Raw genomic sequence first — 45,714 nt, 5'->3', positions numbered from 1 at the left:
GAAACGCAACGGACGGGTCTATACCGTTGTGGTGGATAATGCCAAGTCTGAAACGTTACTCCCTGTCATCAAAAAGAAAATCATGCCGGACTGCATTGTTTACACGGATAGCCTGAGCAGCTACGACAAGTTGGATGTGAGCGGTTTCATCCATTACCGCATCAACCATTCCAAGGAATTTGCCGACCGTCAGAACCACATTAACGGCATTGAGAATTTTTGGAATCAGGCAAAACGTGTCTTGCGAAAATACAACGGAATCGATCGCAAATCTTTCCCGCTATTCTTGAAAGAATGCGAATTTCGATTTAACTTCGGCACACCGTCGCGGCAGCTTAAAATCCTGCGGGATTGGTGTGGAATTTAGGGCTAATCTACGTCAGCCCCAAAATAAAAGGGAAAATATGAGTATCAAAGAATGGCCCGAGGGGGAGCGGCCGCGCGAGAAGCTCTTGGCGCATGGTGCGGCGGCGTTGAGTGATGCGGAGTTGCTGGCAATTTTATTGCGTGTTGGAACGCGCGGTATGAGCGCGGTTGATTTGGCGCGTTATTTGTTGAGTGAGTTTGGCAGTTTGGGGAAGCTGATGAGTGCGGATGCCAAAACACTCGCTGCTTATAAGGGCATGGGTTTGGCAAGCTATACTCAATTTGCCGTGGTCAAAGAAATCGGGCGGCGGATTTTAGGTGAGGATTTGCAGGAGCAGATTATTTTGTCAAACCCGAAATCGGTTGCGGATTATCTGCGCCTGCATCTTGGGCATGAAAAAATCGAGGTCAGCGTTGCTTTGCTGCTCAATCGTCAAAATCAATTGATTGCGGTACGGGAATTGTCGCGCGGTACGGTGGCGGAAAATACGGTTTATATCCGTGAAATTGTCAAATTGGCATTGGATGAATATGCCGACAGTTTGATTTTGGCACACAATCATCCGGGCAGTTCGGCAAGGCCGTCTGAATCTGATGTGCAGTTTACAGAGCGTTTGAAACAGGCTTTAAGTTTGGTCGATATTACGCTGTTGGACCATTTTATCGTGACGGCAAAAGAAACCTGCTCTTTGCGCGAACAGGGCTATATGTAAGGATGAATGTTCAGACGGCCTCAGTAGGATTGGTTACCTTGCTGAGGCCGTCTGAAGGATTATTGCGTTACTTCGTCGGAGGATTCTTCTTTATAGACGATTTCTTCCGATTTTAGCTTTTCTTTGCTCTTTTCCTTCTCTTTTTCTTTATCCTTGTCTTTTTTACCGTCAGGAATGGCGGCGTCAATCACTGCCCCGGTTCCTTTAACAACCAATTTTCCGGCAGTCAGGACGGTTGTGGCGGCCAAATCGACAGCCGCGCCTACAACGCAGCCGTTAAGCGTCAGGCAAAGGGCAAGTACCGGAATCAGGCGATTGGTGCATCTCAATGACTGCATCCGCAGTGTCCTTCGTGATGATGGCCGCATCCGAGTGCTTCTTGCCAAGCATCATCATCGCCGTCAAATTCTTCAACTTCGTCAAATTCGCCGTTTTCTACCATGCTTACCAGCTCTTCCAAGCTTTCTGCGCCTTCTACCCAAAAGCAGGGAATATCGGGCGGTGTGTCGGGGGCAAGTAGGGCGGCTTGTTGGTTGTGCCAAGCAATCCAGTAGCCGTTTTGCGTTTGTACAAATACGGCATCGGGATGGATGGTTTCGTTTTCGGTATTGACCAGCATTCTGGCGGCGATATCGGTTTGAAAAGGTAAGGTTTGCATGATGGTTTGAGAATGTGGGAAAAGAAAGTATTGTAACATGGCAAAAACAAACGCACCGTCTGAGTCAGGCAGTGCGTTTGTATCTCGGCAACTTGGGTGCGGTCAGTTTAGAGTGTCAGCCGCACCGGGAATGTCATTCCGTCAAGATTATTTGTCGTCGTTAGCCAAAACGAAGCGGTAAATAGTCGCGCCAACTGCTGCACCTGCAATAGGAGCCAACCAGAACAACCACAGTTGTTCAACAGCCCAGCCACCTTGGAACAAGGCAACACCGGTAGAACGTGCAGGGTTAACGGAAGTATTGGTTACAGGAATGCTGATTAAGTGAATCAGGGTCAGACCTAGGCCGATGGCGATAGGAGCAAAGCCGGCCGGAGCCAATTTGTCGGTAGAACCCATGATGATGATCAGGAAGAATGCGGTCAGGACGAATTCGATCAGCAAAGCGGCCATCATGTCGTAACCGTTAGGAGAGTGCTCGCCGAAACCGTTGCTGGCAAAGCCGGAAGCAACAGCATCAAAACCGGTTTTACCGGAAGCAATCAGATACAGAACGCCCGCAGCGGCAATCGCACCGATCACTTGGGATACGATGTAAGGCAACAGGTCTTTACCGTTGAAACGGCCGCCGATGAAAAGGCCGACGGAAACGGCAGGGTTGAAGTGGCCGCCGGAAATGTGGCCGTCAGCGTAAGCCATGGTCAGTACGGTCAAACCGAATGCTAAAGCGACACCGGTAAAGCCAATGCCAAGTTCTGGGTAAGCTGCTGCCAAAACCGCGCTGCCGCAGCCGCCGAATACCAGCCAGAAAGTGCCGAAAAATTCTGCAAAATATTTTTCATTTGTTTTTCCTTGTAAAGGGTGGGGTGTTGCCGAAGGCATGAATCATAATAAGATTGTTTCTAAGCGAAAAACGGATTTACCTGTTTTTTTCCGGTCTTGACAAAAGGCCGTCTGAAAAGGGCGACAAATGGATAGGGAGATATATCTTGCAGGTTGAGTTTTGTTTATTGAGGCTGGGTTTATTTGATAGCGAAGCAAATACCGTTAATGTAAAAGCATTTGGTTTTGTAGGTAATATTATTTACAGATTATTAATTTGATCAAAATCTCTGAACCCATTATCTGATTTAAAAAGGCCGTCTGAAAAGTTTTCAGACGGCCTTAATTTTAAACAAGGATAAATTAATCCAGATGGTCGCTGCTTTGCGCCAAGATGGTGCGGTTGCCGTTGTTTTCCGCCGGTGAAACAATGCCGTCGGCTTCCATTTGGTCAATCAAGCGGGCGGCGCGGTTGTAGCCGATGCGCAGTTGGCGTTGGATATTGGAAATGCTGGCCTTACGCGATTTTAAGACAACGGAAACGGCTTCGTCATACATGGGGTCAAGGTCGCTGTCGTTGCTACGGCTGGTGCCGGTAAAGTCCTCGGTCGAACCGCTGCTTAAAATATCGTCGATATAGTCAGGCGCACCGAATTGTTTCAGATATTCCACTACGCGGTGTACTTCATTGTCGGATGCGAATGCGCCGTGTACGCGTTGCGGATAACCGGTGCCGGGCGGCAGGAACAGCATATCGCCTTGGCCGAGCAGGTTTTCCGCACCCATTTGGTCGAGAATCGTGCGACTGTCGATTTTGCTGGACACTTGGAAGGCAATGCGTGTCGGAATATTGGCTTTAATCAGGCCGGTAATGACATCCACGCTTGGGCGTTGGGTGGCAAGAATTAAATGGATGCCGGCTGCACGCGCTTTTTGGGCAAGACGGGCAATCAGTTCTTCAATTTTCTTGCCGGCAGTCATCATCAGGTCGGCAAACTCATCTACCACGACCACGATAAACGGCAGTTTTTCCAATGGCTCAGGGTTTTCAGGCGTGAGGCTGAACGGGCTGCCGATTTTTTCGCCACGTGCGGCGGCTTCGGCAATTTTTTGGTTGAAACCGGCAAGGTTGCGCACGCCCATAAAGCTCATCAGGCGGTAGCGTTTTTCCATTTCGTTGACGCACCAGTTCAGGGCATTTGCGGCCAGCTTCATATCAGTCACGACGGGGGCGAGCAGGTGCGGAATGCCTTCGTAAATGCTCAGCTCCAGCATTTTCGGGTCAATCATAATCATGCGCACGTCTTCAGGCGTTGCTTTGAAGAGCATGGACAGAATCATGGCGTTCACGCCTACGGATTTACCCGAACCGGTCGTACCGGCAACCAGCAGATGCGGCGCTTTGGCCAAGTCTGTCACAACAGGCTGGCCGGTAATGTCTTGGCCGAGAGCGAGGGTCAGTTTGGATTTGGATTCGGTAAACGCAGGAGAATTGAAGATTTCGCTTAAGCGGATCATTTGGCGTTTCGGATTAGGCAATTCCAAACCCATGCAGGTTTTGCCGGGGATGGTTTCCACCACGCGGATAGAAGCCACACCAAGCGAGCGCGCCAAGTCTTTTTCGAGGTTCAAAACGGCACTGCCGCGCACGCCGACATCAGGCTCGATTTCGTAGCGCGTAATGACCGGGCCGGAATAGGAGTCCATCACTTTGACTTTAACTTTGAACTCGGCCAGTTTTTCTTCGATGGTAATGCTGTTTTCTAGCAACTGTTCTTCAGTTTGGGAGGCGCTCGGGTCAAACTGCGGCGGCAGAAGCAGGGCGGTAGTCGGCAGGTATGCTTCGGTAAGTGTTGCCGAAGTCGGAAGAACTACGCTTGGCGTACTCTCTTGAACGCTTGGTTCTACGGTTTGAACAGGCGTTTCAACGGCTGTCTGTGTATATTCAGACGGCCTTGAGATTGTTTCAACAGATTCAACGGGTTCAATAGCTTCAACCGCTTGAATAGCTTCTGCTTCCGGTTGTACAGTTGCTTCCGGCTCACTATCGAATTCCGTTTCTTCGACGGCAGATTCGCTGATTAAATAATCGTGGATACTGCGTTCAGGCTGATTGCTGACATGCGCATTGACTTGTGCATCAAAAATCGGCACTTGGATTTTATGTTCAAAAGCAGGCGGCTCGGGGATATCAATTGGCGCGATTGAGGTTTGGAAAACAGGCGGTTCAGGAATATCGGTTTTAGCCATAGGGACAACCGGTACGGCAGGCGGCTCGACTACGGTTGCGTTTGGCGTGGCAGGTCGGGAGATATAAGGGGATTTTTTAACAGGCGCAGCCGGTTTCGGACGGGACGGCGTTGCCGGTGCGGCAGGTCGTGGTGCAACAGCTTCCGTGGCAGCTTGTTTACGCGCCCATCTTTCGGCGGCCGCTTCGGTATAGCGAACTTGACGGCGCAAGCTGGCAGGACGGCTGATTTGTCCCAAGTTGGCCAAAATTTCGTCATTTTCGATGGTGCGCGGAGAGTAGCCGCGCAATGGGGCGACGGCCTCGGCCAGTTTGTGGCGGGCGGCGGTGCGGCGGGCAAGGTTGTTGTGAATATCTTCCGCTTGGATTTCAGAAGGGAATGCCTGCATGGAAGTATAGGGGAGGATGGCTTCTTTTTCGGCAGTTCTTAAGGCCGTCTGAACGGTTTCGATATGCGGCGCATTGGCTTCTGCCACGCGGACATTATTGGCACGCGCCAAGGCACGTTCGCGTGTGCGGCGCAAGATAGGGTCGTTATAGTCGATGATTTCCATGCCGGTCATCGGCAGGGATGAAGCGCGCAATAATGGGGTTTCGACTTCGTCTTTGTAAATTGGCGCATTTTTTTCGGCCAAATGCTCGTTCCATTCTTCAACCGCTGCTTCGTGCAGGGAACGGGTGGCTTCTTCTAATGTGATTTCTTCAAAATTGCTGTTTTGCACCAAAGACGGGCTGTATTCGGGCGTTTCCATCTGTGCAAACGGCGTTATTTTAGGAATACGTTCCGGTTTGGCAGATTTGCGGGTTTTAGGTGCAACTTTGATTTCTTCTTCGGTAGCTGTGATGTGTTCCAGCTCTTCGGTAAACGGTTCTGCTGCGTGCTCTTCGTTTGTTTCGGCGCGTTTCATTTTATTGTGTTCGAGCACGGAAAGCAGGCGGATGCGGGCAATTTTATGGTTGTCGGCAGTGCGCTTGTTCATGCTGAACAAACGTTTCAGGCTGTCCAGTTGGTCGAAAAAACCGACCGGGCTGTCTTCTTCGTTTATTTCTTGTTCGTCGCCACTGAGTCGGGCCAATTCATGGCGCCACTTTTGCTCTTGTTTCTGGCGCCACCAGAACAAGCCGGCTATGACAGCCAGCAGAATTAAAGCCAATATTGTCCAAAGCATGCGTCCATCCCCTTAATTAAACGGCAAAGTCCGTTATTCTAACGCTTTTTTCGGGTAAACAAAACCAGCCGAAACAAGCTTTAACGGCAAAGGCAAACAGGATTGTCAAAGCTGTGGCTTGAGACGCGTATAATAGGCCGTCTGAACATTTTGCGGATGAGATGATGATTTTTCAAAACGGATGGTTTCCCGTTGGTGTCGTGATGGCGGCATGGCCTGTGTTGCTGGTGATTTTTGCTTTGTGTGCAAAGCAGGCATGGGTGTCGGTATCGCAGCATCGTTCCGCATTCTTGGTGGCTGCCGTGATGTTGCCGCTGGCTTGGAGTTTGAATGCCTCCCCGGAAAGCGGACAACTGGCCGGCATGAGCTATCATCTGCTCGCCTTGAACCTGACAGCTTTAATGCTGGGCACCTCTGCCGCATTCTGCCTTGGCGTTTTGCTGTTTTTTCCGTATTTGTGGCTTTGGGGCGATTGGCATATGTTCTCCATCAACGTCTTGTCCGTATTGCTTCCGCCTTTGTTGGTGAACTTGGGTTTCCGCCATTGGGTATCGCGTTTGCCTGCCAATATCTTTATCTTTATTTTTCTGAATGGTTTTTGGGCTGCGGCGGTCGGAATGGTGTTTACCGGTGTGGTTTTGGTCGGTTTGTTGGACTGGGCGGATGTGTTTGATACGGCTGTATTGTGGAAAACCGCTTTTCCTGTTTTCTTCTTAATCGCTTGGGCAGAGGCATTTTTGAGCGGTATTTCAACAGCCATTTTTATCGCGCTCAAGCCGCAATGGATTTGTACTTTCGATGACGACAGGTATTTGAAATCCGCGCCTAAGATTTGGCAGTAAGACATGAAGGCATCCTTGCTTGGTTTTCAGACGGCCTAATGACCGGATTGTCTGTTTTTTGAATTGAATGTTTAACTTATTATGTTTGCTTATATTTTTCCCATTGTTTGCGGTGCCGCTATCGGGGCTGTATTGCGTTGGCTGTTTGGCTTGGTGCTGGTGTCTTCTGCGCCTTTTCCTATCGGTACTTTGGCGGCAAACTGGCTGGGCGCGCTGCTGATCGGTGTATTGGCGGAACTCTTAACCGATCCGCAATGGCGTTTGCTTTGGATTACCGGCTTTCTCGGCAGCTTAACCACATTTTCAGGTTTTTCATTGGAGATGGTGGGTTTGATGCAGGCGCAACGTTGGGGTATGGCTTTGATGGCAACCTGTCTGCATGTTTTCGGTTCGTTTGGTTTGACGGCGCTGGGGATTAAATTGGCGCAGATTTGGAAGTAAGCAAAAACAACAGGGTGCAAAATTGCACCCTGTTGTTTTTTATAGGCATTTAATCAATGCCAATAGGCAAACAGACGGTTTCTTGACAATAGGTTTTGCCGGACTCGCTTAAGTGTGCCGGTTTGTAGGCGGCAAAGGTGTAGGTCAGGTCTGCGCGGAATGTGTCGGGATCGGCTTCGGCGGTGTCGCAGTTGAGGCCGGTGGGAATATCGAGGGCGACTTTCAGGCCGTCTGAATGATTGAGTTGGCGGCAGAGGGCGGCGATTTCGGTTGGAAGCGCGCCGCTGAAGCCTGTGCCGAATATGCCTTCGATAATGATGTCGTAACCTTTTTTCAGACGGCCTGCCAGTTCTTGTACGGATATCAATTCAATATGGGGCAAACCGTTGAGGCGTTCCCGATTGGTTTGAGCCAAGGGGGAGAGGTTTTCTCCGAGTGAAAACAGAATATCGATGTGCCAACCTTGCGCCTGCATATATCTTGCCATGACTAAGCCGTCGCCACCGTTGTTGCCTTTGCCGCAAACGATCAGGGCGCGTCCGGCTTGAGGGTGACGCTGCATGAGGTCTCGGGCGGCAGAGCTGCCGGCGTTTTCCATTAGTTGGTCGAAGCTCGTGCCTTTATCGACGGCTGCTTGTTCGCGTTCACGCATTTGGGCGGCGGTATAGACTTTCATGATCGGCTCTCTTTGTAGTAAGTTATTTTTCGGCGGTATTCATCAGACGCAAGGCTTTCAGACGGCCTATTTCTTTTTGATATTCCACCAGCCCGATAAATGTGCCGTCTCGGCTGTATACGCGGATGGGCTGCTCGGCGGAAATGTCTTCGGTAAACTGGGGGCGTTGACCGTGTTTGAGCATGGTAACGGCGTAGTCGTTTAACTCAAGTTTGGGGAAATGTTGCACCAAGACATCGCAAGGCAGCAGCAGGGCATCGCGTTCGGCTTCGTCCAATTCTGCCAAGGCTTCGAGCGTGTGGCTTTGGGTAATGGTAAATCCGGCGGTTTCAGTACGGCGCAGGGCGGTCAGGTGGGCGAATGTGCCGATGTGTTTGGCGATGTCTTCGCTGAGGGTGCGGATGTAAGTACCCTTGCTGCAACGTACGTCTATCACGGCTTTGGGTGCATCAAACTCAGTAATATCAATGGAATAAATCGTAATATCACGCGCTTTGCGTTCGATAACAATGCCTTTGCGCGCGTATTCGTACAGCGGTTTGCCTTCGTGCTTGAGGGCGGAAAACATAGGCGGCACTTGGCGGATATCGCCCGTTAAGGCTTGGCAGGCCGTCTGAAATTCGGACAATGAAATATCGGCGCGTGCGGTGGCAACGATTTCGCCTTCTGCATCGCCCGTACTGCTGGCTTCTCCCAGTTTCAGCGTGGCGGTGTAGGCTTTGTCGGCATCAATCAGATATTGGGCGAACTTGGTCGCTTCGCCAAAACAAACAGGCAAAAGCCCTGTGGCCAAAGGATCGAGTACGCCGGTATGCCCGGCTTTTTCGGCACGGAACAAGCGCCGCGCTTTTTGCAGGGCGGTGTTACTGGAAAGGCCTTCGGGTTTGTCGAGGAGAAGAACGCCGTTGACCGGGCGTTTGGTGGGTTTGGCTGTCATAGCGTTTTTTTTAAGGAACATGCCGTCTGAAAAAAGAGTTTTATATTTTCAGACGGCATTTTATTATCAGTTGAACCATTTAAAGCGATAAGTTGTCCGCTTGATTTTTATAAATGGAAATGAAGAAACTTCAGAAACCTCTACAGATTTTGGTTGCATGGTTTGCTTTGCCAATGTTGCGGTTACCGTTACACTTTTGAAAAGTTGGTCTGCATCTATCAGTTCTTTCGTAGTTACCTTATCTGCTTTCAAGAAGCTTTCGTTGCTGATATCGGCAGTCTGATCCATATTAACTTGAGATTGGTATCGTAATGTTATCTCTTGATCAGTCTGATTTATCAATTCATAAGAACTTGTTTGAATATACGGTATGCCTAAGATAGAAAAATTTTTCTGAGATGGGGCAGGTAGCTTGTCAGGGTTAATATCCGCCCAAAGCCATATCCAGTAACCCCATGGATTGTCCATCTTTTTTTGTTTTATGGCATTTTGTATTTCTAGATTGTTTAATTCCTCCAAGTCATCTTTACTAATACTTTTCTTCTCAAGGCTTATTTTCTTTGATTGAGTGTAAAAATCTTTCCAGTTGATAATATCAACAGCTTGTCCTGATTGATTAATTAGTAAAACAAGGGGTGGCAGAGTTTGCAAAGAGAGTACATCTTCTTCGCTAGGTTTGTAATCATTGATAGAAATAATATTACGGTTGCCGTAAGACAGTACAAAGTTGCTTATTCCCCGTTTGGTTAATTGAATGAAATACCTATACTCTATCACGTTGGATGAAACATCATTTGTTTCTGTCACGCCATATGGAATATCAGTTATCTCTGTTACTTCGGCTTTATTTTGCTTCCAATTAAAAGATAAAGGCGTGGAAAAGGCATAGGACGCTGTTGCAAATAAAATAGATACAAGCCATTTTTTCATCATAGATTTCTTAATCTTCAACCGGTTTTTCCGCCGCCACTTGGTCGATCAGGCTGGAAATGCTCATGCCGCGTTCGAGTGATTCGTCGTATTTGAAATGCAGCTCGGGCGTTTTGAAGAGTTTGATGCGTTTGGCCAATTCGCTGCGTAAATGGCCTTTGGCGTGTTCCAAAGCTTCTTCAGTAATATCGCGTGTGCTGTCGTCGAGGACGGTGTAGAACACGGTTGCGTGGCTGTAATCGCGGGTGACTTCGACTTCGTTGATGGTGATGAAACCGGCGCGCGGGTCTTTCAGGCCGGTGCGGACGAGTTCGGCAAGTTCGCGCATGATTTGTTCTTTGACACGGTCTTGGCGGGCGTAGCCGCGTTGGGGTTTTCTCATGGTTTTCCTTGATGTATGGCAGGCTGTCGTTTTCAGACGGCCTGCGGTTTGGATTTTGAAAAGCTGCCTATTATAACGGAGCGCGGTTTATTGTGCTTGAACCGAGAAAGGCATATCGATTTTTTGCCATTGCGCGCTTTCGTAGTCCAGCGCATCGGCGATGAGGGGATGTTGTTCCAGCCATTGGGCGTTGATGCGCAAGATAAAGCTGTGGTTGTTTTCATCGACGCGAAGCTGGGTTTGCGGCGGCAAATCAAGCGGCAGGCGCGAGCGGCAGAAGAGGGCTGCCAGGCGCAGGGACAATACGGCACACCACATGATTTCGTTGTTGCCGATAATGTCCGCCATTTTCTTAAGATCGCCGCGATGGCCGATAACCAGTTGCGCCAAAATGGTTTGCTCTTTGCGTGAGAAGCCCGGCATATCGGCGTTTTCGAGAATGTAAGCGGAGTGTTTGTGATAACCGGTATGGGCAATATCCAAGCCGATTTCATGCAGACGGCCTGCGCGGCTGAGGTATTGGTTCCATAAGGCAAGCTCTTGAACAGTTACGTTTTTGGCGTGGCACAGGCTGTTCATGAAGGCTTGCGCGGTATCGGCAACGCGTTTGGCTTGGTTGAGGCTGACGTGGTAGCGTTTTTGGAACTCCGCCGTTGTCTGCTCGCGCATATCGACATTGAGGCTGCGGCCGATTAAGTCGTAGAACACGCCGTCGCGGAGGGCAGCTTCGGTAACGGTCATTTTGGTCAGCGAGAGTTCTTCAAAAGCGGCCATCATCACGGCCAATCCGCCTGCAAAAACTTCGATGCGTTCAGGTTTGAGGTTTTCAAATTTGGCTTTTTTAACCGAACCGGCTTCGATAATCCTATCGGCAAGATAACGCATGCCTTGGGCGGTAATGTCGGCTTCTTGCGGCAATTCGGCTGCCAAAACGTCGCGTATGGATTTTGCCGAACCGGACGTGCCGATGGCGAAATCCCAACCGGTACGCTTCATCAGTTTGCTGATGCGCTGGATTTCGATACGCGCGGCGGAAACGGCGGCTTGGAAATCTTTGGCGGTCACTTTGTTTTGGAAGAAGCGCATGCTGTACGTTACGCAGCCCAAAGGCAGGCTTTCTGTGGTCAGCGGTTGCAAATCCGAGCCGATGACAAATTCGGTCGAACCACCGCCAATGTCGATAACCAGCATTTTGTCGCCTTTGGGCGGCAGGGTATGCACTACGCCGGTGTAAATCAGACGCGCTTCTTCACGGCCGGCAATGACTTCGATGGGGAAACCCAACGCCGCTTCGGCACGGGGTAGGAATTGGGCAATGTTTTTGGCGACGCGGAAAGTATTGGTGGCCACCACTCGCACGTTTTCAGGTTGGAATCCGCGCAGGCGTTCGCCAAATTTTGCCAAACATTCCAATGCTTGTTCTTGAGAGGCTTCGCTCAGGTTTTTTTGTTCGTCCAAGCCGGCGGCAAAGCGAACCATTTGTTTGAACGAGTCGATGACTTTCAGCTGGCCGTTGTTGTTTTCACAAATTTGCAGGCGGAAACTGTTGGAACCCAAGTCGACGGAGGCTAAAACGTTGGCGGGAGTGGTGGTCATAAAAAATACCGGTTGATTAGAAAAACCTAAATGTTACTTGAGGCGGTATCACTTGACAATAAAAGGTATACAGCTCTTTGATTCTGCTCATAGATGTATTTTATAATGCTGATTTTAAGCAAGTATATCAAAGGCTGTCTGAACTTTTCAGACGGCCTAAAAAGAGAAAACACATGAAATCGGAAAACCAAGATTCCTTATTTTTATCGCGCCGCCGCCTGTTGCAAGTCGGCGGAGCCATGCTTTTGACGCCTGCGACCGCATGGGCGGGGGCTCAACGTGAAGAAACGCTGGCCGATGATGTGGCTTCCGTGATGCGCAGTTCGATTAATAGCGCCAGCCCAGCGCGGCTGGTGTTTGCCGATTCGAGGGAAGGGGAACGTTGGTTGGCGGCGATGTCTTCCCGATTGGCACGCTTTATTCCCGATGAGGGCGAGCGCCGCCGTTTGTTGATTAATATTCAATACGAAAGCAGTCGTGCCGGACTCAACACTCAAGTGATTCTGGGTTTGATTGAAGTGGAAAGCGCGTTTCGCCAATATGCCATCAGCGGCGTGGGCGCACGCGGTTTGATGCAGGTGATGCCGTTTTGGAAAAACTATATTGGCAATCCGTCGCACAACCTTTTCGATATCCGCACCAATCTGCGCTATGGTTGCACCATTCTTCGCCATTACAACAATATCGAAAAAGGCAATATTGTCCGCGCTTTGGCAAGGTTTAACGGCAGTTTGGGCAGTAACAAATATTCAAATGCCGTGTTAGGCGCGTGGCGAAATAGATGGCAGTGGGGTTGATTCGGGATAAATGGGATAGGGCAGATCTTGCGTGATGTTGTTTTTTGTTAAAACCGTTTTATACCGATGAAGCAGGTTTGCGATAAACGGCTTGCGATTTGACTCCATGCAATTCCTTTGAATCCTGTATAATCAGAAAATCTGTTAATTCACACTTTCAGACGGCCTTTCGCAAACTTAAGGCCGTCTGAAACATTATTTATGGCAAGAGATAACCGCATTCAAATGTTTCCGCACGAATGGCGTGCCAGTACCACACTTTCCGGCGTTTACGCACTGCGTATGTTGGGGATGTTTTTGGTGTTGCCTGTTTTGGCGATGTATGCCGCTTCGTTGCCCGGCGCAGAAAACAATAAAGCGCTGGTCGGTATGGCGATGGGTATTTACGGGCTGACACAGGCTTTGCTGCAGCTGCCTTTGGGTATGGCTTCCGACAAGTTCGGTCGTAAAAAAGTGATTTATGCCGGCTTGATTGTGTTTGCGGCAGGTAGTTTTTTGGCCGCAGTTGCCGATAGCCTGCAGATGTTGGTTGCCGCGCGTGCCATTCAAGGTGCGGGTGCCGTCAGTGCGGCGGTAACGGCTTTGCTGGCGGATTTGACCCGTAACGAAGTGCGGACGCGTGCGATGGCGATGATCGGCCTGAGTATCGGCTTGACCTTCTCCGTCAGCCTAGTGCTGGCCCCGATGATTGCCAGCTTTATCGGCGTATCCGGCCTGTTTGCGCTGACCGGTATTCTGACTGTAATCAGTATTGGCGTGGTTGCCTGGATGACGCCTGATCCGGAAGTGTCAAAAATGCATGAAGACACGCAGGCGCAGCCTTCTCGTATGGGCGAGGTATTGAAAAATCGCCAACTGCTCAATCTCGACTTCGGTATTTTTGCCTTGCATGCGGCGCAAATGGCTTTATTTACCGCATTGCCGTTTGCCATGACGCAGTTGGGTTTGGAAAAAATCCATCACTGGCGAGTCTATCTGCCTTCAACCATTACCGGCCTGATTATTATGGTGCCGCTGATTATCGTCGGCGAAACGCGCAACAAACTCAAACAAGTGTTTATTCTTGGTATCGTCTGCATTGCCGCGGCGCAAATCGGTTTGCTGTTCGGAATGCACTCGGTATGGTTGATTACCGCTTATCTGATTGTTTACTTTATTGGTTTCAATGTGTTGGAAGCCAGCCTGCCGTCTATGGTGTCAAAAATCGCTCCGTCCGATTTGAAAGGCACCGCTATGGGCGTGTATAACACCATGCAGTCGGTCGGCTTGTTTGTCGGCGGCGCAACCGGTGGTTTATTGTTCCAAAAATACGGTTTTGCAGGCGTATTTGCCTTTTGTAGCGTATTAATGCTGCTGTGGCTGGTATTGGCAGTCATTTCGCCTGCACCGAAACCCGTCAAAAACCTCAGCTATCAGCTTAACGCCGAATGGCAACAAAATCCGGATTTGCTCTACCAAAAATTGACCGAAATTGAAGGCGTTGAAAGCATCAGCTTTAGCGCAGACAAACAAACCATTTATATCAAGGCCTTGCAAAAAGGATTTGACCAAGAAGCCGCCGAAAAAATTATCACAGGAGTGTAAAATGTCATTGAATAAAGTTATCCTCATCGGCCGTCTCGGCCGCGACCCGGAAGTCCGCTATATGCCCAACGGCGAGGCCGTCTGTAACTTCAGCATTGCCACCAGCGAAACGTGGAACGACCGCAACGGCCAACGCGTAGAACGTACCGAATGGCACAACATCACCATGTACCGCAAACTCGCCGAAATCGCCGGTCAATACCTGCGTAAAGGCAGCCAAGTGTATTTGGAAGGCCGTATCCAAAGCCGTAAATACCAAGGCAAAGACGGCATCGAGCGCACCGCTTACGACATTATCGCCAACGAAATGAAAATGCTCGGCGGCCGCAACGACAACAGCGGCGGCGCACCATACGATGACGGCTATAATCAAGGCGGTCATTCAAGCCAAAGCAGCTACCAACAAGCGCCACAGCAGCAATACCAATCTGCCCCGGCTCAAGAACACCCAGCCGCCCCAGCCCGTCGTCCTGCTCCGGCACAACCGACCGCTCCGGTTGATGATATCGACGACGATATTCCGTTTTAATTGTTGAGCAACACAAAGGCCGTCTGAAAAATATACTTTCAGACGGCCTTTAAAATGATTTAAAAGAAAATCCTACATTTGCACTGAGCCGCTGACGGTCAGGCTGATTTCTTCTGAACCCGGAGAGGTTGGTACGCCATCTTCTATTCCTGCAGCCACTTCTGCAGCAGGGATTGCACGAAGCATTTTGGCGCGTGCGAAATCGCCGCCGACTTGGCGGTTGCCGATGTGGCCCAGGTTGAGTTTAACGATTTTGTAGCTGGAGAAGCCGAGCGTTTGGGCGAGGTTTTGGGCACGGTCTTTGAAGCGCAGGATGACGGCCTTGCTCAGTTGGTCGACGGTTTCTTCGCGTTTTTCTTTGGATACGGAAAATGAGGAGCTTTCCAAAACGGCGATATTGATGCTGTCGGCAATTAGGCGGTTGAGTGCTTCAAAGTCTTTGCTTTCTACTTTGAAGTAGGCGTGTTCTTCCCAGCCGGTTTGGGTGCGTTTGCCGTTGGTGTATTGATAGCGTGGGGACGAGTTGCGCTCCATCAGCTCGGCTTTAAATTTGTTGTTTTGGGAGATTTTGTTGAACTGGTTGAATTTCTTCATGAAGGCTTGGTTGACGGCTTGACGGTCTTTACCTTCTACGTTGATGCTGAAATGCGCGGTCATGGTATCCCGTGGCACTTCCATATTCGCGGATTCGGAAAATTCAACGATATTGTAATTGAGGCTTTCTGCTGCAACGGGCAGGGAGACGGCTAGCAGTAGGGCGGTAAGGGCTGGGCGGAGCATTTTGTTTTTCCTTGTAATGCGGGTTTCAAAAAAGTGATTTAGCATGAAAGATGGAAACATTGGCTTTGGCAAGCGTAAGGATTTGTATGGGTTGGGGCCGTCTGAAAAGAAGTTACTTTGTATCCATCAAGCCGACTTCATGGGGATTGAGGCGGGCTTTTTCTTCTTGGCCTAAGCCGACCAATTTCCGTAGGCGGGTCATGTAGGCATTGACGTCAAGGCCCCGTCCGTAGCGTTGTGCTTCCCAGATGGTTTCTGCCAATGCTTCCATCATATCGTGTTCGGCTTTGACCCAGTCGCCGTTGTAACGGGCGCAAAGTTGTTGGTGGATGGCATGGATGCCCGGGGGCTGGTCGATGGTGCTTTGCTCTTGCAGGGAAAGGTGTAGCGACATGTGCAGGAATGGGTTGCTTTCGCCGTCTTCGGGCAACCATTCTTTATCTAAATATTGTTCGATGTCTTCGAGATAGTGTCCGTATTCGGGATGGGCTTCGATAATGCGCAAAGCTTTTTGTTGCAGGCCGTCCAATTGGAGTGGTGCGAGCCTGTGTTGCCAGACGTGTGCAAAGAATCGGCGGACATCGTGGGTGTTTACGTCATACATGATGGGTGTGATTTGATTTTGGGATATGTGATTATATAGCGATTGCGATAAAAAAGGCCGTCTGAAAAATATGTTTTCAGACGACCTTTGTTTTGCAGGGTTTAGCGGCGGTCGATGATTCGGTAATACACTTCGCCGTCTTGGACATAGCCCAATTCGACGCGGGCAATTTCGGCAATGGCCTCTTGTCCGTGTGCCAAGTCTTCAACTTCTGCATTAAGGAAATTGTTGCGCAAAGTGAGCGTCTGGTTTTTCTCCTCCTGCACGGAAAGTTGTTCCTGCAATTCTTCCGTATGCCCGATACTGCCTTTCCCAAACCAAAGGCTGTATTGGCAGTAAGCAAGCGCGATGGATAAAACAACAGTTACCCACTTCATACATCAATACCTTTTCTTATTTGCCCAGTTGATAGAATGCGGCTTTGCCGGGGTAGTAGGCAGCTTCTGCCAATTCTTCCTCAATGCGCAGCAGTTGGTTGTATTTCGCCATGCGGTCGGAGCGGCTCAATGAACCGGTTTTGATCTGCATACAGTTGGTAGCGACGGCCAAGTCGGCAATGGTGCTGTCTTCGGTTTCGCCCGAACGATGGCTCATTACGCTGGCGTAACGGCTGCGTTTTGCCAAGTCAACCGCTTGCAAGGTTTCGCTCAAAGTACCGATTTGGTTGACTTTGACCAGCAATGCGTTTGCCACGCCTTTTTCGATGCCTTCGGCAAGGATTTTCGGATTGGTTACGAACAAATCGTCGCCGACCAGTTGTACTTTGCTGCCGAGTTTTTCAGTAAGGAGTTTCCAGCCGTCCCAGTCGTTTTCATCCATACCGTCTTCGATGGAGATAATCGGGAATTCGTTAACCAGGCCTTCAAGGTATTCGGCAAATTCTGCGCTGGTGTAAGAACGGCCTTCGGCTTCCAAGTGGTATTTGCCGTCTTTGTAGAACTCGCTGGATGCGCAGTCCAAAGCAAACAAGACATCATCGCCTGCTTTGTAACCAGCGGCTTCGGTTGCTTCAACCATCAGTTGCAGGGCTTCTTTGTGGCTGTTCAGGTTAGGTGCGAAACCGCCTTCGTCGCCAACAGTAGTTGGGAAGCCTTTGGCATCACACAGTTTTTTCAGTGCGTGGAAGATTTCAGCGCCGCAACGCAGAGCTTCGCGGAAAGATTTTGCGCCGACAGGCATGATCATGAATTCTTGGATGTTCAGGCTGTTGTTGGCATGTTCGCCGCCGTTGATAACGTTCATCATCGGAACAGGCAGAGCCATTGGGCCTGCGCCGCCCAAGTAGCGATATAGAGGCAGGCCTGCATCTTCAGCAGCTGCGCGTGCTACGGCCATAGAAACGGCCAAAGTAGCGTTGGCACCCAAGTTGCCTTTGTTTTCAGTACCGTCCAATTCGATCATGATTTGGTCGATATAAGATTGTTCGTTGGCATCGATACCGATGAGGGCTTGTGCGATTTGGTTGTTGACGTGGTCAACGGCTTTCAATACGCCTTTGCCCAAGTAACGGGATTTGTCGCCGTCACGCAGTTCCAAAGCTTCTTTTTGGCCGGTTGATGCGCCGCTAGGTACGGCTGCGCGTCCCATGACGCCGGATTCCAACAATACGTCACACTCTACGGTAGGGTTGCCGCGGGAGTCCAAAATTTCGCGTGCAAAAATATCAACGATTGCGCTCATGAATATCTCCAAATAGGATGGTAAAAGAAAAGTAGCTTTGTTACGTTTCAGACGGCCTTAAGGATGATTGCCAAAGTCTGATGAATGCAGACATTATACCGTCTTTGCCAAGTATGGTATCGGAGTCGGTATGAAACTGACTGTAAGTTTGTTTCACGTCAATATCGCTCAAACAAACATAAGCCGTATAGTGTAACATTTTTTACCCTTTTTAGGGTGAAAAGCTGATTAAATCAGGCATAAGGCCGTCTGAATAGCGGATTAGCCTTCGCCCAAAATCATTGAGCCTACGCCGTCATCGGTCAGCACTTCCAAAAGCAGGGCGTTGGGAACGCGACCGTCTATGATATGCGTGGCTTTGACGCCGCTTTTGGCAGCTTCGACGGCAGAGGCAATTTTAGGCAGCATACCGCCGTACAGCGTGCCGTCTTCAATCAGTTCGTCAATGCGGCTTGGCGTCAGGGTAGTCAGTAATTTGCCTTCTTTATCCAGTACGCCGGGGATATTGGTCATCATCAGCAGTTTTTCGGTCTGAAGTTTTTCCGCCAGTTTACCGGCAACCAAGTCGGCATTGATGTTGAACGCTTCACCGTTTTGACCTACGCCGATGGGTGCGATGACAGGAATACAGCCGCGCTCGACCAGGCCTTCCACCAAACGGGTATCGATGTCGGCCACTGTGCCGACTTGGCCGATGTCCACGCCTTTTTGTTCGGGCGTGTCGATTAGGAGTTTTTCCGCTTTGATGAAGTGGTTGTCGCGGCCGGTAATGCCGACGGCGCGACCGCCGAAGGTGGTAATCATGGAAACGATTTCTTTATTGACGTGTCCGCCTAAAACCATTTCTACAATGTTCATGGTTTCGCTGTCGGTTACGCGCATGCCTTGAACAAACTCTCCTTTTTTGCCAACTTTTTCCAACATCTCATTGATTTGCGGGCCGCCGCCGTGAACGATGACGGGATGCAGGCCGATCAGTTTGAGCAGGACGACATCGCGTGCGAAGCCCTCTTTTAAGGCAGGTTCGGTCATGGCGTTGCCGCCGTATTTAATGACGATGATGGAGCCGGAAAAACGGCGGATATAAGGTAAAGATTCGGCAAGGACGCGCGCTTTGATCGCAGAGGAGACAGATTGTTGCTGAGTCATGGTTTCAACCTTGTTTCATGATTTCGGCCTTTATCTTAATCCCAAAGGCCGTCTGAAACAATATTTCCAAGCGCTTGAAATCCTGTTAAATCAGTTAAATGGTTGAAACCAGCCTCATGCAAACGGTAAAATGACGGTTTGCTTCGGCCTCTTTGCCGATTACTAAGGATACCAATGATGAAAATCAGCACCCAATTCGATGCCGGTTCGGTCGTTGTCAAAGACTTGAGCAACCCTGCCGATATCCGTCTCGCCCTGCGTCCCGACAATGCTTCGGAGTTTGCCCAATGGTTTTACTTCCGTTTGCAGGGTGCGGCCTATCAAAACTGCGTGATGCATTTTGAAAATGCGGCGGACGCTGCGTATCCTTTGGGCTGGGAGGACTATCAGGCTTGCGCTTCTTACGACCGCCAAAATTGGTTCCGCGTGCCGACCAGCTACGAAAACGGCGTGTTGACCATCAACCATACGCCTTTGTCCAACAGCGTTTACTACGCTTATTTCGAGCCTTATTCCAACGAGCAGCATTTGAACCTTTTGGGCGATGCGCAGGGCAGCGGTTTGTGCCGTATCGACGACTTGGGCAGTACCGTTCAAGGCCGCGACATCAATCTTCTGACCATCGGTAACCAAGTCGAAAGCGATATGAAAGTCTGGATTATCGCCCGTCAGCATCCGGGCGAAACCATGGCGGAATGGTTTGTTGAAGGTTTGCTGGGCCGCCTGCTTGATCCGCAAGATCCGACCGCGCGCATGCTGCTTGACCGCGCAACTTTCTACATCGTGCCAAATATGAATCCGGACGGTTCTGTGCTGGGCAATCTGCGCACCAATGCCGCCGGTGCCAACCTCAACCGCGAATGGGAAAACCCGACTTTGGAGCGAAGCCCCGAAGTTTTTACCGTTCGCGAAAAAATGATGGAAACCGGCGTGGATTTGTTCTTGGATATTCACGGCGATGAAGGTCTGCCGTTTGTCTTTGTGGCCGGTACCGAAGGCGTGCCGAACTACAACGAGCGCATCGAAGCCTTGGAAGACCAATTCAAACTTGCGCTGCTCAATGCCAGCCCCGATTTCCAAGATGATTACGGCTATGACAAAGATGCGCCGGGTCAGGCAAACATGACTTTGGCGACTAACTGGGTCGGCAATCATTTCAACTGCCTTGCCTATACTTTGGAAATGCCGTTTAAAGACAATGCCAACCTGCCGGACGACGATTTCGGCTGGAACGGCCAACGCTCGCTGCGCTTGGGCGAGGCCATGTTGTCTGCTATTTTGAATGTGGTTGGCGATTTGCGTTAAACCGTCCGACACTGCATACAGGCCGTCTGAAAGTTCAGGCTTTCAGACGGCCTTTGAGATAAGGAACACACATTATGATGATACATCCCCAGTTTGATCCGGTGCTGTTCAGCATCGGCCCGCTTGCCATCCGCTGGTATGCCTTGAGCTATATTGTCGGCTTTATCCTGTTTACGATTTTGGGCCGCCGCCGTATCGCGCAGGGCAATTCTGTGTTTACCAAAGAAACACTCGACGATTTCCTGACTTGGGGTATCTTGGGCGTGATCTTGGGCGGCCGTATCGGCTACGTTTTGTTTTATAAATTTTCCGACTATTTGGCCAACCCGTTGGATATTTTCAAAGTGTGGGAAGGCGGTATGTCGTTTCACGGCGGTTTCTTGGGCGTGGTCGTTGCCATGTGGCTGTTTGGCCGCAAGCACAACATCAGCATTTTAAAATTGATGGATACCGTTGCGCCGCTCGTGCCGCTGGGCTTGGCTTCCGGCCGTATCGGCAACTTTATCAACGGCGAACTTTGGGGACGCGTGACCGAACTCAATGCTTTCTGGGCGATGGGTTTCCCGCAAGCGCGTTACGAAGATGCGGAAGCTGCGGCGCACAATCCTTTGTGGGCTGAATGGTTGCAACAATACGGCATGCTGCCGCGCCATCCGTCTCAGCTTTACCAGTTTGCCCTTGAAGGCATTTGCCTGTTTGTCATCGTTTGGATTTTCTCGAAAAAACCACGTCCGGCCGGACAAACGGCGGCATTGTTCTTGGGCGGTTACGGTTTGTTCCGCTTTATTGCCGAATTTGCTCGTCAACCTGACGACTATCTCGGCCTGTTGACTTTGGGTTTGTCCATGGGTCAATGGTTGAGCGTACCGATGATTGTATTGGGTGTGATTGGTTTTGTTTGGTTTGGACGTAAAAACAGTGTTGCCAAAGCATAAATAAAACAATAAATAAAGACCGTCTGAAAACCTTTTCAGACGGCCTTTTTATGGCTTCAAGCAAACGGATTTCGGGTTTAACCGAAAAAGCCCATTTTGACTTGAATGAGTTTTTCCAACTCCGGCAGGACGCGGCGGCGTGAGACGAAGAAGATAATGTGGTCGCCGTCTTGGAGGATGGTTTCGGTGTGGTGTCCCATGATGACTTCGCCGGTTGCGCCGCGGACGATGGCGGCGATATAGCAGTCGCTCGGCCATTTGATGCCGCTGATACGGCGGCCGACGATGGCGGAAGTATTTTTATCGCCGTGTACCACCACTTCAATGGCTTCGGCTGTACCGCGGCGCAAAGGATGGACGGCAACGATGTCGCCGCGGCGGATGTGGGCGAGAATGGAGCCGATGGTAATCAGGTGGGGGGAAACGACGATATCGATTTTGTTACCCTCGAGTAAATCAACGTAGCTTGAGCGGTTGACGATGGTAATCACGCGTTTGGCACCAAGGTTTTTTGCCAACAGGCTGGACATGATGTTGTTTTCGTCGTCGTTGGTCAGCGCGCAGAAGACGTCGATTTCGTCGATGTATTCTTCGTCCAGCAGGGTTTCGTCGGTGGCGGAACCTTGCAGGACGAGGGTGTTGTCCAGATTCTCGGCCAGCCATTCGGCGCGCTGGGGTTTGTATTCGATGATTTTGATGTCGTATTTGGACTCGAGCTGCTTGGCGAGGCGGTAGCCGATGTTGCCGCCGCCGGCAATCATAATACGGCGGGTACGCGCTTCTTTCGGACGCAATTCGCGCATGATGGCTTCAACGCTGTTGATGTCGGCGGCAAACAGGACTTCATCGCCTTCGATGATGACGGTTTGCGGGGTGGGGACGATCAGGCGGTTGTTGCGGTAGATGGCGCAGATTTGGCAGTCCACGCCTTCAAGCAGGTGTTGGTTGATGTCGGCAATTTCACGGCCGATCAGCAAACCGCCTTTGCGTGCTTGAACAATCACCATGCGCACTTTATCGTTGGCAAAACTGAGTACCTGCAATGAGCTGGTGTAGTTGAGCAGGCCGACGAGTTGTTCGGTAACCAGTTGTTCGGGGCTGATGGTTTCGGTAATGCCGAAGATGTTGAGGCTGCCTTCTTCGGGGTTGTCGCTGCCGTCAACCGGATATTCGAGGTATTCGCTTGAGCGTACGCGTGCGATGCGGCTGGGGATGTTAAATAGGTCGGCGGCGATTTTGGAGGCGACAATGTTGGTTTCGTCGCTGCGGGTCAGGGCAAGCAGGAGGTCGGAATCTGCCGCGCCTGCCTGTTCGAGGGTAAAGGGCGATGCGCCGTTGCCGACGATGGTTTGGACATCGAGACGGCTGCTGATACGGTTGAGCGCTTTTTCGTCGATGTCGATGATGGTAACGTCGTTGCTGGGAACGGAGGCGAGGTTTTGGGCGACGGTCGAGCCGACTTGGCCGCTGCCGAGGATGAGTATTTTCACGGTAATTGAGTGTGTTCGGTAAAAATGAAATTGTAACAAAAGGCCGTCTGAAATTGGAGTTTCAGACGGCCTGTGTTTTAAATAAGCCAGAGGGTTACCAGTAGCCCAAAACTTTCCACCACAAGATACCGACAGTGCAGAATATCAGGATTTCAAGCACACTCATGATGAAGCCGGCTTTCCACCATTCGGTCATGGTCACATAGTTGGAGCAGTAAATGACAGGAGCGGAACCAGTGGCGTAGTGGGTCAGTGACATCATGATGCCGGTAGCGGATGCCATAACCAGGGCAAACAGCATCGGTGGTGCACCCAAGGCCAAGCCTGCGCCGTAGAATGCGCCGAACATGGCGGTAACGTGTGCCGTGCCGCTAGCGAAAACGTAGTGGGCGTAGAGGTAGGCCAGCATCAACAGGGCACAACCGGCTTCCCAACCCAAGCCGAGATGGGCGATACCGCTTTGCATGGAGTCGGATAACCAGCTGATGAGGCCCAGTTTATTGAGGAAGTTTGCCATCATCACCAAGGCCGCAAACCAAACGATGGTGTCCCACGCGCTTTTTTTTTTTCAGCGCATCTTCCCAAGTCAGTACGCCGGTCAAAAGACACAGGCTCAAGCCGAGGAAGGTGGTGGCGGTAGCATCAACTTTCACGCCGAACAGCATTTCGGGAACGCCTGCCCACAGAAGCAGCAGAATCACGAAAATGCCGAGCATGATTTTTTTCTTCACGCTTCATCGGCCCCATGGCAGCCAAATGCTCTTTTGCCAATGCGGTGGCGTTGGGGGTTTGTTTGATTTCAGGCGGATACAGGAAATACAACACCAGCGGCATCAGCAACATAGCAAGCAGGCCGGGTACGACCATCGCCAAGAACCAAGTACCCCAAGAGAGTTGGATTTGTGAATTAGTGGCTTTGGCAACCAATTCGACTACCAGCGGATTGGGGGCGGTGGCGGTGATAAAAATCAGACAGGTAATCACGTTGGAGTGGAAGTTGACCAGTGAAAGGTATTTACCGATTTTTCCTTCCGTACCTTTTTCAGGATCGGAGTCGAAGCTCAGTGCGATGGATTTCATAATCGGATGCACGATCGCACCGCCGCGCGCAGTATTACTCGGCGTTACCGGACCGATGACCAAGTCGGCCAGTGCCAAGCTGTAACCTACGCCCAGCGTGCGTTTGCCGAAGAGGGAAATCAAGAGGTAGCCGATACGCATACCCAAGCCGGTTTTCAACAGGCCGCGCGAGATGATGATGGCGATACCGATCATCCAGATAAGTGAGTTGTTGAGGCTGCTCAAAGCGTCTTTGGTTGCGTCTGCGGCTTTTTCATTGGTCACGCCGGTCAGTGCAACCAAGGTAATGCCCAAAATCGCCATGGCGCCGATAGGCATGGCTTTGCCGATGATGCCGATAAACAATGCCAAAAGATGCCATGCGTCAGGCGATACGCCCTGCGGCACGGGGATGACGAACCAGATAATCAGCGTCAGCGCGAGCGCAACCGCAGCAGGAATTGGCTTGAAGCCGATGTTGAGTCTCCTAGTTTGAGGTATCGGGGAAATCGGATTCCAGACGACGTGTGCCTGATTTTGGTGGGGAGAGGGCAAAACCTCAGATTTAGCGGGTTCGGTTGCGAAACCCAACAAATACTGAAACCCTAATCTTCATGTTGGTTCTGTCCCAACCTACGAGCATTTTTCAGACGGCCTCCTATATAGAAAAGGTCGTCTGAAACGCCGTATCGGATTAATCCTGCTCCGCCGGCAGGCCGTACTCTTTGGGGAAGGTACGCAGTGAGCTTTGCAACACGGTAACCGCGCCGTCAATCAAACCGCAACGGCCGCTTCGTGGCAGCAGTTGGCACAGGCTTTGCAAGGCGCGCAGGTCGTCGGAAGTACCGATGCCGGTATCCACGCGGTTGAGCAGGCGTGAAAGTTGGAATGTGCCGCCTTTACAAGGCGGACATTGACCGCATGAGTTGGACGCAAAAAATTCCACATATTCGGCCACTTTACGCACCACGCTGGTGCCTTCGGAAATCACAATCATCGCGCCCGTGCCGAGGCTGGATTTGCGTTCGCATACGGAAACAAAGTCCAAAGGCACATCCAAATCTTTTACGGTTAAAAGCGTATTGGACGGCCCACCGGTAAATACGGCTTTAAACGTACGACCTTCGAGCATACCGCCGCCGTGGTCGAAAATCAGCGATTGCAAGGTCGTGCCCATCGGCAGTTCGTACAGACCCGGATTCAATACGTCGCCGGAGAGTGAGTAGAGTTTCGTGCCTGCGGCATCGCCCAAACCCAGCGATTTGTACCATTCCGCGCCTTTGGCAAGGATTTGCGGGATGTTAGCGAAGGTTTCGGTGTTGTTGATTAAGGTCGGTTCGCCTGCTACGCCGCTTTCAGCAGGGAACGGCGGCTTGCGGCGCGGGAACGGGAAACCGCCTTACAACCATGAAATCACGGCGGTTTCTTCGCCGCCGATGTAGCGGCCTGAAGTTTCGACCAATTTCAGGTCTAAAGGTTTGCCCAGATAGTTTTCGATGCGGATGAACAAATCGCTTTTTTTCCACTGCTCGATGGCGGGTACGATGGCGGCAATGGATTCGGTCTGGTGCGGGTTGACATACATAATCGCTTTGTTGGCGCGGCAGGCGACGGCGGCAATCAGTACGCCCTCGATGACTTGGTGCGGCGTTTTCGCCAGCAGCACGCGGTCTTTGAACGTACCCGGTTCGTCTTCGTTGGCATTACAGACGACGTATTTGTCGCCGTGTTTGCTTTGGGCGGCAACGGCCGCTTCCCATTTGCGCCAGGTCGGGAAACCTGCGCCGCCCATGCCGCAAAGATTGGCGTCTTGCAGCTTGGAAACGATGCTTTGAGGATCGGCAAGCGCTGCCAGCAGGCCTTCGCCGCCGCCGACTTTGCGCCACACGGCCAAATCCGCGCCGACTTGGCGGGACGGGTGCAGTAAGTTTTGATTGGCTTGGTTCATGATTGTTGCTCCTGCAAACCGGCGTGTTCGCGCAAATCGAATTTGCCGTAGTCGGGATATAAAACGGGGCTTTGATGTCGCTGGTCAGTCCGGCGCGGGTCATTTCGCGTTGCAGTTCGTGGACGTGTCCGACACCGCCGCGCACTTTTTTCAGCGGCAGGCCGCAATTTGCGGCGGCTTTACCCGCGCGGCGGCCGAAGCTGATGATGTCCAGAAGCGCGTTGCCCATTAAGCGGTTGCGGCCGTGGATGCCGCCGGTTACTTCTCCGGCGCAATAGAGGCCTTCGACGCAGGTTGCGCCGTCGCCGTTGATTTCGACACCGCCGTTTTGGTAGTGCAGGGTCGGATGGATCATCACGGGTTCGACGGCGGGGTCGATGCCGCATTTGTGGGCGACGTGGCCGAGCGTAACCAAACGGTTCAACACATCAGGATCGTTTTCAATCAGGCGCGGGGTGTCGAGGAACACACCGACCTGTCCGTCTCGCACCACGCCGCGGCCTTCGCGGCATTCGCGCAGGATGGCAGCGGGAACGACGTCGCGCGGCTGTAATTCGTCAACGAAACGTTCGCCCAAGCCGTTGACCAGTTTGGTGCCAGCGGAGCGCACGGCTTCGGAAATCAGCGCGCCCGCCAAGTGCGGCGGATGGGCGACGCCGGTTGGATGGTATTGGAAAGAGTCGATGTCACGCAGTTTTGCGCCGATACGGTATGCCATCACCAGACCGTCGGCGGTTGCGCCGTAGTGGTTGGAAGTGGCGAAACCCTGCAAATGCAGCCGTCCGCTGCCGCCGGTTGCCAAGACCACGGCTTTGGCGTGAACCAATACCAAGGAACGTTTTTCCAAATCGTACAAAATCGCGCCGACGCAGCGTCCGTGTTCGTCCGACAATAATTCGATGGCGGGGTGGCGGTTGGGCTGGGTGATGTTTTCGTCGAGTTCGACTGCCTCGCGCAGTACGCGCATCATTTCGAGGTCGGTAAAGTCGCGGTAGCTCAGGATGCGCGGCACGGTCGTACCGCCTGCACGTTTGCGGCTCAACATGCCGTTGCTGTCCGCGCCTTTGGCAAGGTCAAAAGTCATGCCCAAGCCGATCAGCCAGCGGATGGCGGACGGCGCGTCGGTAACCATTTGTGCCACCAATTCTTTTTTGCCTGCGTTGTGACCGCCTTTGATGGTGTCGTCAAAGTGTTGCTGCAAGCTGTCTTCCGCGCCGACCGCCGCCTGAATGCCGCCTTCGGCCATCACGGTATTGCTGTCGCCGATACGCAGCTTGTTCGCCATAATCACGCGCGCGCCTGCTTCAGTGGCAGACAATGCCGCCGCCGCGCCTGCACCGCCGCCGCCAATGACTAATACGTCAGTGTTTAAATGTTCAGCACCTGACAAATTATAGTCGTCAATCAGAGGCTGACTGATTAAGAGTTTGGCCAAATCAGGATGGCAGTAATCGCCTTGGTTTGGGCCGATAGGCAGTTTCACACGTGCATCAGCCTGATAGTCAGGATGAAATTGGCTCAGTAATTCGTTTTTTTCAGGTAAATCGCCGCGCAGCTCCAATGAGGATGCTCGCAGGTTGGCAAGGGCGGTTTCGTAGTCTATGCCTTGGATTTTGTTCGCCATCACATTGCCTCCTCTTCAAATTCGACTTTCATTTTGCCGCTGTCGATTTCTTGCAGGCGGCGCATCAAATCCACCGGACGCAGCGTGCGCGCCGCTTTCATGCGGCGGGCGAACAAGCCTAAGTGGTTCGGACGGATGTGTTCGGGGCAGGAAAGGGTGCAGAGGTTGCACATCACGCATTGGTCGAAGGTCAGCGCAGCCGCGCCGAAATCGCCGGATACCACTTGCGCCACGCTGTTTTCCACTTCCAAACCTTTGGGGCAGGCGCGGTTGCAGCCGCCGCAATGACGGCAGTGTTACGCTTCGGGGAAGGCTTTGGCGGTGTCGTCCAGCCAGTTCCAGCCGTCGCCGACCTCGCTCACGTCGTAATATTGGATATGCTCGGGAATGAAGTAGTCCAAGAAGCTGACCTGCATCCCTTCTTCGACTTTGGTTTCACACGCCAACGCAGTCGTTACCTCACGCTCGCCTTCCTTGCGGATCATGCAGCGGCAGGAGCCGCACACGCCTTGCCCCATGCAGCCGACGTTGGCAGTAATCGCGCTGCCGGCACGGGCGTAGGCCTGAATGATTGACGAGTTGGCGGAGGCTTTGACTTCATGGCCGTCTATGGTCAGGGTTAACAAATTTTCACTCATGGTTTGTTCCTGTGAAATTGGAAGTTGGAATAGTGGATAATTTAATTAATTGTATTTTTATTACATTTATTGCGTGTGAGGAAATATCCAAGTTATTTACTCAGAAATTCTTTTAAAATCAATATTTATCTGTATGAGTCGAAGTGTATTAGAATTTAGTGGTTTTGATGATAGGGATAACCTAAGGTTTTATAGAGAAATGATTGTAAACAAAATATGCCTATTATTTAGACAAATTCATTTCAATTATTTGATTTTAAATATGAAATAAAATTACTTTTTAATATAAATTTAAAGATATTCGTCTATTTGCTAGTAAAAATCATTGTTATATATTAGATAATTTTGCATAGATTGTTGTATATATTGAATAATATTTTTTTGCGTAAGCAAGTGAAAAGACTGTTATAAAATTTCAGAAAATCAAACAAGTTTGATATCAGTCAAGAAGATTGAGGGAGAAAATGACACGGATTTTACAATTGTGTATTGTATTGGAAAATAAGAAAGGCTGTCTGAAATTTTGGTGGTTTCCTTTTAAATACAAGCTACTAAATTTCTTTCTCAGATACTTAAGGCAAATATTTTCAGACGGCCTTGCAATAAGATTATCATTTAAAAACAATGTAATTTTACTTTTATTTAAGTGAATGGCTAGTGGATATAGATTATCAATAACCAAGTAATTTAATGCGATATTAAATTTCATTTAAATCAATAAGGTATGAAAATGATATTGTCTGGGTCATTCATTTGAAAGCACTATTACACTATTGAAGGCCGTCTGAAAAAATCGGTCTCTTAAAGAAATAAACAAATCCTCCCTACCATGACTCCGAAAAGGAACACAATCATGACCGTCATCAAGCAAGAAGACTTTATCCAAAGTATTTTTGACGCTTTCCAATTCATCAGCTACTACCATCCTAAAGACTACATTCAGGCTTTGTATAAGGCTTATCAAAAAGAAGAAAACCCTGCGGCCAAAGATGCGATGGCGCAAATTTTGGTCAATAGCCGTATGTGTGCTGAAGGCCATCGTCCGATTTGTCAGGATACCGGTATTGCGACCGTATTCTTGAAAGTGGGCATGGATGTACAGTGGGATGCCGAGATGAGTGTACAGGAAATGGTTAACGAAGGCGTACGCCGTGCATATACCTATCCTGACAACAAACTGCGCGCCTCCGTATTGGCCGACCCGGCTGGCAAACGTCAAAATACCAAAGACAACACGCCTGCCGTTGTACATATGGAAATCGTGAAAGGCGACAAAGTCGAAGTCACTTGCGCAGCTAAAGGCGGCGGTTCTGAAAACAAAACCAAAGTTGCCATGCTCAACCCTTCAGACAATATCGTTGATTGGGTATTGAAAACCGTTCCTCAAATGGGTGCCGGCTGGTGTCCTCCGGGCATCTTGGGTATCGGTATCGGCGGTACGCCTGAAAAAGCAGTGTTGATGGCAAAAGAAAGTCTGATGAGCCATATCGATATTCAGGAGCTCAAAGAAAAAGCCGATTCCGGTGCCGAATTGTCTACTACCGAAGCCCTGCGCTTGGAACTCTACAAAAAAGTAAATGCCTTGGGCATCGGCGCACAAGGTTTGGGCGGTTTGAGCACCGTGCTGGATGTCAAAATCCTTGACTATCCAACCCACGCGGCTTCTAAACCGATTGCCATGATTCCAAACTGTGCGGCTACTCGCCACATCGAATTTGAATTGGACGGCTCAGGCCCGGCCAAATTGGAAGCCCCGTCTTTGGAAGACTGGCCGGATCTGACTTACAGCCCTGACAACGGCAAACGAGTCGATGTCAACAACCTGACCAAAGAAGAAGTGGCCACATGGAAAACCGGCGACGTATTGTTGCTAAACGGTAAAATCCTGACCGGCCGCGATGCCGCGCACAAACGTTTGGTTGATATGCTCAATAAAGGCGAAGAATTGCCGGTAGATTTCACCAACAAACTGATTTACTACGTCGGCCCGGTTGATCCAGTCCGTGACGAAGTTGTTGGCCCGGCCGGTCCGACTACTTCCACTCGTATGGATAAATTTACCCGCCAAATGCTGGAACAAACCGGCCTCCTGGGTATGATCGGTAAATCCGAACGCGGCGCCGCGACTTGTCAAGCCATTGCCGATAACAAAGCTGTTTACCTGATGGCTGTCGGCGGCGCGGCATATTTGGTTGCCAAAGCCATTAAAGCATCTAAAGTCTTGGCGTTCCCAGAATTAGGTATGGAAGCGATTTACGAATTTGAAGTCAAAGACATGCCTGTGACTGTTGCGGTGGATAGCAACGGCGAATCGGTTCACGCCATTGCGCCAAAACAATGGCAGGCAAAAATCGGTATTATTCCGGTCGAAGCTTGATATTTGACTGAATAATCAAAGGCCGTCTGAACGATTTCAGACGGCCTTTTTTTGTTTACAAATAATTCAAATGTTTTCAAACGAGTAAATTTCCCTTTTTAAAAAGCACTTGTCAAAATCAGCGTTTGAAACTAAAATTCACGGCTTATCGAGTCGGAGTGTGGCGCAGTCTGGTAGCGCACTTGCATGGGGTGCAAGGGGTCGAAGGTTCGAATCCTTTCACTCCGACCAAAGAATTGGAAAGAGCCGTTTTAAAAACGGCTCTTTTTTCGTTTGGATGATTTATCTGAATAATGTATCCGAATGGATTTTAAAACTTAATACCAATGCCGTCTGAAACAAAACCTGCTTTCTCAAAGCAGGTTTTGTTGTTTATTATAAAGCAGGGCTATTTGGTACTATCTTTCAGCGTGTCTTTATAGGTATAAAGATAAGATGCGCCGACAAAGGATGCGCCACCGACGACATTGCCCAAGAATACGGGAATCATATTGAAGAAAAATTGTCCCCATGTGATGTTTGCGCCTGCCAAAATACCTGCGGGGATAACGAACATATTGGCGACAAGGTGTTGGAAGCCGTTTAATACGAAAATCATGACGGGGAACCAAATAGCCAGCATTCGTCCGGTTGTGTTTTTAGCAGCAAAGTGCAGCCACGCGCTCATGCAGACCATCCAGTTACATGCGACCGCCGATACAAAAGCGCGACCGAAATCCATATGGACTTTTGCTTCCGCGACGACAATGGTTTTTTCTGCTACGCTGCCTTCAATCATGCCGACATAGTATCCGAGGAAAAACGCCATCGCCAGCGTACCCACCAAATTGCCCATGCAGACGATAACCTAGTTGCGCAGCAGCATTTTGGAGGAAATCCGTCCGGCCAATCTGCCTAAAGACATGATCATCATGTTACTGGTTACCAGCTCGCCGCCGCCAAGTAGGATACAAATCAAGGCGATAGGGAACACGGCTGCGCCGAGTAAAGTGGCAAAACCACTCCATTCATGAGGTATGCCGCTGACTACTTTTAAATAGGCAAGATATCCAAAGCCGATGTATCCGCCGGCTAAAACGCTCAAGATTGCCAGTGTGGGAATGCTGGATTGTGCTTTGGCGCAGCTTTTGTCGAGAACAACCTGTAAAATTTCCTGTGGGTATAAATCGCGCGAAGCCATGATGTTCCTTAAAGTGGGTTGAGGAGGGAACGCCGTTTCAAAAGTGGCGCAAACTGTCGCGGTAGGGCAGTGTTATAAGGAGCCGGTGTACGGTCTTTGTTTTATCAATCAGCCTGAATTAAATCTAAAAAACAGATACGTCGCCCTGCTTTAGCTCAAAAGAAATATTATTACATTTTGCTTCTGTATTAAAAAAGGCCGTCTGAACGTTGAGGTTTCAGACGGCCTTGTTTTGAATTTTTAAACTTACAAATGTGCCAGCTTTGCATTGCCTTCGCGAGGAATAGGGCGCGGATTGCCTTGTGCATCGATGGCGACGTAAGTGAACACGGCTTCGGTGACCAGTTGGCGGTTTTCCGTTACCATATCGTTCATCAAAGTCTTCACCCATACTTCGATTTTTAGTTGCAAAGAAGTATTGCCTACGCGGACGCAATGACCGTAGCAACATACAACGTTGCCGACCTTTACCGGTCTGATGAAATTCATTTCTTGAACGGCCACGGTTACAATTCGTCCCTGTGCGATTTCTGCCGCCAAAATACCGCCGCCCAGATCCATTTGCGACATAATCCAGCCGCCGAAGATATCCTGATTAGGATTGGTATCGCGCGGCATGGCTACCGTACGCAATAAAAGTTGTCCTTCGGGTGCAGCATGTGTTTGTTTGTTGTCGGCCATAAAAAATCCTGTCAAAAAAGTGCTATTTTACGCCATTTGTAGCGATAAACCTATGTAGGCCGTCTGAAAAATCAGCAGGCAAAGTGTTACAATCAACATATTCATCAGACAAAGGAGAAAGCTCATGCATCCGATTCAAGAACCAAGAAATAGCGGCCTTTTGCGCGTATCCGACATTCACGAAATCTACTGGGAAGAATCAGGCAATCCTGATGGCCACCCCGTGATTTTCCTGCATGGCGGCCCCGGAGCAGGCGCATCACCTGCCTGTCGCGGCTTTTTCAATCCAGAACATTTCCGCATCGTCATTATCGATCAGCGCGGTTGCGGACGCTCCAAACCCTATGCCTGTATCGAAGACAACACCACTTGGGACTTGGTTGCCGATATTGAAAAAGTACGCGAAATGCTCGGTATTCAAAAATGGTTAGTTTTCGGCGGCTCATGGGGCAGCACCTTGTCGCTGACTTATGCCGAAACCCATCCCGAACGCGTCAGCGGCTTAGTTTTGCGCGGTATTTTCCTGTGTAGACCGTCTGAAATGGCATGGTTGAACGAAGCAGGCGGCGTCAGCCAAATTTATCCGGCGCAATGGCAAAAATTCATTGCCCCCGTGGCCGAAAACAAACGCCAAGCCCTAATTAAAGCCTATCATGAAATGCTGTTCAGCGAAGATGAAGCCACACGCCTCAAAGCGGCCAAATCATGGGCAGATTGGGAAAGCTACCTTATTCAGTTTGAACCTAAAGACGTGGATGAAGACCCACAAGCCTCCCTTGCCATTGCAAGAATGGAAAACCATTACTTCGTGAACGAAGGCTGGTTACAGGGCGATAAAGCCATCTTGGCAAACATCGGCAAAATCCGCCATATCCCAACCATCATCGTCCAAGGCCGCTATGACCTATGCACCCCGATGCAAAGCGCGTGGGAACTCTCGCAAGCCTTCCCTGAAGCAGAATTGAGAATCGTCCAAGCAGGCCACTCTTCTTTTGATCCTTCGCTTTCCGAAGCTTTAGTGAAAGCAGTGGAGGATATTAGAAGCAAGTTATAAAGATTAATCAATGACAATGCCGTCTGAAAAAGTTTCAGACGGCATTTTTTCTATTTACATATTAAATTTAATATCATATTATCATTGCATGATATCAGTTTGAATTTTTTAGAATTTCAATATGAAACCCCTAATTTACTACGCCCATTCAGCCCAAGACAAACTCGGTAATCTCTTGCCTTACGAACACTGGCAAACCTTACAAAGTCATTTGGTAAATGTTGGTGAAATGGCGGCGGAGTTTGCTCGGGTATTTGGTGCACAGGAAATTGCCTGCCAGACGGGACAGCTTCATGACTTAGGGAAATATTCGGAACCATTTGACCGCCGATTGCACGGCGGTTCCTCAGTCGATCACGCTACTGCCGGAGCTAAAATTGCTGTCGAACGCTGGGGAAATGCTATCGGCAAGCTGATGGCGTTTTGCATTGCGGGGCATCATGCGGGGCTTGCAAATGGCAATGGCGAAGGCGATAACCGCCGCACGTTAAAGCATCGTTTAGCCTTGCAATTCGGCACAGATATTCCCGCCCTCGATAACCTGTGGCAACAAGAAATCAAGCTCCCTCAAAACCTGTCAGCACCGCCACTCAAAGCCGACGCGCATCATCCTTTTTTCTCCTACGCCTTCTTCACCCGAATGCTTTATTCTTGCTTGGTGGATGCCGATTATCTCGACACCGAAGCCTTTTATCTAAAGCTAGAAAATAAAGCCAGCGAGCGCGGCAGCTCCCCCGATTTAAACGCCTTACAACACAATTTCAATCAATTTATCAATAAGTTCAGACGACGTGTTGCCCAAGCGCCAGCGCAAACCGAAGCCGAAAGACGTAATGCCGCTTTAAACCGCCTACGCAGCGAAATCCTTGATTATGCGGTGGAACAAGCGGCACAACCGCAAGGGCTGTTCACGCTCACCGTACCGACCGGCGGCGGAAAAACTTTCACTTCCATGGCATTCGCGCTGGAGCACGCCAAACGGCACGGTATGCGGCGCGTGATTTATGTCATCCCGTTCACCAGCATCATCGAACAAAATGCCGCCGAATTTCGCAAAGCCTTTGGCGAATTAGGCGAACAAGCCGTGTTGGAACACCACAGCACCTTCGACGACGGCAAATTGCAAAATGAGACCACCAAAGACAAATTGCGCCTTTCCTCGGAAAACTGGGACGCGCCGATTGTCGTGACCACCGCCGTGCAATTCTTCGAATCCCTCTTTGCCGACCGCTCCTCGCGCTGCCGCAAACTGCACAACATCGCAGGTTCCGTCATCATTCTCGACGAAGCACAAATGTTGCCGCTCAATCTTTTACTGCCCATCATGCAGGCCATCAAAGAATTGGCGCAAAACTACCGCTGCAGCGTCGTCATGTGCACCGCCACCCAGCCAGCCGTGCAAGCCGAAAACGGCTTCTATCGCGGCTTTGAAAACGTGCGCGAAATAGCCCCAAAACCGACCGCACTTTTCGACAAACTGCGCCGCACCACCGTGCAACACATCGGCACACAAACCGACGCCGATCTGCTCGCCAAACTTGCCGAACATCCGCAAATGCTCGTTATCGTCAACAACCGCCGCCACGCCCGCAGCCTGTACGACCAAGCCAAACACCTTGACGGCACGTTCCACCTGACCACCTTAATGTGTGCGAAACACCGCAGCCAAAAGCTCGATGAGATTCGAGGTCGTCTGAAAAACGGCGAACCCTGCCGCGTCATCGCCACCTCCTTAATTGAAGCAGGCGTGGATGTGGATTTTCCGCTGGTGATACGCGCCGAAGCAGGTTTAGACAGCATTTGCCCAGGCCGCCGGACGTTGCAACCGCGAAGGCAAAAGGCCGTCTGAAAACAGCTTTGTCTGGATATTCACGCCCGAAGATAAATGGAAAGCCCCGCCCGAACTTGCCGCATAAGCCGCCGTTATGCGACTGACCGCCGACAGCTTTTCAGACAACCTCATTCCACAGATTTTCGATTTTTTAACACTTCAAGCCATTTATATGGCTTGTTCGTTAAATTTTGCGCGTTTCAAATTTGGAGAATCGATGTGAATTTCAACTATATAGCCCATGTCCGCAAAGTAGACGGGCAGCCTCAATTTTTACAAACGCATCTAACTGAAACCGCCGAGATCGCCAAATCATTGGCAGCCAAACTGGATTTGGATCAGGCGGGCGAGTTACTCGGACTCATGCACGATTTCGGTAAATATTCCCGAAAATTCCAAAAATATATCCACGATGAAACAGGTTTGTTTAATCCTGATTTGGATGATGAAGAAAGTACGCCGAACGGCAGTAAAGTGGATCATTCCACCGCCGGTGCGCAATGGGTTTACCGCGAATTGAGAAAATTCGGTGCAGCGCAGGGCATTGGCGAATTGTTCGGGCAAATGCTGGGGTTGTGCATTGCATCGCACCACGGCGAAGGTTTGATTGACTGTTTGGACGGCGAAGGCAACGCCGTATGGAAAAAACGGTTTGAAAAAGAGGACGAATTGACGCATTTGGCGGAATGCGAGCAAAATGCCGATAAAGCTGTTCAGCAAAAGGCAGATGAATTGGCAGGAGAAAACCTGATTCGCAGCCTGCTCAAAGCGGTGAAGCCGATTCTTTCCGACTCAAGAATCAATGAAAAAACCAAAGAATTTTATCTTGGCTGCCTGACCCGTTTCCTATTCAGTTGCCTGATTGATGCCGACCGTATCAACAGCTCGGATTTTGAGCGAGAAGCGCAAAAAGAAGTCCGCCGCTTGACGGAGAAACCAGATTGGCAACCGGCGATTGATAAATTGGAAGCCAAATTAGCAGGTTTTGAAAACCGTTATCCCATTGACGAAATCCGCCGTCGAATTTCAGATGACTGCCTAAAAAGAGCGATCGATTCTCAAGGCATTTATACGCTGACCGTACCGACCGGTGGCGGCAAAACATTGGCCAGTCTGCGCTATGCCCTCCATCATGCGCAAAAGCACAATCTCGACCGTATTATCTACATCATTCCCTATACTTCCATCATCGACCAAAATGCCCAAGCCGTGCGCGAAATTCTCGGCGAAGATTGGGTGCTCGAACACCATTCCAATTTAGAACCCGAAAAGCAAAGCTGGCAGGATAAGCTGCTGTCCGAAAACTGGGACAAGCCCATTGTGTTTACCACGATGGTGCAGTTTTTGGATGCCTGGTTCGGCGGCGGTACGCGCGGTGCGCGCCATATCCACCCGATGATAAATAGCGTCTTGATTTTTGACGAAATCCAAACCCTGCCTGTGAAATGCGTACATTTGTTTTGCAACGTATTGAACTGGCTGACGACATTTGGCAAAAGCACGGCGATTTTGTGTACGGCGACGCAGCCTTTGCTCGGTGAATCGGGTTTGCGGAATTTTCCTGAAGATAAAATGGAAAGCATTGCTTCATGCGGCTTGTTAAGGCTACCTGAAAACGCCGAAATTATGGGCAAGCATCAGGATTTGGACAAATTATTTGCTGATTTATCGCGCGTGGAAATCCGATTCAACGAAAAAGCAGGCGGCTGGAATGTAGAAGAAGCAGGCACATTTTTACTGAAACAGTTTCAGACGACTCAAAGTTGCCTATTTATCGTTAATACCAAAAAATGGGCGCAGGAGCTTTATCAATATTGCCAAAGGCAGAACGTGCCGCCCGAGGCCTTGTTTCATTTAAGTACCCACCAATGCGTAGCGCACCGCAAAGTAATCTTTGACACTATTAAAGCTCGTCTGGAAAACAAAAAAACCGTTATCTGCATTAGCACCCAGTTGATTGAAGCCGGTGTGGATATTTCCATGGCTTGCGTGATTCGCGCCTTAGGCGGGTTGGACAGCATCGCCCAAGCGGCGGGACGTTGTAACCGGCACGGTGAGAAGAAAGGTAAAGGACAGGTTTGGGTGTTGAATTTACAGGAACAGGATTTTACCCGGATATTGCCCGATATTCAGGCAGGCAAAAACCATGCCGAACGTGTGTTTCGCGATTTTGCCGGACAGGATATTTTGCAACCAGAAGCGATGAAGCGTTATTTTGAATACTATTTTTACCAGCGCAGCGATGAAATGTCGTATTCCGTCAAAAACAGCGCAACAGGTTCACTGCTGGATTGGCTGAGCGATAATAAAAACAATCCTGGCGGTAATATAAATATAAATAACCGCAGAACTGGAAAAATCCAACTGCTGATGCAATCCTTCAAAAGCGCAGGGCGCGCTTTCCAAGCCATAGACGCGCCGACACACGCCGTGATTGTGCCGTATGGCGAAGGCGAGGAACTCATTGCCAAACTCTGTGGCGAATGGAGTCCCCAAGAAATGCACCGCACTTTGCAAAAAGCCCAGCGTTACAGTGTGAACGTCTTCCCCAACGTTTGGGATAAATTGCAAAAAGAAAACGCCCTGCATGAAACCATTGAAAGCTCGGGCATTTATTATCTGAATGAACGCTATTACAACGATGAATTCGGTTTGTCTTTAGACGAAACAAGCGAAATGACTTTTTACGACTTATAGGAGCAATATGAACAGCAAAATCAGTTTCCGCGTATGGGGGCGGCAAGCCTTGTTTACCGACCCCGTTACCAAAATTGGCGGCGAAAAATTCAGCTACCAAGTGCCGACATACGAAGCCATTAAAGGCATTGTCAAAAGCATTTATTGGAAACCCACGTTGATTTGGCATATCGACCGCATCCGCGTGATGAAACCCATCCGCACCCAAAGCAAATCCACTAAGCCGCTGGATTGGAACGGCGGCAACACTTTGGCGATTTACACCTTTTTGCAGGACGTGGAATACCAAGTGGAAGCCCATTTTGAATGGAACGAGCATTGGGAAGAATTGGCAGGCGACCGCAATTTCGGCAAACATATCGCCATTGCCAGAAGAATGTTGGAACGCGGCGGGCGGCAGGATATTTTTCTTGGTACGCGCGATTGCCAAGGCTATGTCGAGCCTTGTAAATTTGGCGAAGGTGAAGGCTTTTACGATGGATATGGCAATTTGGATTTTGGTTTAATGTTCCACAGCTTCGGCTATCCCGAAGAAACCGGAAAGCCCGAATTGGTCAGCCGCTTTTGGATGGCGAATATGCAAAACGGCGTGATTGAATTTCCACGCATCGACGATACAGAAAGTCGTCTGAAAACCCGATTTATCCGCAAAATGCAGCCTGAAAAACCGTTCAAGCGCAGCGAAAACGTTAAGCCTGTAGAAGACGAAGCCAAGGAGCTGGAATTATGAGCTGGATGCAGAAACTTTATCGGACGTATGAAAGCATTTTGGAACAGGGTGTTACCGATGATGCCGAGCCGCTGACGCCGGTCGGGCATACCATCCAAAACGCGCATATTGTTATCGTGATTGACGGTCAGGGCAATTTTCAGACGGCACGCGTTATGTCGCCGAAAACGGCGATTTTGCTGCCTGTAACAGAGTCATCAGAAAGTAGGTCTGGCACTAAACCGCCGCCACATCCATTGGCAGATAAAATTCAATATGTTGCGAGAGATTATATCGATTACGGTGGTAGTAAATCAGCTTTCTTTGAAGAATACTTCACTCAATTGAAACAATGGTGTGATTCTGAATTTTGCCATCCCAAAGTAGTGGCTGTATTGAATTATGTTGCCAAAGGCAATGTAATTGCTGATTTGGTAAAGGCAGGTGTGTTAATGCTTGATTCGGATGGCAAAGTCTTAAACAAGTGGGAAGCTGAAGGTGACGCACCGCCGATTTTTTCTGTGCTGCCGAAAACTAAAGGCGAAATTGAATTCGGTGCAGCACTGGTTTGCTGGCAAGTAGAAATATCAGGCGATGTTCAAAGTAGAACATGGGAGGATTCGTCTGTAAGACAATCTTGGATTGATTATGTATCTGAGGGAGATTCAGAAAAAGGTTTCTGCTTTATTCAGGGAAAAGAAGCCATCGTCTCTACGCTTCATCCAGCAAAATTACGTCATACTGGTGATAAAGCAAAATTAATTTCATCAAACGACAAATCAGGCTACACCTTTCGCGGGCGTTTTGCCACCGCCGAAGAAGCCGCCAGTGTATCGGCAGACGTATCCGCCAAGGCGCACAGCGCGCTGCGTTGGCTGATTTCCCGCCAAGGCATCCGAAACGGCGACCAAGTTACCGTCGCCTGGGCAATCAGCGGCAAACCCGTTCCGTCGCCGATGAAAGACATTTCCGCCGAACTGGATTGGGCGGATATGGGCAACTGGGACATCAGTGCGGTCGAAAATCCCGATGAAATTGCCGCCCAAAGGCTACCTGGAAATTCGGAAACACCCCCCGATTGGTCAGTAAATATCGGGCGTGCTGCTGCACAAATTATCAAAAAGAAACTGCATGGCTATCAGGCGGAATTGAAAGCCCACGAACAAATCTCCCTGATTATGCTCGATTCTGCAACGCCGGGGCGCATGGCATTAACTTATTACCAAGAATTTTTGCCTGCTGATTATTTTGCCAATTTGGACGCATGGATTGACGATTTTTCTTGGTATCAGCGTTACAGCATTGAAGTCCCAAATGGCAAAAAAACCGACAAGCGCACCCAATGGCGTTTCGTCCCGCCGTCGCCTTACAGCATTGCCGAAGCCGTGTACGGCAAATCCCTGTCCGACACGCTCAAAAAACAACTTTATGCCCGACTTCTGCCTGTTATCGCAGGCGGAACATCCGTGCCAATCCCTGAAGATTTGGTGCGTCAAAGTTTTCAGGTAGCCTGTAATCCTAACGGCGGCGAAAACTGGGAATGGCAAAGAAACATCGGCGTTGCCTGTGCCTTATACAAAGGCTGGTGCGCTCGTCATCACGATTTATCACAACGGAGAACTTATCCTATGAGTTTAGATACTGAAAACCGCTCACGCGATTATTTGTATGGCCGATTAATTGCACAGGCAGAAAGCATGGAGTGGTATGCCTTATATCTACAAAACGGCAAAAAAACGCCTATTCGTGCGACTAATGCAGAACGTTATTTCCAACAGTTTGCACAAAGGCCATACAGCACATGGCGAAATCTTGCAAGTGAGAAATTAGTGCCGTATCAAAATTATCTAACTAGTCAAGGAAAAGATTTCTATAAGCAGGCTATTGGTAAAATTATGGAGCTTTTCCAAAGGGATGATTATGTTTGTGATGACAAATTAAGCGGCGAATTTCTCTTGGGCTACCATTGCCAAAAAATGGAAATTGCCCGTCGCATTGCCGAGCTTTCTGCCAACAAATCCAAAACCCACGAATAACCCATTTAAAGGAAAACTAAAATGAGCTTAACCAAAAAAATCGACTTCGCCTTAATCCTGAAAGTAACCAACGCCAATCCTAACGGCGACCCCTTAAACGGCAACCGCCCGCGTGCTGATTTTCAAGGTTTTGGCGAAATGACCGACGTGTGTCTGAAACGCAAAATCCGTGATCGCCTGCAAGACAGTGGCGAGAGCATTTTTGTTCAATCGGACGAAAAGAAAACTGACGGCATGACCAGCCTGGCCAACCGCGCCAAAGACAAAGATGTCGGTTTAGGCGCAGATGCCTTTAACGCCAAAAAAGCCAACAAAGACGACACCGCCAAAAAAGCCTGCGAAAAATGGCTGGATGTACGTAGCTTCGGACAGGTCTTCGCATTCAGCGGCGACGGCAGCAGCGGCATATCCATCGCCGTGCGCGGCCCAGTTACCATTCAATCCGCATTCAGCATTGAGCCGATTAACATCACCAGCACCCAGATCACCAAAAGCGTCAGTGGCGAAGGCGATGGCACGAAAAAAAGCTCCGACACCATGGGCATGAAACACCGCATCGATCACGGCGTGTATGTTGCCTTCGGCGCGATGTCACCGCAGCTTGCCGAGCGCACTGGCTTTTCAGACGACGATGCCGAAAAAATCAAAGCCGTACTCACCAAACTCTTTGAAGGCGATGCATCATCCGCCCGCCCCGAAGGCAGCATGCAGGTGTTGAAACTTATCTGGTGGGAACACAACAGCAAAGCAGGGCAATATTCTTCGGCCAAAGTGCATGGCAGCCTGAAAGTGAATGCCGATGGCGGCTATGAACTGGAAAAACTTGATGGTTTAACTCCGCAGGAAATCGACGGCTTCTAAAACATTTAAAAAATGACCGCACTTTTAACCGAAAGCCAAGGGGAAAATCAGGACACGCGCCTGATTCCCCTCTCCGCCTTGCAACACTACGCTTTCTGTCCGCGCCAATGCGCGCTGATTCACAACGAGCAGGCGTGGGCGGAGAACTATTTGACCGCGCAGGGCAGAGCGCTTCATGAGCGGGTGGATTCGGGTGAGCCGGAAACGCGCAAGGGCGTGCGTTTTGAGCGGACGGTGCATGTGTCGGCGGAGAAACTGGGCATCAGCGGCGTGTTGGATTTGGTGGAAGTGGAAACGAAAACAGGTCGTCTGAAACCTGTGGAATACAAACGCGGCAAGCCTAAACCCGACCCAATGGACGAAATCCAGCTTTGCGCCCAAGGTTTGTGCTTGGAAGAAATGACGGGGCAAACCATCTCTGAGGGCGCACTGTGGTATATGCAAACCCGCCACCGCGTCCCCGTCGTGTTTTCAGACGACCTACGCGCCCAAACACTCGCCACCATCGCCGCCGTGCGTGAACTTCTAAATAGCGGTCAAACCCCGCCGCCCAACTACGGCAAACGCTGCAAAGCCTGCTCGCTGGTGGAGATTTGCCAGCCGGAGTTGCTGGGGAAACGGGATAGGAGTGTGGGGTATGTGGTAGGGTTGTTTGGGTCAGAATGAATTTGATTTACAATAATATTGGATGAAATATGGGCTACCCAATTTCATATTTAAGTAATTTTAATCTAAAGGTTTATTATGAAAAATATAAAAGAATTAGAACTTGGTTTCGCAGATGCTGCAAATTATAGAAAACGAGAAAATAAAGATTTGTTTAATAAGATCTTTGTGAAGGGTGAATATTTGGATCGATTGTGTGAGCCAGACATTTCATTTCTAATAGGGGAAAAAGGAACAGGTAAAACAGCATATGCTGTTTACTTGACAAATAATAATTATAAAAATATTTCAGCCGCAACTAGATTTGTAAGAGAAACAGACTATTCAAAATTTATACAGCTAAAAAGAGATAAACATTTGAATGTTTCCGATTTTATTAGTATATGGAAAGTTATTCTCTATTTGTTATTATCTAATCAAATAAAAGAAAAAGAGGCTGGGTTTTTATCAAATATGTTGCCATACTCACAATTTAAATCACTAGATGATGCAATTAGAGAATATTATGCGAATGCCTTTTCTCCAGAGATTGTAAATGCGATAACTTTTGTTGAAAATTCAAAAGAAACAGCAGAATTGTTATTTAAATATGCAAAATTAAATGGGGAGGAATCACATCAAATAACGTTTACTGAAAATAAATTTCAGATAAATTTAATGTATATCGAGAAGAAATTTAAAGAAGCACTGTCGAAATTAAAATTAAAAAATGATCATTTACTATTTATCGATGGTATAGATGTTAGACCATCACAAATACCATTTGATGAATATCAGGAATGCGTTAAAGGTCTTGCTAATGCAATATGGTCTTTAAATAATGATGTTTTTTCAAGCATTAAAGGGAGTAAAGGTAGAATTAGAATTGTTCTGCTTATTCGTCCTGATATTTTTGAGTCATTAGGTTTGCAGAATCAAAATACTAAGATTCAAGATAATTCAGTATTCTTGGATTGGAGAACTAATTATGTTTCTCATAGAGAATCAAGAATTTTTAATGTTTTTGATCATTTGCTGAAAATACAGCAAGAGTGTAAAGATATGGAAGATGGAGATTCGTGGGATTATTACTTTCCATGGGATGCTTCAAATTTATATGACAAATATACAACTAAAACTTCATTTGTAAGTTTTTTAAGGAACTCTTATTACAGACCAAGAGATATTTTACAGATGATTAAATTTTTACAGGATAATCATAGTGGTGATTGTCCTTTTGTAAAAGGCTCTGATTTTGAAAATTCGGAATTTCAAAGAAAATACTCAAATTATTTGTTAGGAGAGATAAAAGATCATCTTCTGTTTTATTACAATCAAGATGATTATCAGAAATTCTTAAAATTCTTTGAATATTTAAATGGTCGTAATAAGTTTTCATATCAAGAATATGTAAACTCATTTAATGAGTTGACAGAATATTTATATTCCACTAAGAAAGATATTCCTAGATTTATGGCAACTCCAAATGAATTTTTACAATTTTTATTTGATATGAATGTTATCTGTTATATCGATACCTCGGAAGATGACAATAAACCATATTTCCATTGGTGTTTCAAAGATAGAAATTATGCAAATATTTCACCTAAAGTTAAGTCTGGAGCTGAATATCAAGTATTTTATGGTTTAACTAAGGCTCTAGATTTGGGGACAACTTTTAAAAGGTAATTTATTAAATTGAACAAGAGTAGGTTAGCCGTAGGCGTAACCTAACAAAATGTTGAAATATCCAGTCAAGGTCGTCTGAAAATAATATTTGGGTTGTGTTGGGTTACAGCGTTTCGCTCAACCCAACCTACCAATAATCTTCAGGTAGTCCGACCACCACCCCAAAACTGTACCCAAACCCCAAGGAGTTCCCATGCGTAAACTGCAAAACACGCTCTACATCACCACCCAAGGCAGTTATTTGCACAAAGAGCGGGAGACGCTGGTGGTGGAGCAGGAGCGTAAGAAGGTGGCGCAGTTGCCGGTGCATTCCATCGGGCATATTTTTTGTTTTGGGAATGTGCTGGTGTCGCCGTTTTTGCTGGGGTTTTGCGGTGAAAATAATGTGAATTTGGCGTTTTTTACCGAAAACGGACGTTTCTTGGGGCGGCTTCAGGGGCGGCAGAGCGGCAATGTGCTGTTGCGTCGGGCGCAGTATCGAGTGTCGGAGCAAAATCCTGTGCCGATTGCGCGCAATATCATCGCGGCGAAGATTCAGGCGAGTAAGCGGGTGCTTCAGCGGCAGATTCGCAATTACGGCGAGAATGCGGCGATTCAAAGTGCGGTCGATTCTTTGAACATTTCGCTGCGGCAGTTGAAGGGCGCGGCGGAGCTGGACGTGGTGCGCGGTATTGAGGGCGATGCGGCGGCACGTTATTTTGGCGTATTCGGGCAGCTTTTGAGCGAAAAAAGCGGCTTTACTTTTGACGGGCGCAACCGCCGTCCGCCCAGAGACGGGGTGAATGCGCTGTTGTCGTTTGTGTACAGTCTGTTGGGCAAGGACATCAGCGGTGCGCTGCAAGGCGTGGGGCTGGATCCGCAGGTAGGCTTTCTGCACGCCGACCGGCCGGGGCGCGACAGTTTGGCGCAGGATATTTTGGAAGAATTCCGCGCGTGGTGGGCGGACAGGTTGGTACTTTCCTTGATTAACCGAGGGCAAATCAAACCGCAGGATTTTGTTGCCGAGGCAAGCGGCGCGGTGAGTTTGAAAGCCGATGCACGTAAGCTGTTGTTCCAAGCTTTGCAGGCGAAGAAGCAGGAGAAAATCGTTCATCCGTTTTTGGGCGAAGAAGTGGAAATCGGGCTACTGCCGTATATTCAGGCGATGCTGTTGGCGCGCCATTTGCGTGGAGATTTGGCGGAATATCCGCCGTTTTTGATGAGATAGGTTTGCAGGTCGTCTGAAAATGGGTTGGATGTTTTCAGACGACCTCTAAAGCAGCCTGCACATAGGGATACAAAATGCTGATGCTGATTACTTACGATATTTCGCTGGAAGACGCGGAAGGACAGGCAAGGCTGCGGCGCGTAGCGAAATTGTGTCTTGACTACGGCGTGCGCGTGCAGTATTCGGTGTTCGAATGCGACATCGCGCCCGATCAGTGGGTTGTTTTAAAAGATAAACTTTTGAAAACCTACAACCCCGAAACCGACAGCCTGCGCTTTTACCATCTGGGCAGCAAATGGCGACGGAAAGTGGAACACCACGGCGCAAAACCGGCGGTGGATGTGTTTAAGGATACGTTGATTGTGTGAATCGCTAACCTGCGGTTCTCATGAAAATGCGGCAGGTTTGGCGAATTGGGATTGTTCTTTAACAATCAGGATATTGTGAATGCGGGTGTAACGGAAAAGGCTGTGTTATACTCGCGTTCGCGCTTTTCTCAGAAGCTTAGCGAAATCGGGGCTGCGAAACCTGATGGAGCAAGGCTTTTGAGAGAGGCTCCAGCCGCCTTCGGGCGGCTGTGTGTTGAAACTGTCGTTTGTACTTATAAGCACAAGCCAAAAGATCCAGCCGCCTTCGGGCGGCTGTGTGTTGAAACCAGATAGGCCGTCTGAAGCTGTTTCAGCAGGTTCCAGCCGCCTTCGGGCGGCTGTGTGTTGAAACTGTCGTTTGTACTTATAAGCACAAGCCAAAAGATCCAGCCGCCTTCGGGCGGCTGTGTGTTGAAACCTGTGGCCGTTTCTGTATGGCAAGGTAAGTTGAGCCAGCCGCCTTCGGGCGGCTGTGTG

The 45,714-nt window shown here is 49.4% G+C and carries 35 protein-coding genes, 1 tRNA gene, 6 pseudogenes and 1 CRISPR repeat array; of the genes and pseudogenes, 21 read left to right on the top strand and 21 right to left on the bottom strand.

The window, feature by feature from the left end; translation table 11 throughout:
- Positions 1-367 (top strand): IS1595 family transposase (locus tag HMPREF3052_RS09480; RefSeq protein WP_070749628.1); only part of this gene is annotated, 367 nt, incomplete at its 5' end.
- Positions 368-404: 37 nt separating this feature from the next.
- On the top strand, positions 405-1,079 hold the full coding sequence (radC, locus tag HMPREF3052_RS09475; RefSeq protein WP_003685430.1) for a RadC family protein: 675 nt from the start codon (positions 405-407) through the stop codon (positions 1,077-1,079).
- 59 nt (positions 1,080-1,138) lie between these two features.
- On the opposite strand, the gene HMPREF3052_RS09470 is transcribed toward radC, so the two are convergent.
- The 4 genes from HMPREF3052_RS09470 to HMPREF3052_RS09455 form a co-directional block, all read right to left on the bottom strand.
- Entirely contained in the window at positions 1,139-1,417 is a 279-nt protein-coding gene (locus HMPREF3052_RS09470) for an NF038104 family lipoprotein (RefSeq protein WP_070749627.1), read from the bottom strand.
- The gene (locus tag HMPREF3052_RS09465) at positions 1,405-1,737 is read right to left on the bottom strand and encodes a hypothetical protein (RefSeq protein ID WP_049323479.1); all 333 of its coding nucleotides are present in this window, start codon (positions 1,735-1,737) and stop codon (positions 1,405-1,407) included. The genes HMPREF3052_RS09470 and HMPREF3052_RS09465 overlap by 13 nt, the downstream gene beginning before the upstream one ends.
- A gap of 147 nt (positions 1,738-1,884) precedes the next feature.
- A complete protein-coding gene (gene aqpZ, locus HMPREF3052_RS09460; protein ID WP_070749626.1) occupies positions 1,885-2,619 on the bottom strand; it encodes an aquaporin Z in 735 nt (244 codons plus the stop codon).
- 303 nt (positions 2,620-2,922) lie between these two features.
- Complete coding sequence (locus HMPREF3052_RS09455) at positions 2,923-5,976, bottom strand: DNA translocase FtsK (RefSeq protein ID WP_070749625.1); 3,054 nt, start codon at positions 5,974-5,976, stop codon at positions 2,923-2,925.
- A gap of 164 nt (positions 5,977-6,140) precedes the next feature.
- Here HMPREF3052_RS09455 and HMPREF3052_RS09450 point away from each other — a divergent pair, with 164 nt between their 5' ends.
- Both HMPREF3052_RS09450 and HMPREF3052_RS09445 read left to right on the top strand, forming a co-directional pair.
- A complete protein-coding gene (locus HMPREF3052_RS09450) occupies positions 6,141-6,818 on the top strand; it encodes an energy-coupling factor ABC transporter permease (RefSeq protein ID WP_070749630.1) in 678 nt (225 codons plus the stop codon).
- An 81-nt stretch (positions 6,819-6,899) separates the two neighbouring features.
- Positions 6,900-7,259, top strand: coding sequence for a CrcB family protein (locus HMPREF3052_RS09445; protein WP_070749624.1), 360 nt, complete (start codon positions 6,900-6,902; stop codon positions 7,257-7,259).
- Positions 7,260-7,308: 49 nt separating this feature from the next.
- Here the strand turns inward: HMPREF3052_RS09445 and HMPREF3052_RS09440 are convergent, their stop codons facing one another.
- From HMPREF3052_RS09440 to ppx, 5 genes are all read right to left on the bottom strand, one after another.
- Positions 7,309-7,935 (bottom strand): NAD(P)H-hydrate epimerase, encoded by a 627-nt coding sequence (locus HMPREF3052_RS09440; protein ID WP_070749623.1) that lies wholly within the window; start codon positions 7,933-7,935, stop codon positions 7,309-7,311.
- Between the two features lie 22 nt (positions 7,936-7,957).
- Complete coding sequence (gene truB, locus HMPREF3052_RS09435) at positions 7,958-8,872, bottom strand: tRNA pseudouridine(55) synthase TruB (protein WP_070749629.1); 915 nt, start codon at positions 8,870-8,872, stop codon at positions 7,958-7,960.
- Positions 8,873-8,938: 66 nt separating this feature from the next.
- Positions 8,939-9,805 (bottom strand): hypothetical protein, encoded by an 867-nt coding sequence (locus HMPREF3052_RS09430; protein WP_141756634.1) that lies wholly within the window; start codon positions 9,803-9,805, stop codon positions 8,939-8,941.
- 7 nt (positions 9,806-9,812) lie between these two features.
- On the bottom strand, positions 9,813-10,184 hold the full coding sequence (gene rbfA, locus HMPREF3052_RS09425; protein ID WP_003685554.1) for a 30S ribosome-binding factor RbfA: 372 nt from the start codon (positions 10,182-10,184) through the stop codon (positions 9,813-9,815).
- 87 nt (positions 10,185-10,271) lie between these two features.
- Positions 10,272-11,780, bottom strand: a complete 1,509-nt coding sequence (gene ppx, locus HMPREF3052_RS09420) for an exopolyphosphatase (RefSeq protein ID WP_070749621.1) — start codon at positions 11,778-11,780, stop codon at positions 10,272-10,274.
- A 173-nt stretch (positions 11,781-11,953) separates the two neighbouring features.
- On the opposite strand from ppx, the gene HMPREF3052_RS09415 reads away from it, so the two are divergent.
- The 3 genes from HMPREF3052_RS09415 to HMPREF3052_RS09405 all read left to right on the top strand — a co-directional run bounded on the left by HMPREF3052_RS09415 (position 11,954) and on the right by HMPREF3052_RS09405 (position 14,690).
- Positions 11,954-12,577 (top strand): lytic transglycosylase domain-containing protein, encoded by a 624-nt coding sequence (locus HMPREF3052_RS09415; protein ID WP_070749620.1) that lies wholly within the window; start codon positions 11,954-11,956, stop codon positions 12,575-12,577.
- A 201-nt stretch (positions 12,578-12,778) separates the two neighbouring features.
- Entirely contained in the window at positions 12,779-14,161 is a 1,383-nt protein-coding gene (locus HMPREF3052_RS09410; protein WP_070749619.1) for an MFS transporter, read from the top strand.
- A 1-nt stretch (position 14,162) separates the two neighbouring features.
- A complete protein-coding gene (locus HMPREF3052_RS09405) occupies positions 14,163-14,690 on the top strand; it encodes a single-stranded DNA-binding protein (RefSeq protein ID WP_070749618.1) in 528 nt (175 codons plus the stop codon).
- 72 nt (positions 14,691-14,762) lie between these two features.
- On the opposite strand, the gene HMPREF3052_RS09400 is transcribed toward HMPREF3052_RS09405, so the two are convergent.
- From HMPREF3052_RS09400 to argB, 5 genes are all read right to left on the bottom strand, one after another.
- Complete coding sequence (locus HMPREF3052_RS09400; RefSeq protein WP_070749617.1) at positions 14,763-15,470, bottom strand: SIMPL domain-containing protein; 708 nt, start codon at positions 15,468-15,470, stop codon at positions 14,763-14,765.
- 112 nt (positions 15,471-15,582) lie between these two features.
- On the bottom strand, positions 15,583-16,074 hold the full coding sequence (locus tag HMPREF3052_RS09395) for a DUF1841 family protein (protein ID WP_070749616.1): 492 nt from the start codon (positions 16,072-16,074) through the stop codon (positions 15,583-15,585).
- Positions 16,075-16,175: 101 nt separating this feature from the next.
- Positions 16,176-16,451 carry a cell division protein FtsB gene (gene ftsB, locus HMPREF3052_RS09390; protein ID WP_070749615.1) on the bottom strand — a complete coding sequence of 92 codons (276 nt, stop codon included), beginning with the start codon at positions 16,449-16,451 and terminating at the stop codon, positions 16,176-16,178.
- A gap of 16 nt (positions 16,452-16,467) precedes the next feature.
- The gene (eno, locus tag HMPREF3052_RS09385; protein ID WP_070749614.1) at positions 16,468-17,754 is read right to left on the bottom strand and encodes a phosphopyruvate hydratase; all 1,287 of its coding nucleotides are present in this window, start codon (positions 17,752-17,754) and stop codon (positions 16,468-16,470) included.
- Between the two features lie 261 nt (positions 17,755-18,015).
- Positions 18,016-18,903 (bottom strand): acetylglutamate kinase, encoded by an 888-nt coding sequence (argB, locus tag HMPREF3052_RS09380; protein WP_070749613.1) that lies wholly within the window; start codon positions 18,901-18,903, stop codon positions 18,016-18,018.
- Between the two features lie 174 nt (positions 18,904-19,077).
- On the opposite strand from argB, the gene HMPREF3052_RS09375 reads away from it, so the two are divergent.
- Both HMPREF3052_RS09375 and lgt read left to right on the top strand, forming a co-directional pair.
- The gene (locus tag HMPREF3052_RS09375) at positions 19,078-20,208 is read left to right on the top strand and encodes a M14 family metallopeptidase (RefSeq protein WP_003746205.1); all 1,131 of its coding nucleotides are present in this window, start codon (positions 19,078-19,080) and stop codon (positions 20,206-20,208) included.
- Positions 20,209-20,282: 74 nt separating this feature from the next.
- Positions 20,283-21,143 carry a prolipoprotein diacylglyceryl transferase gene (gene lgt / locus HMPREF3052_RS09370; RefSeq protein ID WP_070749612.1) on the top strand — a complete coding sequence of 287 codons (861 nt, stop codon included), beginning with the start codon at positions 20,283-20,285 and terminating at the stop codon, positions 21,141-21,143.
- 77 nt (positions 21,144-21,220) lie between these two features.
- On the opposite strand, the gene trkA is transcribed toward lgt, so the two are convergent.
- The 5 genes and pseudogenes from trkA to HMPREF3052_RS09345 form a co-directional block, all read right to left on the bottom strand.
- Positions 21,221-22,633 carry a Trk system potassium transporter TrkA gene (trkA, locus tag HMPREF3052_RS09365; RefSeq protein ID WP_070714208.1) on the bottom strand — a complete coding sequence of 471 codons (1,413 nt, stop codon included), beginning with the start codon at positions 22,631-22,633 and terminating at the stop codon, positions 21,221-21,223.
- Positions 22,634-22,727: 94 nt separating this feature from the next.
- A pseudogene (locus tag HMPREF3052_RS09360) lies at positions 22,728-24,169 on the bottom strand (DASS family sodium-coupled anion symporter).
- A gap of 217 nt (positions 24,170-24,386) precedes the next feature.
- Positions 24,387-25,640, bottom strand: a pseudogene (locus tag HMPREF3052_RS09355) (NADH-ubiquinone oxidoreductase-F iron-sulfur binding region domain-containing protein).
- Positions 25,637-27,264, bottom strand: a pseudogene (locus HMPREF3052_RS09350) (FAD-binding protein). Before HMPREF3052_RS09350 ends, HMPREF3052_RS09355 begins: the two co-directional pseudogenes overlap by 4 nt.
- Positions 27,264-27,902: pseudogene (locus HMPREF3052_RS09345) on the bottom strand (2Fe-2S iron-sulfur cluster-binding protein). Before HMPREF3052_RS09345 ends, HMPREF3052_RS09350 begins: the two co-directional pseudogenes overlap by 1 nt.
- A gap of 853 nt (positions 27,903-28,755) precedes the next feature.
- Between HMPREF3052_RS09345 and HMPREF3052_RS09340 the strand changes: the two are divergent.
- Together HMPREF3052_RS09340 and HMPREF3052_RS09335 are read left to right on the top strand one after the other, a co-directional pair.
- The gene (locus tag HMPREF3052_RS09340; RefSeq protein WP_003746217.1) at positions 28,756-30,279 is read left to right on the top strand and encodes a fumarate hydratase; all 1,524 of its coding nucleotides are present in this window, start codon (positions 28,756-28,758) and stop codon (positions 30,277-30,279) included.
- Positions 30,280-30,433: 154 nt separating this feature from the next.
- Positions 30,434-30,510 (top strand) — tRNA-Pro (locus HMPREF3052_RS09335).
- Between the two features lie 157 nt (positions 30,511-30,667).
- Here HMPREF3052_RS09335 and HMPREF3052_RS09330 read toward each other — a convergent pair.
- Together HMPREF3052_RS09330 and yciA are read right to left on the bottom strand one after the other, a co-directional pair.
- A pseudogene (locus HMPREF3052_RS09330) lies at positions 30,668-31,459 on the bottom strand (formate/nitrite transporter family protein).
- 246 nt (positions 31,460-31,705) lie between these two features.
- The gene (gene yciA, locus HMPREF3052_RS09325) at positions 31,706-32,140 is read right to left on the bottom strand and encodes an acyl-CoA thioester hydrolase YciA (protein WP_070749611.1); all 435 of its coding nucleotides are present in this window, start codon (positions 32,138-32,140) and stop codon (positions 31,706-31,708) included.
- A 124-nt stretch (positions 32,141-32,264) separates the two neighbouring features.
- Here yciA and pip point away from each other — a divergent pair, with 124 nt between their 5' ends.
- The 10 genes and pseudogenes from pip (at position 32,265) to cas2 (ending at position 45,237) form a co-directional block, all read left to right on the top strand.
- Positions 32,265-33,194 (top strand): prolyl aminopeptidase, encoded by a 930-nt coding sequence (gene pip / locus HMPREF3052_RS09320; protein WP_003685493.1) that lies wholly within the window; start codon positions 32,265-32,267, stop codon positions 33,192-33,194.
- Between the two features lie 121 nt (positions 33,195-33,315).
- Positions 33,316-35,107 (top strand): annotated as a pseudogene (gene cas3, locus HMPREF3052_RS11475) (CRISPR-associated helicase Cas3'); the annotation flags it as partial.
- A gap of 137 nt (positions 35,108-35,244) precedes the next feature.
- Positions 35,245-37,722 (top strand): CRISPR-associated helicase/endonuclease Cas3, encoded by a 2,478-nt coding sequence (locus HMPREF3052_RS09310; protein WP_070749610.1) that lies wholly within the window; start codon positions 35,245-35,247, stop codon positions 37,720-37,722.
- Between the two features lie 7 nt (positions 37,723-37,729).
- Positions 37,730-38,452, top strand: a complete 723-nt coding sequence (cas5c, locus tag HMPREF3052_RS09305) for a type I-C CRISPR-associated protein Cas5c (protein ID WP_070749609.1) — start codon at positions 37,730-37,732, stop codon at positions 38,450-38,452.
- Complete coding sequence (gene cas8c / locus HMPREF3052_RS09300) at positions 38,449-40,467, top strand: type I-C CRISPR-associated protein Cas8c/Csd1 (protein ID WP_070749608.1); 2,019 nt, start codon at positions 38,449-38,451, stop codon at positions 40,465-40,467. The genes cas5c and cas8c overlap by 4 nt, the downstream gene beginning before the upstream one ends.
- 21 nt (positions 40,468-40,488) lie before the next feature.
- A complete protein-coding gene (cas7c, locus tag HMPREF3052_RS09295; protein WP_070749607.1) occupies positions 40,489-41,328 on the top strand; it encodes a type I-C CRISPR-associated protein Cas7/Csd2 in 840 nt (279 codons plus the stop codon).
- A gap of 12 nt (positions 41,329-41,340) precedes the next feature.
- Positions 41,341-41,994 carry a CRISPR-associated protein Cas4 gene (cas4, locus tag HMPREF3052_RS09290; protein ID WP_070749606.1) on the top strand — a complete coding sequence of 218 codons (654 nt, stop codon included), beginning with the start codon at positions 41,341-41,343 and terminating at the stop codon, positions 41,992-41,994.
- Positions 41,995-42,072: 78 nt separating this feature from the next.
- Complete coding sequence (locus tag HMPREF3052_RS09285; protein WP_070749605.1) at positions 42,073-43,662, top strand: P-loop ATPase, Sll1717 family; 1,590 nt, start codon at positions 42,073-42,075, stop codon at positions 43,660-43,662.
- Between the two features lie 193 nt (positions 43,663-43,855).
- The gene (gene cas1c / locus HMPREF3052_RS09280; RefSeq protein ID WP_070749604.1) at positions 43,856-44,869 is read left to right on the top strand and encodes a type I-C CRISPR-associated endonuclease Cas1c; all 1,014 of its coding nucleotides are present in this window, start codon (positions 43,856-43,858) and stop codon (positions 44,867-44,869) included.
- 74 nt (positions 44,870-44,943) lie between these two features.
- Positions 44,944-45,237 (top strand): CRISPR-associated endonuclease Cas2, encoded by a 294-nt coding sequence (gene cas2, locus HMPREF3052_RS09275; RefSeq protein ID WP_003685729.1) that lies wholly within the window; start codon positions 44,944-44,946, stop codon positions 45,235-45,237.
- 186 nt (positions 45,238-45,423) lie between these two features.
- Positions 45,424-45,714: a CRISPR direct-repeat array (repeat unit 26 nt; unit sequence TCCAGCCGCCTTCGGGCGGCTGTGTG).

Origin of the sequence: Neisseria sp. HMSC056A03 (assembly GCF_001815685.1) — a bacterium.
In the GTDB taxonomy this organism is placed as follows: Bacteria; Pseudomonadota; Gammaproteobacteria; order Burkholderiales; family Neisseriaceae; genus Neisseria; species Neisseria subflava.
The sequence above is the reverse complement of the archived record's forward strand: the minus strand, read 5'-3'. Positions and strand labels throughout refer to the sequence as shown.

Excerpts from the sequence above, each read along its gene's own strand:
- yciA (WP_070749611.1), bottom strand. The coding sequence starts at position 32,140 with ATGGCCGACAACAAACAAACACATGCTGCACCCGAAGGACAACTTTTA.
- cas4 (WP_070749606.1), top strand. The coding sequence starts at position 41,341 with ATGACCGCACTTTTAACCGAAAGCCAAGGGGAAAATCAGGACACGCGC.
- ppx (WP_070749621.1), bottom strand. The coding sequence starts at position 11,780 with ATGACCACCACTCCCGCCAACGTTTTAGCCTCCGTCGACTTGGGTTCC.
- HMPREF3052_RS09405 (WP_070749618.1), top strand. The coding sequence starts at position 14,163 with ATGTCATTGAATAAAGTTATCCTCATCGGCCGTCTCGGCCGCGACCCG.
- aqpZ (WP_070749626.1), bottom strand. The coding sequence starts at position 2,619 with ATGCCTTCGGCAACACCCCACCCTTTACAAGGAAAAACAAATGAAAAA.
- HMPREF3052_RS09395 (WP_070749616.1), bottom strand. The coding sequence starts at position 16,074 with ATGTATGACGTAAACACCCACGATGTCCGCCGATTCTTTGCACACGTC.
- lgt (WP_070749612.1), top strand. The coding sequence starts at position 20,283 with ATGATGATACATCCCCAGTTTGATCCGGTGCTGTTCAGCATCGGCCCG.
- cas1c (WP_070749604.1), top strand. The coding sequence starts at position 43,856 with ATGCGTAAACTGCAAAACACGCTCTACATCACCACCCAAGGCAGTTAT.
- pip (WP_003685493.1), top strand. The coding sequence starts at position 32,265 with ATGCATCCGATTCAAGAACCAAGAAATAGCGGCCTTTTGCGCGTATCC.
- HMPREF3052_RS09440 (WP_070749623.1), bottom strand. The coding sequence starts at position 7,935 with ATGAAAGTCTATACCGCCGCCCAAATGCGTGAACGCGAACAAGCAGCC.
- cas2 (WP_003685729.1), top strand. The coding sequence starts at position 44,944 with ATGCTGATGCTGATTACTTACGATATTTCGCTGGAAGACGCGGAAGGA.
- HMPREF3052_RS09445 (WP_070749624.1), top strand. The coding sequence starts at position 6,900 with ATGTTTGCTTATATTTTTCCCATTGTTTGCGGTGCCGCTATCGGGGCT.
- HMPREF3052_RS09455 (WP_070749625.1), bottom strand. The coding sequence starts at position 5,976 with ATGCTTTGGACAATATTGGCTTTAATTCTGCTGGCTGTCATAGCCGGC.
- radC (WP_003685430.1), top strand. The coding sequence starts at position 405 with ATGAGTATCAAAGAATGGCCCGAGGGGGAGCGGCCGCGCGAGAAGCTC.
- eno (WP_070749614.1), bottom strand. The coding sequence starts at position 17,754 with ATGAGCGCAATCGTTGATATTTTTGCACGCGAAATTTTGGACTCCCGC.
- HMPREF3052_RS09375 (WP_003746205.1), top strand. The coding sequence starts at position 19,078 with ATGATGAAAATCAGCACCCAATTCGATGCCGGTTCGGTCGTTGTCAAA.
- rbfA (WP_003685554.1), bottom strand. The coding sequence starts at position 10,184 with ATGAGAAAACCCCAACGCGGCTACGCCCGCCAAGACCGTGTCAAAGAA.
- cas8c (WP_070749608.1), top strand. The coding sequence starts at position 38,449 with ATGAGCTGGATGCAGAAACTTTATCGGACGTATGAAAGCATTTTGGAA.
- argB (WP_070749613.1), bottom strand. The coding sequence starts at position 18,903 with ATGACTCAGCAACAATCTGTCTCCTCTGCGATCAAAGCGCGCGTCCTT.
- HMPREF3052_RS09465 (WP_049323479.1), bottom strand. The coding sequence starts at position 1,737 with ATGCAAACCTTACCTTTTCAAACCGATATCGCCGCCAGAATGCTGGTC.
- HMPREF3052_RS09400 (WP_070749617.1), bottom strand. The coding sequence starts at position 15,470 with ATGCTCCGCCCAGCCCTTACCGCCCTACTGCTAGCCGTCTCCCTGCCC.
- cas5c (WP_070749609.1), top strand. The coding sequence starts at position 37,730 with ATGAACAGCAAAATCAGTTTCCGCGTATGGGGGCGGCAAGCCTTGTTT.
- HMPREF3052_RS09415 (WP_070749620.1), top strand. The coding sequence starts at position 11,954 with ATGAAATCGGAAAACCAAGATTCCTTATTTTTATCGCGCCGCCGCCTG.
- HMPREF3052_RS09450 (WP_070749630.1), top strand. The coding sequence starts at position 6,141 with ATGATTTTTCAAAACGGATGGTTTCCCGTTGGTGTCGTGATGGCGGCA.
- truB (WP_070749629.1), bottom strand. The coding sequence starts at position 8,872 with ATGACAGCCAAACCCACCAAACGCCCGGTCAACGGCGTTCTTCTCCTC.
- HMPREF3052_RS09285 (WP_070749605.1), top strand. The coding sequence starts at position 42,073 with ATGAAAAATATAAAAGAATTAGAACTTGGTTTCGCAGATGCTGCAAAT.
- ftsB (WP_070749615.1), bottom strand. The coding sequence starts at position 16,451 with ATGAAGTGGGTAACTGTTGTTTTATCCATCGCGCTTGCTTACTGCCAA.
- cas7c (WP_070749607.1), top strand. The coding sequence starts at position 40,489 with ATGAGCTTAACCAAAAAAATCGACTTCGCCTTAATCCTGAAAGTAACC.
- HMPREF3052_RS09340 (WP_003746217.1), top strand. The coding sequence starts at position 28,756 with ATGACCGTCATCAAGCAAGAAGACTTTATCCAAAGTATTTTTGACGCT.
- HMPREF3052_RS09410 (WP_070749619.1), top strand. The coding sequence starts at position 12,779 with ATGGCAAGAGATAACCGCATTCAAATGTTTCCGCACGAATGGCGTGCC.
- HMPREF3052_RS09470 (WP_070749627.1), bottom strand. The coding sequence starts at position 1,417 with ATGCAGTCATTGAGATGCACCAATCGCCTGATTCCGGTACTTGCCCTT.
- HMPREF3052_RS09430 (WP_141756634.1), bottom strand. The coding sequence starts at position 9,805 with ATGATGAAAAAATGGCTTGTATCTATTTTATTTGCAACAGCGTCCTAT.